The sequence below is a fragment of the Mangrovactinospora gilvigrisea genome (assembly GCF_001879105.1).
Classification (GTDB): Bacteria; Actinomycetota; Actinomycetes; order Streptomycetales; family Streptomycetaceae; genus Mangrovactinospora; species Mangrovactinospora gilvigrisea.
Window position 1 is genome coordinate 1 of record NZ_MLCF01000102.1, and the last position, 46,309, is coordinate 46,309.

The 46,309-nt window shown below is 74.7% G+C and carries 36 protein-coding genes, 1 tRNA gene and 1 pseudogene; 24 read left to right on the top strand and 14 right to left on the bottom strand.

Features of this window, described 5'->3' with window-relative positions; genetic code table 11:
• Nucleotides 1-8: 8 nt before the first annotated feature.
• From BIV57_RS17120 to BIV57_RS26485, 7 genes are all read left to right on the top strand, one after another.
• Nucleotides 9-1,487 (top strand): DUF7059 domain-containing protein, encoded by a 1,479-nt coding sequence (locus BIV57_RS17120; protein WP_071657703.1) that lies wholly within the window; start codon nt 9-11, stop codon nt 1,485-1,487.
• A gap of 322 nt (nt 1,488-1,809) precedes the next feature.
• The gene (topA, locus tag BIV57_RS17125) at nt 1,810-4,704 is read left to right on the top strand and encodes a type I DNA topoisomerase (protein ID WP_071657704.1); all 2,895 of its coding nucleotides are present in this window, start codon (nt 1,810-1,812) and stop codon (nt 4,702-4,704) included.
• A 175-nt stretch (nt 4,705-4,879) separates the two neighbouring features.
• Complete coding sequence (locus BIV57_RS17130; RefSeq protein ID WP_071657705.1) at nt 4,880-5,314, top strand: type II toxin-antitoxin system PemK/MazF family toxin; 435 nt, start codon at nt 4,880-4,882, stop codon at nt 5,312-5,314.
• Between the two features lie 135 nt (nt 5,315-5,449).
• On the top strand, nt 5,450-6,274 hold the full coding sequence (locus BIV57_RS17135; RefSeq protein ID WP_217651739.1) for a sugar phosphate isomerase/epimerase family protein: 825 nt from the start codon (nt 5,450-5,452) through the stop codon (nt 6,272-6,274).
• 98 nt (nt 6,275-6,372) lie between these two features.
• On the top strand, nt 6,373-6,873 hold the full coding sequence (locus tag BIV57_RS17140) for an SSI family serine proteinase inhibitor (protein ID WP_175548782.1): 501 nt from the start codon (nt 6,373-6,375) through the stop codon (nt 6,871-6,873).
• 91 nt (nt 6,874-6,964) lie between these two features.
• Nucleotides 6,965-7,750 carry an ABC transporter ATP-binding protein gene (locus tag BIV57_RS17145; protein ID WP_071657708.1) on the top strand — a complete coding sequence of 262 codons (786 nt, stop codon included), beginning with the start codon at nt 6,965-6,967 and terminating at the stop codon, nt 7,748-7,750.
• Nucleotides 7,750-10,326: an ABC transporter permease gene (locus tag BIV57_RS26485; protein WP_071657709.1), complete on the top strand. Its 2,577-nt coding sequence runs from the start codon at nt 7,750-7,752 to the stop codon at nt 10,324-10,326. Before BIV57_RS17145 ends, BIV57_RS26485 begins: the two co-directional genes overlap by 1 nt.
• Nucleotides 10,327-10,377: 51 nt before the next feature.
• On the opposite strand, the gene BIV57_RS17155 is transcribed toward BIV57_RS26485, so the two are convergent.
• Nucleotides 10,378-11,409, bottom strand: coding sequence for a LacI family DNA-binding transcriptional regulator (locus tag BIV57_RS17155; protein ID WP_071657710.1), 1,032 nt, complete (start codon nt 11,407-11,409; stop codon nt 10,378-10,380).
• Between the two features lie 198 nt (nt 11,410-11,607).
• On the opposite strand from BIV57_RS17155, the gene BIV57_RS17160 reads away from it, so the two are divergent.
• From BIV57_RS17160 to BIV57_RS17200, 9 genes are all read left to right on the top strand, one after another.
• Nucleotides 11,608-13,632 carry a glycoside hydrolase family 127 protein gene (locus tag BIV57_RS17160; protein ID WP_071657711.1) on the top strand — a complete coding sequence of 675 codons (2,025 nt, stop codon included), beginning with the start codon at nt 11,608-11,610 and terminating at the stop codon, nt 13,630-13,632.
• Nucleotides 13,633-13,778: 146 nt separating this feature from the next.
• Complete coding sequence (locus BIV57_RS17165; protein WP_071657712.1) at nt 13,779-15,119, top strand: extracellular solute-binding protein; 1,341 nt, start codon at nt 13,779-13,781, stop codon at nt 15,117-15,119.
• Between the two features lie 17 nt (nt 15,120-15,136).
• Entirely contained in the window at nt 15,137-16,096 is a 960-nt protein-coding gene (locus BIV57_RS17170; protein WP_217651740.1) for a carbohydrate ABC transporter permease, read from the top strand.
• Entirely contained in the window at nt 16,093-16,932 is an 840-nt protein-coding gene (locus tag BIV57_RS17175) for a carbohydrate ABC transporter permease (protein WP_071657713.1), read from the top strand. Before BIV57_RS17170 ends, BIV57_RS17175 begins: the two co-directional genes overlap by 4 nt.
• A gap of 137 nt (nt 16,933-17,069) precedes the next feature.
• Nucleotides 17,070-21,338 (top strand): dTMP kinase, encoded by a 4,269-nt coding sequence (gene tmk, locus BIV57_RS17180; RefSeq protein WP_079170416.1) that lies wholly within the window; start codon nt 17,070-17,072, stop codon nt 21,336-21,338.
• Nucleotides 21,339-21,457: 119 nt separating this feature from the next.
• Complete coding sequence (locus BIV57_RS17185; RefSeq protein ID WP_071657715.1) at nt 21,458-22,663, top strand: DNA polymerase III subunit delta'; 1,206 nt, start codon at nt 21,458-21,460, stop codon at nt 22,661-22,663.
• Between the two features lie 261 nt (nt 22,664-22,924).
• Entirely contained in the window at nt 22,925-23,983 is a 1,059-nt protein-coding gene (locus BIV57_RS17190) for a hypothetical protein (RefSeq protein WP_139275705.1), read from the top strand.
• 210 nt (nt 23,984-24,193) lie between these two features.
• Nucleotides 24,194-25,789, top strand: a complete 1,596-nt coding sequence (locus BIV57_RS17195; protein WP_071657717.1) for an alpha/beta hydrolase — start codon at nt 24,194-24,196, stop codon at nt 25,787-25,789.
• Between the two features lie 97 nt (nt 25,790-25,886).
• Nucleotides 25,887-25,960 (top strand) — tRNA-Thr (locus BIV57_RS17200).
• Between the two features lie 57 nt (nt 25,961-26,017).
• Here BIV57_RS17200 and BIV57_RS17205 read toward each other — a convergent pair.
• Together BIV57_RS17205 and BIV57_RS17210 are read right to left on the bottom strand one after the other, a co-directional pair.
• Nucleotides 26,018-27,205 carry a hypothetical protein gene (locus tag BIV57_RS17205; RefSeq protein ID WP_071657718.1) on the bottom strand — a complete coding sequence of 396 codons (1,188 nt, stop codon included), beginning with the start codon at nt 27,203-27,205 and terminating at the stop codon, nt 26,018-26,020.
• A gap of 251 nt (nt 27,206-27,456) precedes the next feature.
• On the bottom strand, nt 27,457-28,134 hold the full coding sequence (locus BIV57_RS17210) for a DUF4232 domain-containing protein (RefSeq protein ID WP_079170417.1): 678 nt from the start codon (nt 28,132-28,134) through the stop codon (nt 27,457-27,459).
• Between the two features lie 242 nt (nt 28,135-28,376).
• Here BIV57_RS17210 and BIV57_RS17215 point away from each other — a divergent pair, with 242 nt between their 5' ends.
• The gene (locus tag BIV57_RS17215) at nt 28,377-28,847 is read left to right on the top strand and encodes a GNAT family N-acetyltransferase (RefSeq protein WP_071657719.1); all 471 of its coding nucleotides are present in this window, start codon (nt 28,377-28,379) and stop codon (nt 28,845-28,847) included.
• Here the strand turns inward: BIV57_RS17215 and BIV57_RS17220 are convergent.
• On the bottom strand, nt 28,844-29,272 hold the full coding sequence (locus BIV57_RS17220) for a MarR family winged helix-turn-helix transcriptional regulator (RefSeq protein ID WP_071657720.1): 429 nt from the start codon (nt 29,270-29,272) through the stop codon (nt 28,844-28,846). The two genes, BIV57_RS17215 and BIV57_RS17220, sit on opposite strands and share 4 nt — an antisense overlap.
• 63 nt (nt 29,273-29,335) lie before the next feature.
• On the opposite strand from BIV57_RS17220, the gene BIV57_RS17225 reads away from it, so the two are divergent.
• Both BIV57_RS17225 and BIV57_RS17230 read left to right on the top strand, forming a co-directional pair.
• Nucleotides 29,336-30,238 carry an LLM class flavin-dependent oxidoreductase gene (locus tag BIV57_RS17225; protein ID WP_071657721.1) on the top strand — a complete coding sequence of 301 codons (903 nt, stop codon included), beginning with the start codon at nt 29,336-29,338 and terminating at the stop codon, nt 30,236-30,238.
• Nucleotides 30,239-30,248: 10 nt separating this feature from the next.
• Nucleotides 30,249-31,028, top strand: coding sequence for an SDR family oxidoreductase (locus BIV57_RS17230; RefSeq protein WP_071657722.1), 780 nt, complete (start codon nt 30,249-30,251; stop codon nt 31,026-31,028).
• Here the strand turns inward: BIV57_RS17230 and BIV57_RS17235 are convergent.
• The 3 genes from BIV57_RS17235 to BIV57_RS17245 form a co-directional block, all read right to left on the bottom strand.
• Entirely contained in the window at nt 31,025-31,819 is a 795-nt protein-coding gene (locus tag BIV57_RS17235) for a GNAT family N-acetyltransferase (protein WP_071657723.1), read from the bottom strand. The genes BIV57_RS17230 and BIV57_RS17235 overlap by 4 nt on opposite strands.
• Nucleotides 31,820-32,010: 191 nt before the next feature.
• Complete coding sequence (locus BIV57_RS17240) at nt 32,011-32,856, bottom strand: SAM-dependent methyltransferase (RefSeq protein ID WP_336446690.1); 846 nt, start codon at nt 32,854-32,856, stop codon at nt 32,011-32,013.
• A gap of 108 nt (nt 32,857-32,964) precedes the next feature.
• Nucleotides 32,965-33,609, bottom strand: coding sequence for a LysE family translocator (locus BIV57_RS17245; RefSeq protein WP_071657724.1), 645 nt, complete (start codon nt 33,607-33,609; stop codon nt 32,965-32,967).
• 190 nt (nt 33,610-33,799) lie between these two features.
• On the opposite strand from BIV57_RS17245, the gene BIV57_RS17250 reads away from it, so the two are divergent.
• Together BIV57_RS17250 and BIV57_RS17255 are read left to right on the top strand one after the other, a co-directional pair.
• Nucleotides 33,800-35,074 (top strand): MFS transporter, encoded by a 1,275-nt coding sequence (locus BIV57_RS17250; RefSeq protein ID WP_071657725.1) that lies wholly within the window; start codon nt 33,800-33,802, stop codon nt 35,072-35,074.
• Nucleotides 35,075-35,423: 349 nt separating this feature from the next.
• Nucleotides 35,424-36,602 carry a S53 family peptidase gene (locus BIV57_RS17255; protein WP_245797759.1) on the top strand — a complete coding sequence of 393 codons (1,179 nt, stop codon included), beginning with the start codon at nt 35,424-35,426 and terminating at the stop codon, nt 36,600-36,602.
• Between the two features lie 101 nt (nt 36,603-36,703).
• Here the strand turns inward: BIV57_RS17255 and BIV57_RS17260 are convergent, their stop codons facing one another.
• From BIV57_RS17260 to BIV57_RS17280, 5 genes are all read right to left on the bottom strand, one after another.
• A complete protein-coding gene (locus BIV57_RS17260) occupies nt 36,704-37,870 on the bottom strand; it encodes an AAA family ATPase (RefSeq protein ID WP_071657727.1) in 1,167 nt (388 codons plus the stop codon).
• Entirely contained in the window at nt 37,860-38,678 is an 819-nt protein-coding gene (locus BIV57_RS17265) for an RNA ligase family protein (RefSeq protein WP_071657728.1), read from the bottom strand. The genes BIV57_RS17260 and BIV57_RS17265 overlap by 11 nt, the downstream gene beginning before the upstream one ends.
• A 145-nt stretch (nt 38,679-38,823) precedes the next feature.
• On the bottom strand, nt 38,824-39,849 hold the full coding sequence (locus tag BIV57_RS17270; protein WP_071657729.1) for a rod shape-determining protein: 1,026 nt from the start codon (nt 39,847-39,849) through the stop codon (nt 38,824-38,826).
• Nucleotides 39,850-39,994: 145 nt separating this feature from the next.
• Nucleotides 39,995-40,483, bottom strand: coding sequence for a MarR family winged helix-turn-helix transcriptional regulator (locus BIV57_RS17275; protein ID WP_071657730.1), 489 nt, complete (start codon nt 40,481-40,483; stop codon nt 39,995-39,997).
• Between the two features lie 30 nt (nt 40,484-40,513).
• Entirely contained in the window at nt 40,514-41,575 is a 1,062-nt protein-coding gene (locus tag BIV57_RS17280) for a helix-turn-helix domain-containing protein (protein ID WP_071657731.1), read from the bottom strand.
• A 543-nt stretch (nt 41,576-42,118) separates the two neighbouring features.
• Between BIV57_RS17280 and BIV57_RS17285 the strand changes: the two genes are divergently transcribed.
• Nucleotides 42,119-43,666 carry a Na+/H+ antiporter gene (locus tag BIV57_RS17285; RefSeq protein ID WP_071657732.1) on the top strand — a complete coding sequence of 516 codons (1,548 nt, stop codon included), beginning with the start codon at nt 42,119-42,121 and terminating at the stop codon, nt 43,664-43,666.
• 82 nt (nt 43,667-43,748) lie between these two features.
• Nucleotides 43,749-44,651, top strand: coding sequence for a TIGR03619 family F420-dependent LLM class oxidoreductase (locus BIV57_RS17290; protein WP_071657733.1), 903 nt, complete (start codon nt 43,749-43,751; stop codon nt 44,649-44,651).
• Between the two features lie 52 nt (nt 44,652-44,703).
• On the opposite strand, the gene BIV57_RS17295 is transcribed toward BIV57_RS17290, so the two are convergent.
• The gene (locus BIV57_RS17295) at nt 44,704-45,408 is read right to left on the bottom strand and encodes a pentapeptide repeat-containing protein (RefSeq protein ID WP_079170418.1); all 705 of its coding nucleotides are present in this window, start codon (nt 45,406-45,408) and stop codon (nt 44,704-44,706) included.
• Nucleotides 45,409-45,417: 9 nt separating this feature from the next.
• On the bottom strand, nt 45,418-45,783 hold the full coding sequence (locus BIV57_RS26160) for an SDR family NAD(P)-dependent oxidoreductase (protein WP_071657734.1): 366 nt from the start codon (nt 45,781-45,783) through the stop codon (nt 45,418-45,420).
• A gap of 141 nt (nt 45,784-45,924) precedes the next feature.
• Here BIV57_RS26160 and BIV57_RS24655 point away from each other — a divergent pair.
• Nucleotides 45,925-46,309: pseudogene (locus BIV57_RS24655) on the top strand (hypothetical protein); the annotation flags it as partial.

Sequence of the window (46,309 nt, forward strand, 5' to 3'; positions counted from 1 at the left end):
GGAATGGGTTGCGGGACGGGTTGCTGGGGGCCGGGTACACCGCTGACGGGGTGTTGGAGGCGCTCGGGGCCACCGCCTACAGCGCGTTGGCGCGGGGCGAGACCGTGCCCGCGGAGCGGGCCACCCGGGGCGGGGGCGTCCGCGAGGCGCTGATCCGGCTGCTCCTGCTGCAGCAGGAGGTGCCCCAGGAGCGCGTCGAGGGGATCGTGCCGCCCGACGGCGGGTGGGTGCGGCCCGGCGAGACCCCCGGGACCGTCCGGGCGACCGTCGACATTCGGCCATATCCGGAGGAGGGCGCCGACGCCTTCGTCGTCTCCGACCTCGGCTGCGCCGTCGGCGGCGCGGCTGGCGCCGCCGCCGCTGCCGGCGGGGTGGACCGCGCCGACCTGGTGCTCGGCGTCGGCGGCGCCTCCACCACGCTCGCCGGCATCACCGTCCCGGGCGCCTGCGCCACCGCCCTCGACCTGGGCACTGGCTCCGGCGTCCAGGCGATCAACGCCGCCCGCCGCGCCTCGCACGTCACCGCCACCGACCTCAACCCCCGCGCCGCCCGCTTCGCCGCCATGTCGCTGACGCTCTCCGGCGTTCCGGCGGAGCGTCAGGAGGTGCTCGCCGGCAGCCTCTTCGAGCCGGTCGGCGAGCGCCGCTTCGACCTGGTCGTCTCCAATCCGCCGTTCGTGGTCTCGCCCGCCGGCAGGTTCACCTACCGGGACGGCGGGCTGCCCGGTGACGAGCTGTGCCGGCGCATCGTCACTGAGGCGCCCGCCCACCTGGAGCCCGGCGGCTTCTGCCAGCTGCTGGCGAACTGGCAGCACGTCAAGGGCGAGGACTGGCGGGAGCGGCTGGCCTCCTGGATCGCCCCCACCGGCTGCGACGCCTGGGTGGTGCAGCGCGAGGTCCAGGACCCGGCGCAGTACGCCGAGCTCTGGCTGCGCGACGGCGGCGACCACCGGGATGCCCCCGAGGAGTACGCGGCCCGCTACGACGCCTGGCTGGACGCGTTCGAACGCGACGGCGTCGAGGGCATCGGATTCGGCTGGATCACGCTCAGGAACGCCGGCGCCGCCGAGCCCGCCGTCCGGATCGAGGAGTGGCCGCACCCCGTCGAGCAGCCGCTCGGCCCCGAGATCGCCGCCTGGTTCGAGCGGCAGGACTTCCTGCGGTCCGTGGACGACGACGCCCTGCTCGGCACCCGCTTCCGGCTCGCCGGCGAGCCCGGCGAAACCGTCCAGGAGCAGGTCGGCGCGCCCGGCGCCGAGGATCCGGAGCACGTGGTGCTGCGGCAGCGGCGCGGCATGATGCGGGCCACCCGGGTGGACACGGTCGGCGCCGGATTCGCCGGCGCCTGCGACGGCACCCTGGAGGCCGGCCGGATCGTCGACGCCATCGCCGAACTGCTCGAGGAGGACCCCGCCGAGCTGCGGGCCAAGACCCCGGAGAGCATCCGCTTCCTGGTGGAGCAGGGCTTCCTTCTTCCGGTGCGATGAGCGCGGACCCGCTACGGTGAACGGCTGAACTCCGCCCCATTCCGGCTGGACACCCGCGCCGATCCTCCCGCATGGTGGCGGAACGTCGTCCGAGCGAGTACACATCCGTACTCCGGCGGACACGTCGGGTGCCCGCCGTACGGTCGGACCGAATGTCGGGTTACCGTTCGAGTGGTGTTGCGGCGTGAGCGCGCCTTACCCCGAGTTGCCGGGGTACGGTCACCAATCGCCGTCATCGCCGCCCATAAGCGTGACCGTAGCGTGAGGAAGCAGCAGGGCCCGGACGCAGGGATCGGGTCCGACGACCGAGAGAAGAGCGAAGTTGTCCCCGACCAGCGAGACCGCGCCCCGCGGTCGGCGTCTCGTCATCGTGGAGTCGCCGGCCAAGGCGAAGACGATCAAGGGCTATCTCGGCCCCGGGTACACGGTCGAGGCCAGCGTCGGTCACATCCGCGACCTGCCGAGCAGCGCCGCGGAGGTACCCGAGGCCTACAAGGGCAAGCCCTGGGCGCGGCTCGGTGTCAACGTCGACGAGGGCTTCCAGCCCGTTTACGTCGTCAACGCCGACAAGAAGGCCCAGGTCAAGAAGCTCAAGGACCTGCTGAAGGAGTCCGACGAACTCTTCCTCGCCACCGATGAGGACCGCGAGGGAGAGGCCATCGCCTGGCACCTCGAGCAGGTCCTCAAGCCCAAGGTGCCGGTGCGCCGGATGGTCTTCCACGAGATCACCAAGGACGCCATCCAGGCCGCCGTCAACAGCCCCCGCGAGCTGAACAAGAAGCTCGTGGACGCCCAGGAGACCCGCCGCATCCTCGACCGGCTCTACGGCTACGAGGTCTCGCCGGTGCTGTGGAAGAAGGTCATGCCGCGGCTGTCGGCGGGCCGCGTCCAGTCGGTCGCCACCCGCCTGGTGGTGGAGCGCGAGCGGGAGCGGATGGCGTTCCGCTCCGCCGCGTACTGGGACCTGGAGGGCGTCTTCGCCACCGGCCGCGCCGGCGACGCCTCCGACCCGGGCACGTTCGGCGCCCGGCTGACGACGGTGGACGGCAAGCGCGTCGCCCAGGGCCGCGACTTCGGGTCCGACGGCGTTCTGAAGCAGGCCTCGGCGTCCGCCGGGGTGCTGCACCTGGACGAGGCCGCGGCGCGGACGCTGGCGGCCGCCCTGGAGGACACCTCCTTCGCGGTCCGCTCCGTCGAGTCCAAGCCGTACCGGCGCTCGCCGTACGCGCCCTTCCGGACGACGACGCTGCAGCAGGAGGCGTCCCGCAAGCTCGGCTTCGGGGCGAAGGCGACGATGCAGGTCGCCCAGAAGCTGTACGAGAACGGTTTCATCACCTATATGCGTACCGACTCCACCACGCTGTCGGAGACGGCGGTGGCGGCGGCGCGCGCCCAGGTGACGCAGCTGTACGGGTCCGAGTACCTGCCGGACAAGCCGCGCCAGTACGCCGGCAAGGTGAAGAACGCGCAGGAGGCGCACGAGGCGATCCGCCCCTCCGGCGACCGCTTCCGCACCCCGGCCGAGACCGGCCTCAGCGGCGACCAGTACAAGCTCTACGACCTGATCTGGAAGCGCACCGTCGCCTCCCAGATGAAGGACGCCGTCGGGCAGTCGGTGACCGTGCGGGTCGGCGGCGCCGCGAGCGACGGCCGGGACGCCGAGTTCTCCGCGTCCGGCAAGGTGATCACCTTCCACGGCTTCATGAAGGCCTATGTGGAGGGCGCCGACGACCCCAACGCCGAGCTGGACGACCGCGAGCGGCGGCTGCCGCAGGTCGCCGAGGGCGACGCGCTCACCGCGCGGGAGATCTCGGTGGACGGCCACGCCACCAAGCCGCCGGCCCGCTTCACCGAGGCCTCGCTGGTGAAGGAGCTGGAGGAGCGGGAGATCGGCCGCCCCTCGACGTATGCGTCGATCATCGGGACGATCCTCGACCGCGGGTACGTCTTCAAGAAGGGGACGGCGCTGGTTCCGTCCTGGCTGTCGTTCGCCGTGGTGGGGCTGCTGGAGAAGCACTTCGGCCGGCTCGTCGACTACGACTTCACGGCCAAGATGGAGGACGACCTCGACCGCATCGCGGCCGGCCAGGCGCAGGCGGTGCCGTGGCTGTCGCGGTTCTACTTCGGCGAGGGCGGCCCCGAGGGCGCCGCGGCCGGCGGCGCCTCGGCGGCGGACGCGGGCAACGGCGACGGCGACCACCTGGGCGGGCTCAAGGAGCTGGTGACGGACCTCGGGGCGATCGACGCCCGCGAGGTGTCCTCGTTCCCGGTGGGCGACGGGATCATGCTGCGCGTCGGGCGGTTCGGCCCGTACGTGGAGAAGGTCATCCCGGGCGGCGGCCCCGACGGCGCCGACCTGCAGAAGCGGATGGACGTCCCGGAGGACATGCCGCCGGACGAGCTGACGCCGGAGCTGGCGCAGGAGCTGCTGGACAAGCCGTCCGGGGAGCGCGAGCTGGGCATCGACCCGGAGTCGGGCCACCCGATCGTCGCCAAGAACGGCCGCTACGGCCCGTACGTCACCGAGGTGCTGCCCGACGGCACGCCGAAGACGGGCAAGAACGCGGTGAAGCCGCGGACCGGGTCGCTCTTCAAGACGATGTCGCCGGAGACGGTGACGCTGGAGGAGGCGCTGCGGCTGCTGTCGCTGCCGCGGGTGGTCGGCGTCGACCCGGAGAGCGGCACCGAGATCACGGCGCAGAACGGCAAGTACGGGCCGTACCTGAAGAAGGGGACGGACTCGCGTTCGCTGGAGTCCGAGGAGCAGATCTTCGGGATCACCCTGGAGGAGGCGCAGAAGCTCTACGCCCAGCCGAAGCAGCGCGGGCGGCGGGCGGCGGCGCCGCCGCTGAAGGAGCTGGGCGAGGACCCGGTCTCCGGGAAGCCGGTGGTGGTCAAGGACGGGCGGTTCGGTCCGTATGTGACGGACGGCGAGACGAACGCGACGCTGCGGAAGGGCGACGAGGTCGAGTCGATCTCGCAGGAGCGGGCGTTCGAGCTGCTGGCGGAGAAGCGGGCGAAGGGGCCGGCGAAGAAGGCTCCCGCGAAGAAGGCTGCCGCCAAGAAGGCCCCGGCGAAGAAGACGGCTGGTGCCAAGAAGGCGACGGCGTCCTCGGCGAAGAAGACGGCGACGAAGAAGGCCGCGTCGACGACCAAGAAGACTGCTGCCGCCAAGAAGACGACGGCGACGAAGACGGTTGACGCGTCGGTCGAGTAGCGGTCGGCGCCTTGTGCGCCTTGTGCTGTTGCCGCCCCTCCGCCCCTCCGCCCCCACCCGGGGTGGCGGGGCGGAGGGGTTTTCGGGTGGCCGCCGGGTTCGGACCGCCCCGGGGCGGGCGGGGGGCGAGGGGTTCGTTGGTGGGCGGCGGGGGCGCGTTGGTAGCTTGCGGCGCATGGATGAGGACTTCTTGCCGGGGCGGGACGGGCCGGCGGCTACGGTGGAGGCGCATCGGGTGCGGGGCGTGCGGATGGCGTACGCGCCGGATCCGGACGGGGACCCGGATCCCGGCGAGGTCGTCTGGACCTGGGTGCCGTTCGAGGAGAACGACGGCCGGGGCAAGGACCGCCCGGTGCTGGTGGTGGCGCGGGAGCACGGCGCCGAGACGGTGCTCGCCGTCCAGTTGACGAGCAAGCGCCACGACGACCGCGCGGAGTACCAGCCGATCGGGTCCGGGCCGTGGGACCGGGAGGACCGCGAGTCCTGGGTGCTGCTGGACCGGGTGTTCCGGATCCACCCCGCGGGGATGCGCCGCGAGGCGTGCGCGCTGGACCGGGGTCGGTTCAACCTGGTGGCCAACCGGCTGGTGGAGCGGTACGGCTGGGCGTAGCCGACGCTCGGCCGGTGTGATTGTGTGTGGGCGTCGAGAGCTGTCCCGCCTGCCCTGCCCGGCGCCCGTTGGAGGAATCCGGCCGTGAACAACCCTGCCCGCCCCGTCCGTCCCGTTGTGCCCGGGATCTGCTCCGTGACCTTCCGGGAGCTCGACGTGCCGACCGTCGTCGGCCTCACCGCCGACGCCGGGCTGCGCGCCGTGGAGTGGGGCGGGGACGTCCACGTGCCGGTGGGCGATCTGGCGGCCGCCGGGCGGGCGCGGGCGCTCTGCGCCGAGAAGGGCGTGGACGTCGCCTCCTACGGCTCCTACTGGCGGGCCGGCGATGTCGCCGGTTTCGCGGCGGTGGTGCGGACGGCGGCCGAGCTGGGCGCGCCGGGCATCCGGGTGTGGGCGGGCGAGAAGGGCTCCGCGGAGAGCTCCCCGGTTGAGCGGGCGGCCGTCGCGGCGGCGCTGGCCGGCGGGGCGGACCTGGCGGCGGAGCACGGGATCACCGTCAGCCTGGAGTTCCACCGCAACACCCTCACCGACACCCTCGCCTCGGCGCGGGCGCTGCTGGACGAGGCGGCGGCGCTGCGGCCGGGCGCGGAGCTGCCGCTGTGCAGCTACTGGCAGCCGGACTGGTGGACCGCGCCGACCGGGATCGGCCCGGCGGACGCGGTGGCGGAACTGGCGGCGCTGGGCGAGCGGCTGACGACCGTTCACGTCTTCTCCTGGGCGACGGACGGGGCCCGGCTGCCGCTCGCCGAGCGCGAGGAGCTGTGGCGGGCGGTCTTCCGGGCGCTGCACGCCGAGGGCGCGCACGCCGGCGGTGCACCCGCTGACGGCGCGCACGCCGGCGGTGCCGCGCGGGGCCACTACGCGCTGATGGAGTTCGTGGCGGGCGGCGATGCCGAGGTGTTCCGGAAGGACGCGGCGACGCTGCTGGGGTGGCTGGAGGAGTCCGTCAACCAGGCGTAGAGATGATCCCTCCTCTGGGGGATTGTGAGCCACGGTGCGCATCGGGTTATGTGCACAGAGTGGTGAAGATCCGTCAGGGAAGCCAGGGGAGGGGATCCATGAGGCACGCGAGGCACTGGGTGCGCTGCGGGACGGCCGTGGGCGCGGTGCTGCTCGCGGTGACGGGGGCGACGGCGGCCGCTGCCGCCGCGCCGCTGCCGTCGCCCCCGCCGCCGATGGGCGCCGGGTCGTCGGAGCTGCTGCCGGTGCCCGTATCGCCGGGGCCGTTCTCGCCGGGGCCGTCCGGGGACACCGGGCAGCTGCAGCTGAGCGAGCAGGGCGCGTCCGGCGGCGCGGTGCCGGTCTCCGCGGTGGTGCTCAGCTGCCCCGCCGGCGGTGCTGAAACGCATCCGCACGCCGCGCAGGCGTGCGCCGCGCTCGGCCGGGCGGACGGCGATCCCGCGAAGCTGCCCGGCTCGGACCGCATCTGCCCGATGATCTACCAGCCGGTGACGGCGCAGGTGGCGGGCGTCTGGGGCGGCAAACGCGTCGACTTCCGGCACGACTACGCCAACGCGTGCGTGATGAAGGCGAAGCTCGCCCCGGTCTTCGACTACTGAGGCCGCGGCGGGTGACGGGGGGTTAGCCCCACCCCGGTGCCGGTGGCTGCTCGGATCGCGGCGGTGGTGCCCGGCACGGGACGCTGCCGTCATGACGACATCAACGGACGCGCCGGCCGCCGCCGTGCGCCTCTCCGAGGTCGCCCGGACGTACGGGCGGGGGCCGGCCGCGGTGCAGGCGCTGCGCACCGTCTCGGTGGACATCCCGGACGGCTCGTTCACCGCCGTGATGGGCCCGTCCGGGTCGGGCAAGTCCACGCTGCTGCAGTGCGCCGCCGGGCTGGACACGCCCACCAGCGGCTCCGTCCGCCTCGGTGACACCGAGCTCACCGGCATGGACGAGAACGCGCTCACCCGGCTGCGGCGCGGCCGGGTCGGGTTCGTCTTCCAGGCCTACAACCTGGTGCCGTCGCTGACGGTGCGGCAGAACGTCGGCCTGCCGCTGCGGTTGGCCGGCCGCCGGGAGGACCGGGCCCGGATCGACTCGCTGCTGGAGAAGGTCGGCATCGCCGGCAAGGGCTGGCTGCGGCCCGCCCAGCTCTCCGGCGGCGAGGCGCAGCGCGCCGCGGTGGCGCGGGCGCTGATCACCGCCCCGGACGTGGTCTTCGCCGACGAGCCGACGGGCGCGCTGGACACCGTCTCCGCGGCCGGGGTGCTGGAACTGCTGCGCCGCTGCGTGGACGACGCCCACCAGACCGTCGTCATGGTCACCCACGACCCGGTGGCCGCCTCCTACGCCGACGCGGTGCTGCTGCTCGCCGACGGCATGATCGTCGACGAGCTGGTCGCGCCCACCGCCGCCCGGGTCGCCGAGCGGCTCTCCGCGCTGGGCGGCCGCCCCGGCACCGCGGGCCGCGACGGGGGGCGGTCGCGGTGATGCGGCTGGCCTGGGAGACGCTGCGCCACCGGCGGGCCGCCTTCGTCGGCGCGCTGGTGGCGCTCTTCACCGCGTCCGCGCTGGTGGGGGCGTGCGGGCTGCTGCTGCAGACCGGTATCGCCGGCACGGTGGCGGTGGAGCGGTACGCGGGGGCGCCGGTCGTGGTGGCGGCCGATCAGAGCGCGCACCGGGTGACGGTGCGGCAGCACCACGGCCGCACCCGGGTGCGGGACCGCGCCAAGGCCGACGCGGGCCGGGTCTGGCTCGACGCCGGCGCCGTGCGGCGGCTCGCCGGGCTGCCCGGGGTACGCGCGGCGGTGCCCGAGGTGGACTTTCCGGCGGCGGTGGCCACGTCCACCGGCCGCGGCGGATTCGCGGCCGGGCCGGACGGCACCTCCTCGCTCGGCCACGGCTGGGGCTCGGCGGCGCTCGCCCCGTTCCGGCTGACGGCCGGTCATGCGCCGGCCGGCGGCGGCGAGATCGCGGTGGACGCCGGCCTGGCCGGGCGCGCCGGGCTGCACCTCGGCCAGACGGTGCGGGTGCAGAGCGGCGGGGCGCTCGGCTCCTACCGCGTCGCGGGCCTGGTGCGGGCGCCGGGCAAGGACGGGCTGCGGCGGCAGGCCGCCGTCTTCTTCTCCGACGCGGAGGCGGCGCGGCTGGCCGGGCATCCGGGCCAGGTGGCCGCGGTGGGGCTGCTGGCCGATCCCGGTACGGGCGCGTCAAGGCTTGCGGACGAGGCCCGCGCGGCGCTGGCCGGCACCGCGGCGCGCGTCCACACCGGGGACGGCCGCGGTGCGGTGGAGTTCCCGGACGCGAGCACCGCCCGCACCCGGCTCACCAGCATGAGCGGCGCCATCGGGGGCACCGCGCTGTTCGCCGCGATCCTGGTGGTGGTCGGCACCTTCGCCCTGACGGTCCGGCAGCGGGCCCGCGAGCTGGCGCTGCTGCGGGCGGTCGGCACCACGCCGCGTCAGCTGCGGCGGATGGTGGGCCGGGAGGCGCTGCTGGTCGGGCTGGCGGCGGCGATCCCGGGCGCGGCGGTCGCGCTGCCGCTGGCGATGTGGATCCACGACCGGTTCGTGGCGCTCGGCGTCGTCCCCGACACGCTGCGGCTCGCGCTCGGGCCGATCCCGCTGGCGGCCGCGGTGGTGGCGACGGTGGCCGGCGGCTGGCTGGCGGCGCGGATCGCGGTGCGGCGGCCGGCCCGGGTCCGTCCCGGCGAGGCGCTCGCCGAGGCGGCCGCGGACGGGCGGCCGTTCGGCGCGGTGCGGCTGGTCGCCGGGCTGGTGCTGCTCGCGGGCGGGCTGGTGCTGGTGGTCGTGGAGCGGGGCCTGCGGGAGCTGGCCGGCGCGGAGCCGGTGGGCTATGCGACGGTCCTGGTGCTGGCGGCGTCGGTGTATGTGCTGGGCCCGGTGGTGGCCTGGGCTGCGGCGGCCGTGCTGGGCGGCCCGCTGGGCGCGTCGAGGGTCGCCGGGTATCTGGCGGCGAACAACGCGCGGGCGGCGGCGGGGCGGTTCGGCGCGGTGCTGGGGCCGCTCTGCCTGCTGGTGGCGATCGCCTGCACGACGCTCTTCATGGGGTCGACGCTGGATCATGCGGCGTCCGCGCAGGCCGCGTCGGGGACGCGGGCGGACTGGGCGGTGGCGTCGGCCGCCAAGGGCGTGGGGGTGCCGGACGCGGCGGTGGCGCGGCTGCGGTCCGTCCCGGGCGTCACGGCGGTGGTGCCGGTGCGGTCGACGCGGGTGCTCGTCCCGGACGGCGAGCATCTGGAGCACTACTCGGCGGTCGGCCTCGGGACGGCCGGGCTGACGCGGGCCGTCGACCTGGGCGTGCAGCGGGGCAGCGCGGCGGCGCTGCGGGAGTCGGGGACGGTGGCGCTGAGCCGGCCCGCGGCGGACGGGCTGGGGCGGGCGGCGCGCGTCGGGTCGCTGCTGCCGGTGACGCTGGCGGACGGGACGGCGGTGCGGGTGAAGGTCGTCGCGGTGTACGGGCGGTCGCTCGGCTTCGGGGACATGGTGCTGGGCGGGGGGCTGGTGGCGGCGCACGCTGACGACCGGGCGGCGTCGATGGTGCTGGTGGCGGGTGGACGCGAGCCCGCGGTGGCGTCCGCCGCGCGGGGTGGCGGCGCCCCGGCGCCGCGGGTGGCGGCGGCGCCCGAGGCGATGGCGTCGGCGGTGACGGGGAGCGGGAGCGGCGGGGGTGCGGCGAACTGGGTGATCGCCGGGCTGATCGTGGCGTTCACGGCGATCGGCGCGGTCAACGCGCTGGCGATGGCGACGATGGACCGGACCGGGGAGTTCCGGCTGCTGCGGCTGACGGGTCTGACGGTGCGCCAGGTGCGGGGGATGCTGCGCTGGGAGGCGGTGGTGGTCGCGGCCGGGGCCGTGCTGGTGGGGGTGGCGGCGGCGGGTGCGGTGCTGAGCGCGTTCGCGAGCGGCATGACGGGATCTGCGGTGCCGACCGTGCGGTGGCTGTCGCTGGGCGGGGTGGCCGGCGCGGCGCTGGCGCTGGCGATCGGGGCGGTAGCGGTCTCCGGGCGGGCGGCGGTCCGCCGCGGCGCGGTGTCGCCGCGCTGAGTTGCGGCGCCGCACGCGGGGCGGGTGGGGTGCCAGGTGGGCCGGCAGCCGTCAGACGCCCGTGGAGTCGCGGACGATCAGGCGGCAGGGGGTGGTGCGGATGCCGTGCTCGGGGTGGCCGTCTATGGCGGACATCAGGCGGAGCGCGGCGGTGCGGCCGACCTCGGTGAGGTTCATGTCGACGGTGGTGAGCGGGGGCCGGCAGGCCTCCGCCATCACCGCCCAGTTGTCGAAGCCGGCCACCGCCACGTCGTCCGGCACCCGGCGGCCCGCCTCGCGCAGCGCGTCCGCCGCGCCGCGGGCGATCTGGTCGCTGGCGCAGAAGACCGCGTCGCACTCCGGGTCGGTGCGCAGCACCGTCCGCATTCCCTGGCGCCCCCATGCTTCGGTCCAGGCCCCGTGGTGGACGCGTCCGGTGGCGAGCTCCGCGCCCGCTCCGCGCAGCGCGGCCACCGCCTCCTCGGCGCGCACCACCGCCGAGCGGTGGTGCGCCGGACCGGTGAGGTGGGCGATCCGGCGCCGTCCGGTGGCCAGCAGGTGCTCGACGATCGCGCGGGCCCCCGCGGCGTCGTCCGGCACCACGGACGGATCGTCCGGAGAGGTGGACGGCCCGAGGGCGTACACCACCGGCACGGGGGACGGCAGTTGCAGCGGCGGGCGCGGGTCGGTGCGGCGGCCGGTGACGATCAGGCCGTCGATGCTGCGGTCCAGCAGCGTGCGGACGTAGTGCTGCTCGCGGATCGGGTCGCCGCGGGTGTCGCAGAGGAAGACGGAGATCCGCCCGGAGCCCAGCGCGTCCTCGGCGCCCAGCAGCACCGGCAGGCTGAACCGCCCGATCGAGTCGGTGGTGATCAGCCCGACGGTGAAGGTGCGGCCCGAAAGCAGGCCGCGGGCGAGCGCGTTGGGGTGGAAGTCCAGCTTCCGCGCCGCTTCCAGCACCCGCTGCCGGGTCTCCTCGCGGAGCCGTCCGCGGCCGTTGAGGGCCTTGGAGGCGGTGCCCGGCGAGACGCCGGCAAGCGCGGCCACGTCGCTCAGGGTGGCCCGGCCGGTCGCGCCCGGGGCGGTGCCCGACGTCGTCGTCATGCGAAAACCTTTGCCGTCGCGTGGTGTTGAGGTGTGCTGTGCTGCGCCGCCCATGCTGGCACGGTTCGCCTCCGCGGCCAACGTCCGTTAGGCGGCAAGGGTCTTGACGGCCCTGCGGGGCGCCTCTACGTTCGGCAGGCAGGCGAGTGGGAAAAGGATTTCTCACCGTTGCCCGCACCCCGATCGGCAGGAGCCGCCATGCCCTCCGCAGGCCCCGTCCGCCCCACCGACCGCAGCAGCGCCGCACTCCGTCCCGACGCCTCCGCCGTCCTCACCGGTGACGGCCTGCTCGGACAGCGGCGCGCCGTCAACGCGTCCGTCAGCATCCCGCAGGGACCCGAGCGGCTGGAGGAGGCCGGAAACCTGGAGAACCTGCGCGCCGCCGCCCGCAAGGAGAGCGGCGAGGCGTTCCGCGGCGGGTATCCGTTCCAGGACTCGGACGTCCACAAGTGGCTGGAGGCTGCCGCCTGGCAGCTCGGCGACGACTCCACCGCCACCGACCCCGGGCTGCCCGACCGGGTGCAGGAGATCGTCGGGCTGCTGCGCGGCGCCCAGGACGACGCCGGCTACCTCAACAGCTACTTCATGCTGGCCAAGCCCGACCAGCCGCGCTTCACCGAGCTGGTCTGGGGCCACGAGCTGTACACCGCGGGCCACCTCATCCAGGCCGCCGTCGCCCACCACCGGGCCACCGGCCGCGGCGAACTCCTCGACATCGCGGTGAAGTTCGCCGACCTGATCGACGCGAGCTTCGGCCCCGAGGGCTCCGGCAAGCCGATCGACCGCATCGACGGCCACCCCGAGATCGAGACCGCCCTCGCCGAGCTCTACCGGGAGACCGGCGAGCGCCGCTACCTCGACCTCGCCGGGTACTTCGTCGACGCGCACGGCCGCGGCACCCTCGGCAGCGACACCAACCACCACATGCGGCTCGGCTACTTCCAGGACCATGCGCCGGTGCGCGAGGCGAAGGCCGTCACCGGCCACTCCGTCCGGCAGCTGTACCTGCTGGCCGGGGCGACGGACGTGGCCACCGAGACCGGCGACGCCGAACTGCGCGCGGCCGTGGAGCGGCTGTGGGCGGAGATGGCGGCTCGTCAGACCTACCTCACCGGGGGCGTCGGCGCTCACCACTCCGACGAGGCGTTCGGTCACCCCTACGAGCTGCCCAACGAGCGCGCCTACTGCGAGACCTGCGCGGCGATCGCCTCCGTGCAGTGGAGCTGGCGGATGGCGCTGCTCACCGGCGACACCCGGTACAGCGACCTGCTGGAGCGCACCCTGCTCAACGGGGTGCTGTGCGGGGTCTCGCTGGGCGGCGACCGCTACCTCTACGACAACCCGCTGCACGTCCGGGACGGCTTCGCCGACCAGGAGGGCGCGGGCGGCTCGCACGGCGAGGGCGACGACGGGGGCGGGCGGCGGGTCGGCTGGTTCCGCTGCGCGTGCTGCCCGCCGAACGTGATGCGGCTGCTGGCCTCGCTGCCGTCGTACGTCGCCTCGACGGACGCGGACGGGCTGCAGCTGCACCAGTACGCGGAGGGGACGGTCGCCGGCGGCGGGCTCGCCCTGGAGGTGGCGACCCGGTACCCGTGGGAGGGGCGGATCGCGCTGACGGTGCGGGAGGCCTCCGCGGGGGAGCGGACGCTGTCGCTGCGGATCCCGCACTGGGCGCGCGAGTGGACGGCCGACGTGAACGGGCAGGCGGGGGCCGGGATTGATGGCGCGCGAAGCGCTTCCCCGGAAGGGCGGGGGCGGGAGACGGGTGGGCGGGACGGCGGGTGGCTGCGGATCACCCGGGAGTGGGCGGCCGGGGACGAGGTCGTGCTGGACCTGGCGATGGCGCCGCGGCTGACCGAGGCGGACCCCCGGGTGGACGCGGCGCGCGGCTGCGCGGCGATCGAGCGCGGGCCGCTGGTGTACTGCGTGGAGGCCGGGGACCAGCCCGAACTGGGGGACGGGTACGGGCTGGACGACCTCGTCCTGGACGTGGCGGCGGGGCTGGCGGCGGAGTGGCGTCCGAAGCTGCTGGACGGGGTGTGCGTGGTGACGGCGACGGCGCGGGTGCGGGGGCGCTCGGGGAACGCGGGGTGGTGGCCCTACGGGGACGTCGACGCGGCCTCGGGCGAGGTGGGTGAGGCGGTGACGCTCACGGCCGTCCCCTACTACGCGTGGGCGAACCGCGGCGTCGGTGCGATGCGGGTGTGGATCCCGCGCGTGTGAGCGGTTGCTGCTGCCGCCACTCCGCCCCGGCACCCGACAGGGGGCGGTGGGGTGTCGGCGCCGTCGGTAGCCGGCGGCTCCCGGTTGGAGACCGAACTGAATCGAGGTGAACCGTGCAGAGATCCCGCTTACCCTCCCGGAGGGCGGTGCTGCGGGCCGGGGCCGGGGCGCTGCTCGGCGGCGCTGCCGCCGGGTGCGCGTTCGTGCCCGAGAACCGCGCCCACCACCTGGAGTTCCTCTTCTGGGGCTCCATCTACGAGGACCGCGGCGTGCACGCCGTCAGCCGCGCGTTCTCGCGCAGGCCCGGACGGCTGCCCGTCGCCGCGCAGGTCGTCGGCGGCGACTACGCCACGAAGATCAATACGCTGGTGGCGGCCCGTCAGGAGCCGGACATCGCCTATCTGCCCGCGGGCCTGGCGATGCGGCTCGGCGAGGGCGGACTCCTCGTCAACCTGCTCGACTACCGGCACAAGTACCCGCAGATCGACGATCTGCTGCCGCAGGCCCTGCACTACTACACCGAGACCGCGGCCGTCCCGCAGACCGCCGTCGAGGTGATGATGCTCTGGTACTCGACCCGGCTCTTCAGCAAGGCCGGCGTCCCGGAGCCGCCGGTGGACACCGCGTCCGCCTGGAGCTGGGACCGCTATCTGGAGACCTGCGACCGGCTCACCTTCGACGAGAAGGGGCGCCGCCCCTCCGAGAAGGGCTTCGACCCCACCCAGGTCCGGCAGTTCGGCGCCACCGCCCCCACCACCGTCAACACCACCCTCTACGCCCTGCTGCGCAGCAACGGCGCCGACCTCTTCGACGAGAAGGGCACCCGCTGCATCATCGACTCCGACGCCGCCGTCGAGGTGGTCTCGCAGATCGTCGAGATGATGTACGAGCACCGGGTGGCGCCCAGCCCCACCCTGCTCACCTCGATGAACACCGGCACCGCGCTGCTGCTGAAGTCGGGGCGGGTGGCCACCACCATCGACGGCTACTGGAACCTGCTGGACCTGGCGAACGCCCAGTTCCCCTACGGAGCGGGCGTGCTGCCCAAGTTCCAGGAGCCGATGACCGCGCAGACCAGCGGCATCACCGGCATCTTCAAGCGCTCCCAGTACCCCGAGCAGGCCGTCGAGTTCTACCTCCAGATGGCCGATCCGCGCAGCTGCCCCCTCTACAAGCAGGGCCTGTGGATGCCGCTGGAGCGCAGCTTCTACACCGACCCGAAGCTGCTGGCCACCTGGACCGATACGAAGATCCATCCGGCCGGGTTCGACCGGAGCACCGCGCAGCCCGCGCTGCACAACGTCTCGCCCGACCCGACCTTCCGGATCCGCAACAGCTCGGAGGTGTTCGCCCAGCTCACCCCGGCGCTCGACCCGATCTGGCTCGGCAAGCACCGCGGCACCGCCTCGGTGCGCAAGGCGCTGCGCCACGCCGCCGACGTCACCACCCCGTTCCTGGCCGGCGTCTACCCCGACGTGAAGATGTGAAGGAGTGACGGACCCTCATGACCGCACTCGCCACACGCAGTTCCCGCCCTGACGGGCGCCGGCGCCCGCGCGCCCGGCACGCCGTCGGCGGACTGGCCCGGATGGAGCGCCGCTGGGGGATCGGGCTCGCGCTGCCGGTCGTCGTCGGCTTCGTGCTCTTCACCGTCGGGCCGATGATCGCCTCGTTCGTCATCAGCCTCACCGACTGGACCATCGGCGGCAAGGTCCGCTGGGTCGGATTCGGCAACTACCGCGCCATGTTCGGCAGCGACGACCTGTTCTCCAAGTCGCTGGGCGTCACCCTGTACTACACGCTGCTGGCCGTGCCGCTCGGGCTGGCGATCGCCTTCGGGGCGTCGCTGCTGCTGAACCGCGACGTCCGCGGGCGCGGGCTGTTCCGGGTGCTGTTCTACCTGCCCGTGCTGGTGCCCTCGGTCGCCTCGGCGGTGCTGTGGACATGGGTGTACAACCCCGACTTCGGGCTGCTCAACCAGCTGCTGCGGGCCGCGCACCTGCCCACCTCGCAGTGGATCTACAGCGACACCATGGCCATCCCCTCGCTGGCGATCATGTCGGCCTGGGGGTTCGGCAACGCCACCGTCATCTTCCTCGCCGGGCTGCAGGGCGTGCCTCGGCACCTGTACGAGGCGATCGACGTGGACGGCGGCGGGGCGTGGGCGAAGTTCCGCTACATCACGGTGCCGATGATGACGCCGACCATCTTCTACAACCTGGTGATGGGGCTGATCGCGACCTTCCAGGTCTTCAACGAGGCGTATCTGATGACCTCGGGCGGCCCGGACAACGCCACCCTCTTCTACAACTACTACCTGTGGCGGACGGCCTTCTCGGACGGGCGGCTGGGGTATGCGTCCGCGCTGGCCTGGGTGCTGTTCCTGATCGTGGTGGTGGCCACCGCCCTGGTGTTCCGCTCGGCCCGGCGCTGGGTCTACTACGAAACGGGGGACGGACGATGAGGCGGCCGCGGAGCGGAGCGCGGAGGTTCCTGCTGTACGCGGTGCTGTGCGTGTGCGCCGCCGCCACGCTGCTGCCCTTCCTGTGGCTGGTGCGCAGCGCGCTGATGAAGGACGGGCAGATCTTCAAGTCGCCGCCGGAGTGGCTGCCGTCCCCGTTCGCCTGGCACAACTTCGGCGGGGCGCTCACCGCCCAGCCGTTCGGGCGGTACTTCCTCAACACGCTGACGCTGGAGCTGGCGATCGTCCCCGGGGTGCTCTTTGTCGGGTCGATTTCCGCCTTCGCCTTCGCCCGGCTGCGCTGGCGCGGGCGGAACACGGTCTTCGCGGTGCTGCTGTCGGCGCTGATGCTGCCGTACGCGGTGACGCTGGTGCCGACGTTCATCGGCTGGCAGTACGCGGGGCTGGTCGGCACCTATGTGCCGCTGAGCCTGCCGGCGTGGCTGGGGGCCGGGCAGATCGGCAGCATCTTCCTGCTGCGGCAGTTCTTTCTCTCCATCCCGCGCGAGCTGGACGACGCCGCCTACGTGGACGGGGCGCGGCCGTGGACCGTCTACTGGCGGATCGTGCTGCCGCTCTCCCGGCCGGCGCTGCTGGTGGTCGGGATCTTCACCTTCATCGGGGTGTGGAACGACTTCCTCAACCCGCTGATCTACCTCGCGGACGCCAAGCGGTACACGCTCTCGCTGGGGCTGGCGATGTTCCAGGGGTCGTACTCGGCGCAGTGGGGGTATCTGATGGCGGCCTCCACCATCGTCATCCTGCCGATCATCGTGCTGTTCTTCCTGGCCCAGCGGCACATTCTGGAGGGGATCACGCTCACCGGGCTGAAGGGGTGAGACGGGGGCCCGCTCCGCGGAATGGACGGGGCGCGCGGGGCACGGGCGCGCGCCTCGGCCGGACGGCCGAGGGGCGGCCCGCAGGAATGGGTCGAACTGCTGACGGGGTGCAGAGTGATTCCCGTTACGCTGGCTGAATGGCCTCGACTCCACCGAAACCGACATCTCCATCGACGTCCCCGGCGTCCTCGGCGCCGCCCTCGGTCGAGCGCGCGGTGCTGCGGGTGCCGGGCATGCGGAGGCTGTGGGGCATCCACCTGATCGGCGGGATCGCGGATCGGCTGGCGCTGCTGGTGGTCGTCGCGCTCACCGCGGTCGCGGCCGCCGGAGGGGGCTCCTTCGGCGGGGGCGTGCGGGGCGTGGCGTTCGCCGTCGCGGTGGCGCTGGCGGCGCGGCTGGCCGCCACGCTGCTGGGCGGCGCGGTGCTGCTCGGGCCGCTGGCCGCGGCCGTGGGCCGGGCGGACCGCCGCTGGGTGCTGATGGCGGGCGACGCGGTGCGTGCCGCGCTGGCGGCGGTGGCGCCGCTGTGGGTGGGTTGGTTCGGGGCCGGCCGGGCGGTCGGCTGGCTGGTGGCCTCCGCGTTCGTGCTGGGGCTGGCGGAGCGGGTGTGGACGGTGGCGCGGGGCACGGCGGAGGCGCGGCTGCTGCCGGCCGGGCCGGCGGCCGCGTCCACTTCCGGTGGCTCGGGTGCTTCGGGTGCTTCGGGTGGCTCGGGTGCGGACGGGGATGCGGCCGGGGCGCCGTCCGGGCACCGCCCGTCGATGCGTCAGCTGGAGGCGCTGCGGGCGCTCGGGCAGCGCACCGGGTACGCGGCGCTGCCGCTGGGCGCGGCGGCGCTGGTGGTGCTGGGGCTCGTCAACCGGGCGCTGGCCACCGGGGTTTCCTGGTTCGCGGGGCACGGCCTGGCGATACCCGCGTTCGGCGCGGCGGCGGGCTTTGCGGCGGCGATCGCGGTGCTCTGGCCGGCGACGCTGGCGCAGGGGCCGGTGGCGCCGGTCGTGGTGCGCTCCCCGCTGCAGGGTCTGCGTCCGCCGAAGGCCGTGGGCGGCTCGCGGGCGGCGGTTGCCGGTGGTGACGGTGCGGCGGCCGAGGGGTCGTCGGGCGGGTCCGCTGATGGGGCGTCGGGCCCGGCCGCTGCGGTTGCGGCGGCGGGGAAGGCGCCGGCCGCCTCGGCGAAGGCCGACGCGGTGGGCACCGCCGTGGTGGGCGTCGACGTGGTGGGCGTCGACGCGGCGAGCGCCGACGCGGTGGGCAAGGCGGACGGCGGCGCGCCGTCGGCACCGCCCGCGCCGAAGCTCTCGAAGTCGTCGGCGGTGCCGGAGGTGTCGAAGGCGGCGGACGCACCCGGTGAGGGCGCCGAGGCCGGCTCCAGTGCGGATGGCAAGGCCGCTGCCGCGAAGGCCGGCGACCCGAAGCCCGCGTCCGCCAAGCCCGGCGACCCGAAGCCCGCGTCCGCCAAGCCCGGCGCCGCGCGCGCCTGGCGGGGGCGGACGGGGGCGCTGCCGGCGCTCACCTTCGTCTCGGCCGCACTCTGCGGCCTGCTCGCCGCGTTCGCCGGCGTCTCCCTGCTGGAGGCGGGCGACCTCGGGGCCGGTCCGGTCGGCTGGGGCCTGCTGCTGGTCGCCGCCGGCGGCGGTCCGCTGCTCGGGGCGCGGGTGGCGCCGCGGCTGCTGCCGCGGCTGGAGCGCCGCGCCCTGGTTCCGCTCGCCGCCGGCACCGCCGGCCTGGCGCTGCTGATCGCCGCGTTCGTTCCGGACTTCGTCCTCGTCCTCGTCCTGGTGCTGCTCGCCGGGGCGGCCGTCGGCGTCGGGCGCTCCGTCTGCGGCGCGCTCGCCGCGCAGGAGGGCGAGGAGGCGCGGCAGCCGCGCATCGCCGAGCACCTGGCCGCCGCCCAGCGGGTGGCCGTCGGCGTCGGCCTGCTCGTCGGCCCGCTGCTGGCCGCCGCCATCGGCACTGCCGACTTCACCGACGCCCCGCTGCGCGGCGCCGCCGACCCCGGCTTCCAGCACGGCGGCGCCGGGTTCGCGCTGCTCGTCACAGGCGCGGCCGGGCTCGTCGAGGCCGCCGTCGCCCGGGCCCGGGTGGCGTCCGCCGTGCACGGCGTCGGCCGCGCGCTGGTCGCCTCGGTGCGCGGCGGCGCCCCCGCCGCGTCGGCCGCCACGACCGACGAACGCCCCACCGGCAACGGGTACTTCCTGGTGCTGGAGGGCGGCGACGGTGTCGGCAAGAGCACCCAGATCGAGGCGCTCTCCGCGTGGATCCGCTCCAAGGGCCACGAGGTGGTCGTCACCCGCGAGCCCGGCTCGACCGGCTTCGGCAAGCGGCTGCGCGAGATCGTCCTCGCCAAGGAGACGGGCGCGCTCTCGCACCGCGCCGAGGCCCTGCTCTACGCGGCGGACCGCGCCGAGCACGTGGCCTCGGTGGTGCGGCCCGCGCTGGCCCGCGGCGCCGTCGTCATCTCCGACCGCTACATGGACTCCTCCATCGCCTACCAGGGCGCCGGCCGCGACCTGGACGGCGAGGAGGTGGCCGGCCTCTCCCGGTGGGCCACCCGCGGGCTGGTCCCCGATCTGACGGTCGTTCTGGACCTCGACCCCGCCGAGGCGCGGCGCCGCCGCGGCGACGGCCGGGGCGAGGCGGCCGAGGACCGCATCGAGGCCGAGGGCGACGGGTTCCACGGCCGGGTGCGCGAGTCGTTCCTGGCGCTGGCCGCCGCCGACCCCGGCCGCTACCTGGTGGTGGACGCGGCCCAGGCCGCCTACTCCGTCACCACCGCGATCCGGCACCGGCTCGACCGCGAACTGCCGCTCTCCGAGCAGGAGAAGGAGGCGCGCGCCGAGCAGGAGCGCAAGGCCCGCGAGGAGGCCGAGCGGCTGGCGGCCGAGGCGGCCGAGCGGGAGCGCGAGAAGCAGGAGCTGATCGCGCGGCTGCGCGCCGAGGCCGAGGAGCGGGAGGCCGCCAAGGCGGCCGAGGAGCGCCGCCTGGAGGAGGAGCGCAAGGCCGAGGAGGCGCGCCGGGCCGCGGAGCAGAAGCGGCGGGCTGCCGAGGAGGAGGCCCGCCGTCGCGAGGCGGAGGAGGAGCAGCGCCGCAAGGACGAGGAGGAGCGCCGCCGGCGGGACGCCGCGGAGCGGGCGCGGGCCGCCGAGGAGGCGCGGCGCCGGGAGATCGAGCAGCGCAGGGCCGAGGAGGCGCTGCGGCGCGCCGAGGCGGAGCGCGCACGGCAGGAGGAGGAGCGGCGGGTCGCCGAGGAGAACCGGCGGCTGGTCGAGGAGGCGCTGCGGCGCCGTCAGGAGGAGGAGGCGGCGGCTGCGGCCGCCGCGGCCGAGGAGGAGGAGCGTCGCCGGGCGGCCGAGGCGGAGGAGCGCCAGGCCGCGGAGGCGCGCAGGCGTGCAGAGGAGCAGGAGCGGTTGCGGGTCGCGGAGTTGAAGCGGCGCGCCGCCGAGACCGAGGCCCTGAAGCGGGCCGAGGAGGCGGCGCGGGCGGCGAACGAGGCTGCCAACGCGCAGAAGAAGCAGGCGGAGAAGGCCGAGAAGGCGGAGAAGGACGACGGCCCGGCGGATGCGGTCGCGGAGGCGGCGTCCGAGGCACCGGCGTCCGAGGCGGCGGCTCCGGCCGCGCCCAGGGCGCGGGCGCCGCGCAAGACCGCGGCTCCGGCGAAGGGGCGGGCCAAGCCCGCCGCCAAGTCGGCGTCGTCGTCCACGGCGAAGTCCGCGGCGTCCAAGGCCAAGGCCAAGGAGAAGGACGCGGCGGCGGAGCAGGCGCAGCGCGAGCGGCAGGCGGCGCTCCGGGAGCGGGCCAAGCAGCAGCGCGAGGAGCGCACGCGCCGCGAGGAGGAGCAGCGCCGCCGCGAGCAGAGCCAGGAGGAGCGGCAGCGCGAGCTGCGCAGGCGCCTGGAGGAGCGGCACGGCGCGCCGGAGGCGCCGAGCGCTTCGGACGAGGCGACGCAGCCCAACCCGGTGGTGAAGTCCTCGGCCGATCCGGATTCGGAGACCACGGCCGAGACGACCGCGGTGCACCGCATCCCCGGTGAGGAGCAGCCCCAGGCCGCGCCGGAGTCCGGGCCGGAGTCGGCGTCCGAGTCCGTTCCCGAGAGCGATGCGGAGAAGACGGCGAAGTTGCCCGTCATCTCCGACGACGCGACGCGGACGCAGGTGATGCCGACGGTCGCGCCGTCCGTCGACGAGGAGACGGCGGTGACACCCCTTCCGCTGGACATCACCCTCGACGCCCCGGAGAACCGCGTGCCGGAGGGCATCTTCCGTCCGGAGGCTCCGCCGGAGAGTTCGGTGGAGCGCACCGCCGAGCTGCCGTCCCTCGCGGACGAGCTGCTCGGCGACAACGCGGAGCAGGCGCCGCCCGCCGACGAGGAGCCGCAGGCCAAGCGGAGGCGCAAGCGCGGCAAGTAGCCCGCGTCCGCGCCGGCCGTCCGCCGGTCCTTCGCCGTCACGGCTGCCGCCCCCGCCGCCGTCCCCGCGCCGCCCGCGGGGATGCCGGCGGTGTCGGATGCGTCCATTAACGTGGGGGCATGGCCGTGTGGGATGACCTGGTGGGGCAGCAGCCCGTCGTCGAGGAGCTGTCGGCCGCCGCCACGTCCGCGGCGGCGGTGGTGGCGGGCTCCGCCGACGCCTCGGCCGCCTCGCGGATGACGCATGCCTGGCTGGTGACGGGCCCGCCCGGGGCCGGCCGGTCCACCGCGGCGCGGGCGTTCTCCGCCGCGCTGCAGTGCACCAGCCCGGACGTCGCGATGGGCGCCGCCCCCGGCTGCGGCTTCTGCGACGGCTGCCACACCACGCTGGTCGGCACGCACGCCGACGTCGAGGTGGTCCGCGCCGAGCTGCTCACCATCGGCGTCAAGGACACCCGCGAGCTGGTCCGCCGCGCCAACCTGGCTCCCGCGGGCGGCCGTTGGCAGGTGATCCTGCTGGAGGACGCCGACCGGCTCACCGAGGGCGCCGCCAACGTCCTGCTCAAGGCCGTGGAGGAGCCCGCGCCGCGCACCGTCTGGCTGCTCTGCGCGCCGTCCCAGGAGGACGTCCTGCCCACCATCCGCTCGCGCTGCCGCCAGCTGCGGCTGCGCACCCCGTCCGACGGCGCCGTCGCCGACATGCTGATGCGCCGCGACGGCATCGACCCCGAGATGGCCCGCTACGCCGCGCAGGCCGCCCGCGGCCATCTCGGTCTGGCGCGCCGGCTGGCGACCGACGAGTCCGCGCGGGCCCGCCGCGCCGAGGTGCTGCGGGTGCCGCTGTCGGTCGGCGACATCGGCGGGTGCCTGCGCTCGGCGCAGCTGCTGGTGGAGGCGGCCACCGAGGACGCCAAGCAGCTCGCCGAGGAGACCGACGCCAAGGAGCAGGAGGAGATGCGGGCCGCGCTCGGCGCGGCCGCCGGCGCCGGGGGGCGGCTGCCGCGCGGCACCGCCGGGATCATGAAGGATCTGCAGGACCGTCAGAAGCGGCGGGCCACCCGCACCCAGCGCGACACGCTGGACCGGGCGCTGGGCGACATCGCCGGCTTCTACCGGGACGTGCTGGCCGTCCAGTTGGGCGCGCCGGTCCCGGCCACCAGCGACGACGGGCTGCGCGAGGCGGTCGCGTCGGCGGCCGGGGCGGGCGCCCCGGAGGCGACGCTGCGGCGGATCGAGGCGGTGCTCGCCTGCCGGACGGCGCTGGAGCGGAACGTGGCGCCGCTGCTGGCGGTCGAGGCGATGGCGCTGGCGCTCTGGAAGGGCTGACGGGGTCCGACGGGCTGACGCTCCGTCTGACGCTCTGACGGCGCGTTCGATCGGTGCGGTGGGGGACCGGCGGGGGACGCCGTTCGGGTGATCGTGCCGCGCACCGCCCGGTGATCACGGACGGCGGGACCGCGGGCACGGCACGCTAGGGATGCACCAATTGCCGGAGTTGTCCTTCTGGTGGCGTCCCGGTGCGCGTCCCGGTGCGTGTCCCCGTGCATGCTCCGGTGTCCCGGTTCCCGAGATGGTGGTGGTGTCCCCGTGCCCCGTCCCGCAGTGATTGCCCTCGCCCTGGCCCTGGTCGCCGGCGCCGCCGCGCTGCTGCTGCTCCGCGCGGCGCTGCTGCGCCGGGAGGACCGGCGAAGCCGGGAGGCGTACGAGCTGCCGCTGGTGCCGCGGGCGGTCGCGGTCCCGCTGGCCGGGGCGGGGGTTGCGTTCGCGGTGGTGCTCGGGTCGGTGGTGCTGGCCTCGGTGTCGGCGCACTGGTGGGGGACGTCCGGCACGGCGCCGTCGGCGGACGCGGCGGATGCGGCGGACCGGGCGGGCCGTCCGGCGCGTCCGGCGGTGGCAACGCACCCGCCCGCGGCGGACGGCGCGTTCCGCCCCGTCGAGGACGGCGACGCGGCGGGCGGGCGGTTCCTGGCGGCGACGGTCGGCGGGCGTCGGGTCCGGGTGTGGCTCCCGGCCCAGTACCCGGCCGGCTCCGGGCACGCCCTTCCGGCGGTCCTCGTGCCGAGCGGGGCGTCCGCGCTCGCGGCGCCCTCGGGGACGGCCCGCTATCCCGATGCCGGCACCGCCCGCTACCAGGGCCTGGTGGACGGCTTCGCGCAGCGCGCCTCCGCCGGGGGCGGCGATCCCTTCGTCGTCGTCACCGTCGACGCGGGCGGTCGCTGCCCGGACGCGGCGGCGCTGCGCGCCGTCCGGGTCGCGGTGGCGGACGCGTTCCGGGTGCGCGGCGACGACCGCGCCTGGTCGGTGCTGGGCGCGGCGGGCGACGCGGCGTGCGCGGAGAACGCGGCGCTGCGCGGCGGGTTCGGAGCGGCGGCGATCGTCTCCGGCGTCTACCCGCCGGGCGGCGCCGGCCCGCGCCTCGACCCGGCGCACGCCGCCGTCCCGGCGCACGCCGCCGTTCCGGTGCTCCTGGTGAACGCCTTCCGCGACACCGCCGGGCGCGCGGCCGCCCGCACCGCCGCCACCGCCCTCACCGCCCGCGGCGCCGCCGTCCGCCCCGTCGACGCCGTCCGCGACTTCGACGCGTCCGCCGAACGCCGCCGCCTCTTCGGGGTCGCCAACGGCTTCCTGACGGAGCATCTCCGCTAGCGACGCAGCGCACGGCGCGGCGCACGGCGGCGCGCGCCGTGTCGGGTCCCCCTGTGCGCTCGACAGGCCCGCGCCTGCGGGCCGTTCGGGTTGAATCCGAAAGGACGGGGGACGGGCAGCCCGGTCGGCGTCACCATCGGTGCGCGCACCGATACGCTGGCGATCACCGTGATCCGCAGTGCGCGGAGCACCCGGAAGGAGCCGCGGTCCATGGTCGGTAGCCCTGCGCGCGTCGGCGCGTCCTCTCGCCGCCTCGCGGCGGTCCTCGGCCTGGCCGGCCTGCTGGTCGCCGGGTGCAGCGGAGGTTCGAGCGGCGGCAGCGCCGCCACCTCCGGCGGCGGATCCGCGCACAGCGCCTCCGGGGACGCGCACGGCGCCGGGACGCCGCTGCCCGCGGCCACCCCCGCCGCCCTGGCCCGCTACTACAACCAGCACCCCGCCTGGAAGTCCTGCGCCGGCGGCTTCCAATGCGCCCGCATCAAGGTCCCGATGGACTACGGCGACCCGTCCAAGGGCGACATCGGTCTGGCGATCTCCCGCCACGCCGCCACCGGCCACACCAAGCTGCTCGGCTCGCTGCTGGTGAACCCGGGCGGCCCGGGCGGCTCCGGCCTGGAGTACGCCCGCTACGCCGAGCTCGGCTACCCCAAGGCCGTCACCTCCCGCTACGCCGTCGTCGGCTTCGACCCGCGGGGCGTCGGCACCAGCGACCCCGTCCACTGCCTCACCGACAAGCAGATGGACACCTACACCGAGACCGACCCCACCCCCCGCACCGCCGCCGAGGTGAACCGCCTCGAGCAGGAAATGAAGGTCTTCGCGGACGGCTGCAAGCAGCGCTCCGGCAAGGAGCTGCCGTATGTGAGCACCGTCGACGCGGCCCGCGACATGGACGTCATCCGCGCGGTCGTCGGCGACCGCAAGCTCAGCTACCTGGGCAAGTCCTACGGGACGTTCCTCGGCGCCACCTACGCCGAGCTCTTCCCGGAGCGCACGGGCCGCCTGGTGCTGGACGGCGCGCTGGACCCGTCGATCTCGCCGGAGGAGTCCAACCGGCTGCAGGCCGGCGGCTTCCAGGTGGCGTTCGACGCCTTCGCCAAGTGGTGCGTCACCAAGGGCAACTGCCCGCTCGGCGGCAGCGCCAAGGGCGCCGGTCCGCGGCTCACCGCGCTCTTCGACCGCACCGAGCGCCACCCGCTGCCCACCCACGGCCTCGGCGGCCGCCGCGTCGACTCGGCGCTGGCCACCACCGGCGTGCTCTCCGCGATGTACGCGCAGCAGGAGTGGCCGCTGCTGAAGTCGGCGCTCGACCAGGCCGCCCACGGCGACGGCACCGGGCTGCTGACGCTCTCCGACGAGTACTACGAGCGCGACGACAAGGGCCGCTACAGCAACCTGATGTACGCCAACTCCGCGGTGAACTGCCTGGACGCGCCGTCCGCGGCGATGAACGCGGACCAGGTCCGCAAGCAGCTGCCGTCGTACGAGAAGACCTCGCCGCAGTTCGGCGAGAACTTGGCGTGGGCCGGTCTGAACTGCGCGTACTGGCCGGTCAAGCCGACGGGCCGCCCGCACCGCATCACCGCGGCCGGCTCGGCGCCGATCGTGGTCGTCGGCACCACCCGCGACCCGGCGACGCCCTACGGCTGGGCGAAGGCGCTGGCGAAGCAGCTCGCCAACGGCCACCTCCTCAGCTACAACGGCGACGGCCACACCGCCTACGCCCGCGGCAGCGCCTGCGTCGACCGCAACGTCAACGCGTTCCTGCTCTCCGGCACCGTCCCGAAGGCCGGAACCATGTGCTGAGGGGCTGATCAGGGTGGTCGGGGGCACCCGAAAAACTGTGTAGACTGGGCGCCGGTTCGGATGCGACCGTGGTCACCACGGCCCCACCCGCAAGCCCGCCGCCTTAGCTCAGTCGGCCAGAGCGACGCACTCGTAATGCGTAGGTCGTCGGTTCGATTCCGACAGGCGGCTCCGAGAAAGACCCAGGTCATCCGATGGACGACCTGGGTCTTTTGCTGTTCCAGCGGGTCAGTCCTCGTCGTCGGGCTCGGGCGCCGGTTGCGGGGTGGTGGCCGTGGGCCCTGTCGCAGTGGCGGTGGCGCGGAGTTCGGTGATGCAGTCGGCGACGGCGCGCTGGAGGGTCTCCAGCTGTTCGAGGAGCTCCTCCTCGTAGAGGTCGGCCGCGTCGTCGAGGGTGAGCTCCTCGAAGGCCTTGGCCGCCTTGCGGACGCGGTTCTGGAAGCGCACCCGGCGCTCGTGGGCGCGGAGTTGCGGGTCGTTCTCGACGGACTCGGCGATCAGCGAGCGCACCGACTTCTGTGCGTCGGCCGCGTAGGCGGCCTCGTCCTCGTCGTCGAGGCCCTCGATGAGGGTCAGGTGCTGCTGCGCCTCGGCGACGACGCTCGGCGGGGCGGGGACGCGCTCGCCCGAGGGGGTCGTCATCTCGCCGCTGTCGATGACGTCCTTGACGTAGTCGACGGCGGCGGTGGCGCGGGACTGGGCGGCGACGGTCTTGGTGAGCTCGCCGGTGCGGGCGATGTCCTTGGCCATGCTCTGGCCCAGCTCGGGGTCGCTCTCCATGCGGTCCAGCAGCGCGTGGCGGGCGGCCTCGGCGGTGCTCGGGTCGGCGAGGATCGCGGCGCGCAGCGCGGTGGGGTTCTCGGCGACCTCCAGCGCCTTGGTCGGCCGGATGCCCTCCGCCTCGGCGGCGGCGGTGATCGCCTGGCCGCGCGGCGAGTCGCCGCTGGAGCGGGAGGTGTAGTAGCCCAGCCAGACGTCCGCGTCCGGGAGTTCGATGTCCACGCCGGGCGCGAGCGCCTCGAAGACGGGGACGACGCCGTCGTCCGCGGCGCGGTCCCAGGCGCGCCAGAAGCGCATGACGCGCTCGGCGGAGCAGCCGGCGAGACGGGCGAACTCCTTGGCGGAGACCTTGGCGGAGGTGTCGTCGGGCGACGGGGCCCCGCCGGGTCGGACGCTGCGGGCGACCAGCAGCGCGAACGTCCAGCCGCCGGTGCGGGCGAACCGTCCGAAGGCGGCGGCGTCGCGGTGGACGGGGCTCCCCACCTCGACGCCGGCGTCGTCCGCCGGGTCCGTCTGCGCTGCCGGTTGAACCTCCGCGGGCGGCTCCTCGGAGGGCGGTTCGGTCCACACCTCGGCGTCCTCCGCGATGGCGGCGGACTGCTCGGGAACGGCTGCGGCATCGGGGATCGTGGTCACGGATGCTCCATCAGGACGGCGACGTCAGCGGACGCGTTTCGTGTGCTTATGCGGCCGGTGTGAGCATATCTGACACCACGTGGGCATCCCGCTGTCACACGAGGAGCAGCACGATCGTGAGCAGGACGATGCTGCCGAGGGGCGAGCAGCGGAAGAGCCAGGACGGCATCGACCGCCTCGAGCCGGGGTTCGGCAGGATCATCCTCCGAGCACCCGGCCCCGACAAGGCTCGTGGGACCGGGCGTCCTCGGTCAGGCCGCGGCGCCGGACTGGACGGTGGTGGTGTCGAAGGTGTCGCCGCAGACCTGGAAGGAGCCGTTGGGGGCGGCGACGGTGGCCGGGGCGGTGTTGTTGGGCGGGTAGACCTTGAGGAGCTGGCCGGAGGTCCAGCAGCCCGCGTCGCTCATGCCCTGGTTGATGGTGTGCAGCACGACGTGCGCGGAGGCGCCGGGCGCGAGGCGGACGGCGCCGGTCTGGCCGCCCGAGCGGGTGGCCGGCTTGCCGACGGTGCTGCCGTCGCGGCGCATCACGGAGACGCCCGGGAAGCCGTTCATGGTGCAGCTGGAGGTGCCCTGGTTGGTGAGGACCAGCGTGTAGTGGATCTGGCCGGCGCCGGCGTCGCCCTGCTCCAGGTGGAGGCGCAGGTTGTCGGTGGCGCAGCGGTCGGAGGTGGCGGCGGTGCCGCTGCCGTGGCCGGCGCCGCCGGCGCCGGTGCCGGTGCCGGAGCCGTCCGACTTGGCGCCGGTGGCGGTGGTGGAGCCGCCCGAGCCGCTGGAGGAGGAGCCGGACGCGGAGGAGCCGTCGCCGTTGCCGGTGACCTTGACGGATCCGGTGCCCTGGCATGCCGTCAGCGAGAGCGCCGCGGCGGCGACGAGGGCGGCGGCGCCGAAACGGGTGGTGCGGCGAAGGGCGGTGGCGTTGAGCGACATCGTGCGCTCCTCCCGGTAGGGCGTTCCTTGCTGGACACCCTCAGACTGCCCCCGCCCTTTAATGGGCGGCTAACGTGCCGCTAATCCGCGCGTCGTCCCAGTTCAGGGCGGATCCGCGGCGCGAGTGCGCAGTCCGGGGCGGCGAGGAAGGCCACGTTTTGCGGGCGGGACAGGGGTCGGTCGGGCGGCCGCGGTGCGGAGGCCATGGCGGCGATTGCGGGCCCGGCGGTTAGCATCCGGGCATGGTGGAGTGGAGGCTGCGGCCGGCGGTGGGCGGGGATGCCCGGGTGGTGGCGGAGTTGCGGGCCGTGGTGATGCGGCCGGACCTGGAGCGGCTGGGGCGGTTCGACGAGCGCCGGGTGCGGCAGCGGTTCCTCGACGCGTTCGTGCCGGAGCACGCCTGGGTGATCGAGGTGGACGGCGCGTTCGCCGGGTGCGTGGCGATGCGGCCGGCCGAGGACGAGCGGTGGCTGGAGCACTTCTTCCTCGATCCGGCGCTGCAGGGCAGGGGCGTCGGGTCTGCCGTGCTGGAGGAGCTGCTGGCGCGGGCGGACCGGGACGGGGTCGTGGTCCGGCTCAATGTGCTCAGCGGGAGCCGCGCGCAGCGGCTCTACGCACGCCTCGGGTTCGTGGTGGAGTCGGCGGATCCGGTGGACGTCTACATGGTGCGGCGGCCCGCGGTCGACGCTTGGGCGCGCACAGGCTCCGCTTAGGCGGCGAGCGCGCGGAGGGCGCGCAGCAGCGCCTCCGCGTCGGCGGCGGGCAGCTCCGCGAGGAATGCGCGCTCCGCCGCACGGCGGGCGTCCTCGGCGCGGCGCAGCAGCGCGCGGCCGTCCGCGGTGAGGTGGACGGTGTTGCGGCGGCGGTCCCGCGGGTCGCGGCGGCGCTCGGCGCGGCCCTTGGCCTCCACCGCGTCGACCAGCGCGACCATCGTGGTGCGGTCGACGCCCAGCCGCTGGGCGGCCTCCGCCTGGGAGAGCGGGACGTCGGCGCCCAGCACGGCGAGGACGGCGAGCTCGCGGCCGTCCAGCCCGAGCGGGGCGAGCGCGCGGGCGGAGGCCTCGGTCCAGCGCTGCTGGACGTGCTTGAGGAGGTAGCCGAGGCGGTCGGCGAGCGGATCGGCGAGGGGGTCGGGCATGGGGGGAGGGTAGTCGATTCGGATGATAGTCAGGAGCACTGATGATTGGGTAGGCTGACGGCCATGGGTCAACTGGACGCTTCCACCGTCACGTTCGGCATCAAGACCACCCCCATGCGGGCCGGCTACGCGGACATCCTCCGCGTCTGGCAGGAGGCCGACGCGCTGCCCGAGATCGCGGACGCCTGGCTCTGGGACCATCTGATGGCCGTCTCCGGCCCCCCGGACTCCCCGGTCCTGGAGGGCTGGACGCTGCTCTCCGCGCTCGCCGCCCGCACCCGACGGCTGGGCCTCGGGCTGCTGGTGACGAGCAATCGGCTCCGCGCCCCCGCGCTGCTCGGCAAGATGGCGAGCACCGTGGACGCGGTCTCCGGCGGACGCCTGGTGATGGGCCTCGGCGTCGGGGGCACGCGGCAGCCGGGCGATCCGGCCGCCAACCCCGCCGTCGCGGAGTACGCCGGCTACGGCATCGACCTCGTGCCGCCCGCCGAGGGGCTGGAGCGGCTCCGCGAGACGATCGCCGTGCTGCGGGGGATGTGGGACGAGGAGGTCTTCGACTACCGGGGGAAGTTCACCGTCCTGACGGGCAATCGGAACGCGCCCAAGCCGGTGCGGCCCGGCGGACCGCCGCTGCTGCTCGCCGGGTGGGGGCCGCGGATGCTGCGGCTCGTCGCCGAGCATGCCGACATCTGGAACGTCCCCGGCCCGCCGCACAACTCCGTCGCCTGGGCGGCCGACCGCGCCCGCGCGCTGGACGCGGCGTGCGCGGCGGTCGGACGCGATCCGCGGGAGATCGTCCGCTCGGTGCAGTACATCGTCGACTACGGCGACCCCGCGAAGGACCGCGCCGCGCTCGCCGAGTTGATCGCCGAAGGGTTCGGGCACCTGGTGCTGAGCCTGCGCGCGCCCTACCCCGAGGGCGTGGCGGAGTGGCTGGTCAGGGAGATTGTCCGGCCCCTGTCCTAGCGTCGAGGCCATGGATCTTGAACTGGGCGGACGACGGGCCCTGGTGACGGGGAGCAGCGGCGGGATCGGGCGGGCCATCGCGGCGCGGTTGGCGGCGGAGGGGTGCGCGGTGCTGCTGCACGGCCGCGACCGCGGCCGCACCGAGGCGGCGGCCGCGGAGCTCGGCGGCGAGGCGGTCGTCGGCGACCTGCTGGACGGGGCCCAGGCGGCGCGGGTCGCCGAGCGGGCGCGCGCCTGGGGCGCGGACGTGCTGGTGAACAACGCCGGACCGTTCAGCGAGAACGACGTCGAGGCGGGCGGCCTGGAGGAGTGGACGACCGCGCTGGACGGCAACGTCCACTCGGCGGTCCGCATGATTCGCGCGCTGGTGCCGGGCATGCGGGAGCGCGGCTGGGGCCGGGTGATCGGCATCGGCAGCCGGGCGGCGACGACGCCGCTCCCGCACATGGCCGCGTACTCGGCGGCCAAGGCGGCGGTGCTCAACCTGACGACGGGCCTCGCCCGCCACCTCGCCGGGACGGGCGTCACCGCGAACACCGTCAGCCCCGGCGTGATCGTCACCGGCAGCCTGCGGCAGATGTTCGCGGACGGTGCGGCGGCGCGGGGCCGGCCGTCGGCGTGGCCGGAGTTGGAGCCGCTGGTCACCGAGGAGTACGCGCCGAACCCGGCGGGACGGCTCGGCACGCCCGAGGACATCGCGGCGGCGGTGGCGTTCCTCGCGAGCCCGCTGGCGGGTTACGTCAACGGGACGGAGCTGCGGGTGGACGGCGGGATCGTGCCGGTCGCCTAGGGCTGGGGCCGGGGCCGGGGGGCTGTCGCGACGCGGTAGTGGTAGCGGTGGGAGAGGGTGAACCCGGCGCGGGCGTAGACGCGTTGGGCGGGCGCGTTCTCCTCGGTGACCTGGAGGTAGAGCCGGCCGGCGTCGCGTTCCTGTGCCCAGGCCGCGCCCGCGCGGAGGATGGCGGTGGCGATGCCGCGGCGGCGGTGCGCCGGGTCGGTGGCCATGCAGAAGACGCCGGTGCGGCCGTCGCCGGCGACGAGGAGGCCGATGCCGGCGACGGCGCCGTCGAGGGTGACGGAGGCGCAGGCGAGGGGGTCGGTGATGCGGGCGAGGAGTGCCTCGGTGGCGGCGCGGGCGGGGGTGGCGGTGGCGTGGCCGCCGAGCCGGGCGAAGGCGTCGAGCCAGGCGGGGGTGGGGTGGTCGGCGAGGGTGACGTCGAGGTCCTGGCCGGGGGCGGTGCGGGTGAGGACGTCGGCGGTGGTGGCGGTGAGGACCTGGGTGGGGCCTTCGCGGCGGTAGCCGCGGTCGTCGAGGGCGGCGTCGAGGGCGGTGTGGTGGTGGGCGGGGGCGATCTGGATGGTGGTGGGGAGGTCGCGGGCGGCGTAGAACGCCTCGGCCGCGGTGAGGGCGGCGAGGGCGTCCGTGTTGAAGGGGCCGGCGGGGAGGGCGGAGTTGGCGCGGCGGTTGCGGACGTCGGGGGTGGCGCGGAGGAGCCAGCCGGTGGGGTGGCGCTCGGCGGTGGCGGCGGGCCAGGCGCGGGGGGCGGTCTGCTCGATGTGGGTGGGGTCGTCTGTGCGCACGGTCGCCTCCGGCGATGCATGGAGTTGCGTGTTTATGCATAAGCTTGCATCGATGCGAGGCGTGCGGCAATGGCTGCGGTGCGCGCGGGGGTGCCGCCCCGAAGCCCCGGCACCCCACCCGGGGTCGGTGTCGGGGGGCGCGCCGTGGGTGGCCGGCGGGGCGCGAGCCGGTGGGTGGGGGGCGGGGTGGGTCAGGGTTTGCGGGCGACGCCGGCGTACATGCTGACCTGGGTTTCGGTGAGGCGGGACGCGGCCTCGTCGGGGAGCCAGCGGCAGGTCAACTGGATTCCGGGGGCCACGAGTTCGGTGCCGGCGGCCTTGAAGAGCGCCTCCGCCTCGGCGCGGGTGCGGGTGATGCTGTGGATGCCCGCGTCGCCGTAGCCGGCCGTCACCCGGGCCGCGCCGTCCGGGTCGGTGTCGGCGGTGCGGATGGTGAGTGCCAGGAAGCTGCCGGACGGCAGCGCGTCCATGTAGCGGCGGAGCAGCGGGACGGCCTCCTCGTCCGGCACGAACTGCAGCACCGCGATGATGGTGAGTGCTATCGGCCGGTCGAGGTCGAGGGTGCCGGTGAGCGCCGGGTCGGCGAGCGCCGCCTCCGGCTCGCGCAGGTCGCCGTCGATGTAGGCGGTGCGGCCCTGCGGCGCGGAGCGCAGCAGCGCGCGGGCGTGGGCCAGCACGATCGGGTCGTTGTCCATGTAGACGACGCGCGTTGCCGGGTCGACCGCCTGGGCGACCTCGTGGACGTTGGGCGAGGTGGGGATGCCGGTGCCGATGTCCAGGAACTGGCTGATGCCGTGCTCGGCGGCCAGGTGCCGGATGATCCGCTGCATGCAGGCCCGGTTGGCGCGCATCGAGGTGCGCAGGAACGGCGCGGCGGCCAGGGTGCGCTCGGCCGCCTCGCGGTCGGCGGCGAAGTTGTCCTTGCCGCCGATCACGTAGTCGTAGATCCGGGCGGTGTGCGCGCGGTCGGTGTGCAGGTCGACGGCGGTGATCGCGTCGTCCGGGTCCGGGCTCATCCAGCTGGCGTTGGGGTGCACGTGGGAGGTCCTCCGCTCCGGCCGTCCTCGATCTCCGAGCATGCTAGGTCGTGAGTGGCGGTCCGCGCGGGTGTTCGGACGAGGCCGGCGGTAAACGGTGACGGCCCCTCAGGCGGGCGTCGGGCGCGCGGAGTCGGTGGCGAGGCGGACCGCCAGCCCGCCGAGGACCGTCCCCATCACCCAGCGCTGCACCTTCAGCCAGCCGGGACGCCGTCCCAGGAAGGCCGCGATCGCCCCGGCGGCCAGCACGAACATCCCGTTGACGCAGCTGCCGACGACCACCTGCACCAGGCCCAGCAGCAGGTTCTGCTCCAGCAGGTGCCCGCGGGACGGCGCGGTGAACTGCGGCAGCAGCGAGAGGTACATGATGGCGATCTTCGGGTTGAGCAGACAGGTCGTCAGGCCCATCGCGAACAGCCGCAGATCGGAGTGGCGGGGCAGCTCGCGCGGCGCGAACGGCGAGGTGCCGCCGGGGCGCAGCGCCTGCCAGGCCATCCACCCCAGGTAGCAGGCGCCGGCGAGCTTCACCGTCAGATACGCCCCGGGGACGAGGGTGAAGACCGCGGAGAGCCCGAGCGCGGTGGCCGTCAGATAGGCGAGGAAGCCCAGCACGACGCCGGCCAGCGAGGTGAGGCCGGCCCGCCGCCCCTGGGTGAGCGAGCGGGAGACCAGGTAGAGCATATTCGGGCCGGGCGTCAGCACCATGCCGAGGGACACCGCCGCGACGCCGGCGAGCGCGTGGATGGGAGGCATGCCCCCAGCCTGGGCCGCGTCCGCGCCGGGGACCAGCGAGTTCTGCTACCGGGTATCGGTCAGCGGTCCTCAACGGTCGCCGGATCCGGGACGCACGCCCGGCTTTCCAGGAACTGGGTGCACGGGCCTGTTGGTTGAGTTGACGTGAGCGGATCATGGGGGCCGTTGTCTATCCTCGGAAGGGGCCGCGATGCCGACGACTGCTCCCCGTGCAAGAACCCCGCTCACCCCCGAGCAGCGCGCCTCGTTCACGGCCGCGCTGCTGGGCTGGACGATGGACGCGTTCGACTACTTCATCGTCGTGCTGGTCTACGCCGACATCTCCAAGGACTTCGGCGTCTCCCTCACCGACATGACGTTCCTGACCACCGTCACCCTGGCGATGCGCCCGGTGGGGGCGTTCCTCTTCGGGATGTGGGCCGACCGCGCCGGCCGGCGCATCCCGCTGCTGGTGGACGTCGCCTTCTACTCCGTCGTCGGCTTCCTCTGCGCCTTCGCCCCCAACTACTCGGTGCTGCTGGTGCTGCGGCTGCTCTACGGCATCGGCATGGGCGGCGAGTGGGGCCTCGGCGCCGCGCTGGCCATGGAGAAGGTGCCGACCGAGCGCCGCGGCTTCTTCTCCGGCGTGCTGCAGCAGGGCTACGCCCTCGGCTACCTGCTGGCCGCCGCCGTCTATCTGCTGATCACCAATCTCACCGACTGGGGCTGGCGCGGGCTCTTCGCGTTCAGCCTGCTGCCCGCGCTCGTCACGCTGCTGATCCGGATGCGGGTGAAGGAGTCGGAGGTCTGGGAGCGGACCCAGGCCCGGCTGCGCGACCGCAACCGCAGCCCGCTGGCCGTGCTGAAGCGGAAGGACGTGCTGCGCCGGCTCGTCTACCTGGTGATCCTGATGACCGCGTTCAACTGGATGAGCCACGGCACCCAGGACATCTACCCCACCTTCCTCAAGGAGGGGCTGAAGTTCTCGCCGAACACCGCGCTGGTGATCGCGATCATCTACAACTGCGGCGCGATCTGCGGCGGTTCGCTCTTCGGGCCGCTCTCGCAGCGCTTCGGCCGGCGCATCGTGATCGTGGTGGCCTGCGTCATCGGGCTGCCGCTGATCCCGATCTTCGCGCTCTCCACCTCGCTGGGCATGGTGTGCCTGGGGTCGTTCCTGATGCAGCTGGTGGTGCAGGGGGCGTGGGGCGTCATCCCGGCGCACCTGACGGAGCTCAGCCCGCCGGAGATCCGCGGGCTCTTCCCGGGCGTCACCTACCAGCTGGGCAATCTGATCGCGGCGTTCAACCTGCCGATCCAGCAGTCGCTCGCCAAGTCCCATTCGTACGCCTTCGCGTTGACCGTCACGATGATCCCGGTCTTTGTCGCGGTGGGCGTGCTGACCTGGTTCGGCAAGGAGGCGCGGCACGTCGACTTCGCCGCGGAGGCGGCCGCGGCGGGCAGCGAGCGGCAGACCGTTCCTTAAGAGATCCCGATGGTCGCCCGGAGTTGACCGAAGGGCCCGCCAAGTCGATGTTTGGAAACTCGACTTGACGGGCCCTTGACACTTCTTGGTGCAGATTTTGCCGTCCGTTATACAACCCGCTCGCCAGGTGGTCTTGTTGGGGACGCGTCAGCACAAATAATCTCATCATCCAATCGCGATCTCGCACAGGGTTCCCAGAGGTCGCGTGTGCTCGACCCTCGAACGATCCGACATCAGGAGGCGTACGTTGCGCACACGACATGGAGCGCCCCGCACACGACGTGGAGCATCCTTCGTCGCGATAGGCGGCGCGGCGGCTCTCGCCGTCGCCGGCTTCGCCGTCAACGCCATGCCTGCCGGCGCGAGCACGGCCCACCCGGCCGCACAGCCCGCCGCGCAGACCACCACCGTCAAGGGCGACGGAGCCGTCCGGAACTGCGCCACCCCCCTGGTCAAGGGGGAGATGGCGTGCAACGCCTGGCACGTGGTCAACCCCTCGCAGCCGCACGGCGCCAAGAAGGGCGCCAAGCCCGCCGCGACGCCGTCCGGCTTCGGGCCGTCCGACCTCCGCAGCGCCTACAACCTGCCGGCCAACGGCGGCGCGGGCCAGACGATCGCCATCGTCGACGCCTACGACGACCCCAACGCCGAGGCCGACATGGCCACCTACCGCAAGCAGTACGGACTGCCGGCGTGCACCACGGCCAGCGGCTGCTTCAAGAAGGTCTCCCAGACCGGGACCACCAAGTACCCGAAGGCGGACTCCGGCTGGGCCGGCGAGATCTCCCTCGACCTCGACATGGTCTCGGCGGTCGCCCCCAACGCCAAGGTCATCCTGGTGGAGGCCACCACCGCCAGCATGGGCAACCTGGGCACCTCGGTGAACGAGGCGGTCAAGCTGGGCGCGAAGTACGTCTCCAACTCCTACGGCGGCGGGGAGTCCTCCTCGGACACCTCCTACGACACCAAGTACTTCAAGCACTCGGGCGTCGCCATCACCGCCAGCTCCGGCGACAGCGGCTACGGCGTGGAGTACCCGGCGGCATCGCAGTACGTCACCGCGGTCGGCGGCACCTCGCTGAAGAAGGACAGCAGCACCCGCGGCTGGACCGAGTCGACCTGGTCCACCAGCTCCACCGAGGGCGCGGGCTCCGGCTGCTCCTCCTACGACCCGAAGCCCAGCTGGCAGAAGGACACCGGCTGCAGCAAGCGGACGGTCGCGGACGTGTCGGCGGTCGCCGACCCGTACACCGGCGTGGCGGTCTACCAGACCTACGGCGGCAGCGGCTGGGCGGTCTACGGCGGGACGAGCGCGTCCTCGCCGATCATCGCCAGCGTCTACGCGGACGGCGGCGCGGCGGGCACGAACCCGTCCTCCGACCCGTACGCGCACACCTCGTCGCTGAACGACGTGACGAGCGGGTCCAACGGGACGTGCTCGCCGGCGTACCTGTGCACGGCCGGCAAGGGCTACGACGGCCCGACCGGTCTCGGCACGCCGAACGGTGTGACGGCCTTCAAGGGGTAGCGGTTCGCGGTGGCGTCATGGTTCGCCGTGGCCGCCGCTTCCGCCCCTTCGCCCCGGCACCCCACCGGCCCGCTGACGCGGGCACGGGGGCCGGGGCGCACTCACGCCGTGGCGACGTGGGTGACCGTGTGGGCCTCGGTGAGGTCCGGCGGCTCCCACTTGGCGGCGAGGCGGTCCAGGACCGCCACCGGGACCGCGCCCCGATCGCGCGCCGCGTTCCGCGCGACCAGCGCCGCGCGGGGCGCCTCCAGCGCCACCATCTCCACCCGCGCGCCGTAGTCCGCCGCCAGGCCCGTGCACTGCCCGCGGATGCGCCGCGTGGTGTTGGTGGCGTTCCAGACGAAGTCCGTCCCGGCGCGCAGCAGCTCGCGGGCGCGGGCGAACGCCGCGGCCGCCACCGGGCGCTGATCGTCCGTCGGGGCGACGCCCAGCTCGGCGCGGAGCGCGTCCAGGCTCACCACCGGCACGCCCGGGCGGTTGCGGGCCACCCAGGTGTCCTTGCCCGATCCGGGCAGCCCCGACATCACGGTCACCGTCAGCCGGGTGTCGTCGTGCGCCGCCCAGGACGGGTCCCGCTCCGGATGGCGGAACCAGGCGAACCGGGCGTGGTCGCCGGCGAAGGCGCGCGGGCCGTCCAGGCAGCCCTCGGTGGCGCACCACTCCTCGAAGAGCGCGATGTTCTCCAGCACCGCGTCGAGGTCGCCGCAGATCCGGCCGGTGATGTCGGCGCGGGCCAGCGTCGCCAGGTCGCGGTTGCCGGCCAGCAGGCTGCACCGGTAGGCGATGGCGCGCAGATCGGCGGTCGGCCGCTCCAGCGCCCAGAACGGCACCTGGTGGTGGCGGACCAGCGCCGCCACATGCTCCCGCCATGCCGAGGGCGCGCCCAGCCGCCACAGCACCCGGCGGGCCGTCAGCTCGCCGCGGGCGGAGTGGCCGTGCGCGGTGAGGCGTCCGGTGACCGGGTCGGCGCGGGTGGTCTCCGGCTTCGCGGCGTCGTGCAGCAGCACGGTGGCGAAGAGCCGGACCCGCTCCTCGACCGGGCGGGCCCGCCACTCGGGCAGCGCGGCGAGCGCCTCGGCGGCCATCCGGGTGTGCACGGCGACGTCGCCCTCGGCGTGGTGCTCGGCGTCCTGGGGGACGCCCTCCAGGGTGCGCAGCCAGGGCAGCGCCCGGACGGCGGCGTCCCAGTCGAGCGTCCAGCCGGGGGCGGCCGGGCAGAGCCGGGCGAAGACGTCGGTCCCGGCGCCGGACGGTTCGTCAGAGCGCATGCATGACCCCCGGATCCGCCAGCCGGTTCACCACGATCGGACGGTCCAGCCAGTGCGTGCCGGCGTCCAGGATCGAGGTGAGGAACCCGGCCCGCACCCACTTGTAGCGGGCGACGGTCTCCTCGCCCTCCTCCACCTTGAGGTAGAGGCCCTCCATCTCCTCGGCCGCGTCGGTCTGCGCGGCGGCCGCCGCCGGGTCGACGCCGGCCTCGGCGGCCGCCGCGGCGAGCGACTCGCGCCAGGCCGCGGTGCGCACCGTGGACGGGCCGACCAGGTCGGTCAGCTCCTTGAGGGAGCCGATCCGGCCCTGGTGCAGCACCGGGACGGGCACCACCGGGGCGCCGTCCAGCAGCGCGGCCCGGGCCGGCGTGGACAGGAACCCGCCGGTGGCGCGGTCGTGCACGTCGAAGGCGCAGAACCAGTGCGGGAGCGCGTCGTAGTAGCAGGTGTGCTTGGCGTACATCCACTCGCCGTAGAGCACGTAGCGGTCGCCGAGGCGCTCGCGGAGCGGGTGCTGGACGGTGGCCGCCCACTGCTTGAACGGACCGAAGTGCCGCTCGCGCGGGCCGCCGGTCAGGTAGTGGCCGCGGCTCTGCAGCAGCAGGCGGCCGTCCGCGTCGAAGCTGACGGCGGCGTTGGCGCCGTCCAGCTTCTCCTCGACGACGACGTGGCGGCCGGCGAGGGCGCGGGCGAAGGGGACCTGGTCCAGGTCCTCGTCCCCCGGTTGCAGGCGGGAGCCTTGCAGGTGCTGGGTGCGCGGATACTTCAACAGGGCCGGTTGCGCGGCCCTCCCCCGTTGCGATGACATGCTCTCGGTTGTACGCGTCCGGCGGTCGCGGCGGCAACGCAATTGCGGTGCGCGGTGCGCTGTCGCCGCCCCCGCCCGCCGCCCCCGCCCCGGCACCCCACCCGGACCGCTTCGCGGTCCGCGGTGGGGCCGGCTCCCGCTGCCGTCAGGCCGCGATGCCCAGCGCGCGGACCCTGCCGTCGACGAGGGCGCCGAGGCCGCGGATGGCGCAGAGCCCCGGGTCCTCGGCGACGGCCACCGGCATCCCGGTGGCGGACCGCAGCATGGCGTCCAGCCCGGAGAGGCGGGCGGTGTTGCCGGTGAGCACCAGGCCCCGCTCGGCGAGGTCGGCGACCAGGTCGGGCGGGCAGTCGCGGAGCACCTCGCCGAGCGCGTCCAGCACCGGCAGCATCGGCGTGCCGATGGCCTGCTTGATGCCGGCCGTGTCGACCTCGACGGTGAGCGCCAGCCCGCTGCGGGCGTCGCGGCCCATCACCCGGGTGGTGGCCTGCTCGGTGCCGGTGCTCGCCGTGGTCAGCGCCATGTGCAGCGGCTGGACGGCCTGGCTCGGCAGCATCAGGGCGTGACGCTGCCTCAGGTGCGAGACGATCGCGTGGTCGATGGCGTCCCCGCCGATCGGCACGGTCGCCGCGGAGACGATGCTGCCCAGCGAGAGGACGGCGATCTGGGTGGTGGTGGCGTCGCAGACGGCGACCATGGTGGCGTTCGGCCCCTGCGCCGGCAGCCCGCAGCCGAGCGCCGCGGCGATCACCGTGTTCACCGGGGTGACCCGGTGCGCGCCGATCCCCGAGAGGGTCTCGGCCGCGGCGCGGGCGGCGATCGGGCTGCTGTCGTGCGGCAGGCTGACCGCGGCGCGCAGCAGCGGCTGGCGGCGGCGCACCTGGCGGAGCCGTCCGCCCAGCAGCTGACGGAGCATCCGCTGGGCCATCTCCACGTCCACCACGGTGGCGCCGGAGATCGGCCGGCAGGTGCGGATGTGGGGAGGGGTGCGGCCGGTCATCTGCTCGGCCCGGGTGCCGACGGCCACCAGCGCCCCGGTGCGGACGTCGATGGCGGTGACGCTGGGCTCGTCCAGGACCAGGCCCTGGCCGCGGAGCCAGACGCGGGTGCGGGAGGGGCTGAGTTCAACGGCGATGGTGCAGCGGCGGAGCTCTTCGAGGGTGGCGGACACGTGTTCCCTCCGGTTGTGGCGGTACCTGCAGCACCGGCGCCTTTTCGGCACGGTGCGCCACGTGACACGCTGCGGGACCGTGCGGGCCCGCGCATCCGGAGAGGGGCCGTCAGGGGGACGGCGTGCGGCGGGAGGTGACGTGCAGTCAGCCCGCGGAGGGGGTGCGGCCGGCGTCCGCCGGGTCGGGCTCCTGGTCGCCCGGGGCCGGGCCCGAGGCGTTGTAGCGGCGCAGGTAGCCGGCGAGCCGGTCGAGGTCCTCGTCGTCCCAGTCGGTGAAGCGGCGGACGAAGATCTCCTTGCGGCGCCGGTAGGCGTCGGCGAGCATCCGGGCGCCGTCCTCGGTGGGCAGCAGGATCTGGCCGCGGTGGTCGCCCGGGTCGATGCGCCGCTCGACGAGGCCGAGCCGCTCCAGGTTGCCGACCTGCCGGCTCACCGTCGACTTGTCCAGCAGGAAGTGCGCCGCCAGGTCGGAGCCGCGGGCGCCGCCGCGCTCGCTGATCATGTCGAGGATGCTGTAGGCGACCAGCGAGAGCCCGGGGTGCATCTGGGCGGCGACCGTGCGGGCCCGGCGGGCGAAGGCGGTCAGCTCGCGCTGGATGTCCTCGATCGCGTCGTCACGGTTCTGTTCCGTCATACGGACATTGTTGCATGGCGCAACGTCATTTCAGCGGATCCCGGCGGACAGCAGCTCGCGTCCCAGCCGGGTCAGCGTGTGCAGCACCGCCGGGCCCTGCCGCACGCTCGCCACCAGACCGGCGTCCCGCAGTACCGACGCGTGCTTGCTCGCCGTCCCCGGGGAGGCGGCGAGGCGCTGCGCCAGCTCGGAGGTGGAGCACGGCGTCTCGGCGAGCGCCGCCAGGGCCGTCGCCCGCGTCGGACCCATCAGCGCGGCGAGGCCGCCGAGTTCGGCGGGCCGGGCCGCCGGCGTCGGGGCGTCCTCGCCCTGGGCCGGATAGACCAGCACCGGCGGCAGTTCGGGGTCGATCAGGCTCACCGGGTGCACGGTGCAGAAGAAGGAGGGGATGAGCAGCAGGCCGCGGCCCTCCAGGAAGAGGTCGCGGTCGACCGGGTACGCGGTCTCCAGCACCGGCGCCCGCCAGCGGATCGGGTGCGGCAGCCGGGCCAGCAGCCGCTGCACCCCGCCGTGCGCCAGATCGCGGCCGCGCAGGGCGCGGTCGCGGCGCACCGCGGCGTCCATGGCGCGGGCGTGCGGGGAGATCAGCTCGTGCTGGTAGACCGTCAGCGCGGTCTCCAGCGCGCTGCGGGCCTCCCGGTCGCCGTCCGCGAGGTGCAGCGCGAAGCGGTCGGCGCGGCGCGCCCCGGTGAAGACCTCCGCCAGGTCGGCGCGGAGCCGGGCGGCGGGCAGCGCGCGGACGGACTCCAGGCCGGCGCCGAACCGGCCGCCGTCCGCGGGGGTGAGGAAGTCCGGGAAGCTGCCGCGCGGCGGCACCAGCCCGGCCAGCAGCCGCACCGCGCCGCGCAGTTCGGGGTGCGGCGGGCGGCGGACGGCGCCGTGCCGGGCGCGGTGCGGGGCGTGCGGGCGGTGCGCGGCGAGGCGGCGCCGGCTGCGCTCCGCCCAGGCGCGGTGGTGCGGGGGCAGGGCGCCGGGGACGCGGGCGGACTGCAGCTGCGCGAGGCTCAGCACGAGCTCCCACAGGGCGTCGGGGTCCGCCGCGAGGCGGACGCGGGCCAGGTCGTCGGCGGTGAAGTGGATGCGCAGCGGCATGGAGTGGTCCCCCCGGTGGTGCGGCGCGGGCGATCGGGGTGCGGACATCGGTGGCGGACATAAGTGGGGAACGGGGCGATTCTCACCGGACGTTCAGGGGTGCCTCAGGCGAACGCCAGACAGCACGGCGACGGTGTCGGCATGGCAATCCCCTCTCTTGCTCCGGCAGACGCGGCGGCGGCCTCGGCGGTCGCTCCCGCAGCCCCTCTGGTCCCCATGTCCACGACGACGCGCGAGGACGGCCGAATGGTTGCACACGGCGTCACCCTTGCCACGCTCGGTGATGAGCGCGCCACGCGAACCGCACCAAAACGGAGGATCCGCGACCGCTCCGCAGGTCCGCGGATCACGGTGGTGCACACCGGCTCCACCGACCCCACGCGCTGGACGCTGCCGCATCCCGCCTCCTGAGGCGGGTCGCTCTCCCGGCGTACGTATAGAGTGCGTCAAAGGTGTGCCGGGAAGTCTGGTCGGCGGTGGTCCACGGGTGGCGCGACCGTGTCGATCGCCCCAACCCGACCGCGCCCCAAGGGGGATCCGGCGATGCACGCCGTGGCGATCGTCCTCTTCCTCGTCGTCCTGGCCACCGCGGTGGCCACCGGCGCGCGGCGGGTCGGGCTCCCCGCGCCCTCGCTGCTGGTGATAGCCGGGATGGTCGTCGGCTTCCTGCCGTTCGTCCCGCGGATCACCGTCACGCCCGACCTCATCGGCGTCATCGTGCTGCCGCCGCTGCTCTACGCGTCCGCGGAGGAGATGCCGCTGCGCGACCTGAGGAAGGTGTGGCGGCCGGTCACCGTGCTCGCCGTCGGGCTGGTGCTCGCCTCGGCCGCGGTGGTCGGCGCGGTCGCCTCCTGGGTGGCGCCGCTGCCGGCGTCGATGGCGTTCGTGCTGGGCGCGATCCTCGCCAGCACCGACCCGGTGGCCGTCACCGCGCTCGGCCGGCGGCTGGCGCTGCCGCCCCGGATCGGCACCATGATCCAGGCGGAGAGCCTCTTCAACGACGCGACCAGCCTGGTGCTCTACAAGGTCGCGGTGTCGGTGGCGATCGCCGGCGGCGCGGTCTCCTGGGAGGCGGCGGGCGGCGAGTTCGTGATGCTCGCGGGCGGGGGAGCGGTGGTCGGCGCGGTCGTCGCGCTGGTCGTCGGGCAGCTGCGCAAGCACACCGAGGACGCGGTGCTGGAGACGGTGCTCGCGCTGGTCACCCCGTACGCGGCGTATGTGGTGGCGGAGTCGGTGCACGGCTCCGGGGTGACGGCGGTGGTGGTCGCCGGGGTGCTGCTGGGCGGGCGCAACCACCGGCTGACCACCGCGGGTTCGCGGCTGCAGCTGCACGCGGTCTACGGGACGGTGGTGTTCCTGCTGGAGAGCGTGGTCTTCGCGCTGATCGGGCTGGAACTGCCGTATCTGCTGCGGGCGATGGAGGGCGAGGACCGCTGGTGGCCGCTGCAGGTGCTGGCGGTGGTCGCGGCGATGCTGCTGTGCCGGACGCTGTGGGTGGGCGCGCTGTCGGTGGCGATGCAGCGGCGGCGCGGGCGGACGCGGCCGTCCTGGCGGGTGCCGGCGGTGCTCTCCTGGGCGGGGACGCGGGGGGTGATGCCGCTGGCGGCGGCGCTGTCGCTGCCGCTGGCCCTGCCGATGCGGTCGATGGTGATGGTGATCGTGGCGGCGACGCTGGTGGTGACGCTGGTCGCCCAGGGGCTGACGCTGGCGCCGCTGGTGCGGCGCTCGGGGATCGCGCTGGAGCCGGCGGACACCCAGCGCGAGGAGGCGCGGGCGCGGGAGCGGGTGGCGCGGGCGGCGCTGGAGAGGCTGGAGGAGCTGGGCGGGCTGGAGGCGCTGCCGGAGGTGGCGGTGGACCGGATGCGGCGGTCGCTGGCGGGGCGGCTGGAGGCGGCGCGGGAGCGGCTGGAGGAGGGGGCGGACGGCGGGGACGCGCCGGGGGTGGCGTATGCGGAGCTGCGGCGGGAGCTGATCGGGGTGGAGACGGCGGAGCTGCGGCGGCTCTTCGAGGCGCACGAGATCGGGGACGGGACGCGGCGCCGCATTCAGCGTTCGCTGGACCTGGAGGCGGAGCGGTTGGGCGGCGGGTAGCCGCGGCGCCCCACCCGGGGCCGTTCGGTGTGAGCTCCGACGGTGGGTATCGGTGGGTGCCTGGGTCAACTAGCGTGCGGGGATGGAGATTGGAGTCGCACTTCCTCAGTACGGGGCCGCCGTGCCCGGGCTCAGCGCCGGCGCGCTCGCGGCGTTCGCCCGGGGCGCGGAGGACGCCGGGCTGGACGCGGTGTGGGCGTCGGACCGCATACTGACGCCGACGCACCCCAGCCACCTCTACCCCGGCAGCGGGACCCCCGAGAAGCCGTACCCCGAAGCGTTCAAGGTCTTCCTCGATCCGCTCGAGGTCCTCACCGTCGCCGCCACCGCCACCACCCGGGTGCGGCTCGGCACCAGCACCCTCAACGCCCCCTTCTACCCGCCCGTCCTGCTGGCGCGCTCGCTCACCACCCTGGACCGCCTCTCCGGCGGCCGGCTCGACGCCGGCTTCGGCATCGGCTGGCTCGGCGACGAGTACACCGCCGTCGGCCAGGACTTCGCCCGCCGCGGCGCGCTCCTCGACGAGGCGCTGGACGTCCTGCACAGCATGTGGACGGCACATCCCGTCGCCCACGAGGGCCCCCGCTGGACCGTCCCCGAGGCGTACGTCGGGCTGCGCCCCGTCCAACTCCCGCATCCGCCCGTCTACCTGGGCGGCTTCGGGCCCGCCGCGATGCGGCGGATCGGCCGGCGCGCCGACGGCTGGGTCGGCATCGTCTGCCCCGACGAGATGCTCACCGCGCTGTGGGCCGCCGCCCGCGCCGCCGCGGACGACGCCGGCCGCGACCCCGGCGCGCTCCGGATGCACCTGCGCTACAACCCCGGGCCGGGCGAGACCGCCGACTCGGTCGCCGCCCTGCTGGACGGCGTCCGCAAGCGGCACGACCCGCACGGCGTCTTCGTCGACGCCCAGCAGTGCGTCGAGACGCCGGAGGCCGCGCTGGAGATGGCGATCCGCGTCAAGGAGCTGCTCGACGCCGGGTGAGCGTCACCGCCCGCTGCTCACCGCCCACCGCTCGCCGTTCACCGTTCACCGTTCACCGCTCGTCGCGGACCTCGATGCCGAGGCCCGCGGCGAGCGCCGGCGCCACGTCCATCAGCTGCGGGGTGCTGATCACGCCGCCCACCAGCGACTCGTGCCCGTCGGTGAAGCCGAGCGACGCCGCGTCCCGGAAGTCGACGTCGACCAGGGTGGCCCGGCCGCCGGTGACCCGCTCCAGCGTGCTCCCCGGGAACGACACCTCGCGCAGCTTCGCCCCGCCCCAGTCGACGTCGCGCAGCACGCAGTCCTCGAAGACCACCTCGCGCAGCACCGCCTGACGCAGGTTCACCGAGTCGAGCTTGCAGCCGCGGAAGTGCACCCGGCTCAGCACCGATCCGTGCGCCGGCACCCCGGCGAGCACGCAGCGCAGCGCGGTGATGTCCTCCAGGGCGGCCTCCACCAGGTCGGTGCCGACCATCCGGACGCCGTCCAGCCAGGCCTCGGCGAACCGCGCGTGCCGGCCGCGGCCCGCGCCGAACTGGACGCAGGAGAACGCGCACTCCAGGAACCGCGCCCCGGCGAACTCCTGGTCGCCCAGGTCGGCGCCGTCGAAGCGGACGGTGTCGTAGTCGCCGTCGGGGCGCAGCGGACGGCCGTCCCACTCCGCGAGGTACTCGGCGTAGGGGAGGTCCTCCAGCGCCTCGACCACCCGCCGGGGGCCGGGCTTCTTCCGCTTGGCTGCGCGCCGCTGCTCCGTCATGGCGGCAGGCTAGGCCCTGCCTCCGACACCCGCCCCCGCGGCCCGCGCCGCCTTCGCCTGGTCGTCGCGCAGCCAGGAGGTGTTGTCGGTGGCGACGAACCCCGGGGCGACCGTGTCGACGGTGATGCCGCGCGGGCCGAGCTGCTTGGCGAGGTGGCGGGTGAAGACGTCGAGGCCGCCCTTGGTCGCCGAGGAGGCGACGATCTCCGGCAGCGCCGTCCGCACCACCCCGCTGGAGATGTTGACGATCCGCCCGCCGTCCAGCAGCCGGCCGTCCAGCAGGGCGTGCCGCACCAGGAAGAACGGCGCCTTGAGGCTGACGTTGAGCAGCGCGTCGAACTCCGCCGCGGCCTCGGCGCGGGTGCCGCAGTGCACGGCGACGGCCGCCCCGTCACGTGCCAGGCGCTCGGCTCCTGCGGCCGGCGCCGGCGCGGGCCGTGGGTGCCCGCTCGCCGGGACCAATTCCCCATGTCGTTGTTCGGCCCGGTTCCCCGCTCTTGCCCTCGACGCCGTGACGTGGGCAACCACCTGGGATCCGGTCCTCCTTCGGAGGGCGCCGGAGACGCCGACGCGCGGCTACGAGGCCACCTCGGTGGGGGAGCCGACCCGGGAGACGGGCATCCGCCGCCCAGCCGCCACGCCGCCTTCGGCGGCAAGCGGGCGCTCCTCGAGGAGGTGCTGCGCGCCTACGGCGAGCGCGCCGAGGGCGCCTTCGCGCGGATCCTGCGGCAGGCCGCCGACCTCTGCACCGACCCCGCTCACCCGGCCGGCTGCCTGGTGGTCTCCGCCGCCACCAACCTCGGCCCGGAGGACGCCGAGGTGGGCGCCGCGCAGCGGGACCGGCGCACGCCGACCTGGCCGTCGTCGAGGAGCGGCTGCGCGCCGCGCTGCGGGACGGCGA

Coding starts and splice junctions, on each gene's coding strand:
- BIV57_RS17250 (WP_071657725.1), top strand. CDS start 33,800: ATGCCGACGACTGCTCCCCGTGCAAGAACCCCGCTCACCCCCGAGCAG.
- BIV57_RS17140 (WP_175548782.1), top strand. CDS start 6,373: ATGAGGCACGCGAGGCACTGGGTGCGCTGCGGGACGGCCGTGGGCGCG.
- BIV57_RS17245 (WP_071657724.1), bottom strand. CDS start 33,609: ATGCCTCCCATCCACGCGCTCGCCGGCGTCGCGGCGGTGTCCCTCGGC.
- BIV57_RS17275 (WP_071657730.1), bottom strand. CDS start 40,483: ATGACGGAACAGAACCGTGACGACGCGATCGAGGACATCCAGCGCGAG.
- BIV57_RS17155 (WP_071657710.1), bottom strand. CDS start 11,409: ATGACGACGACGTCGGGCACCGCCCCGGGCGCGACCGGCCGGGCCACC.
- BIV57_RS17225 (WP_071657721.1), top strand. CDS start 29,336: ATGGGTCAACTGGACGCTTCCACCGTCACGTTCGGCATCAAGACCACC.
- tmk (WP_079170416.1), top strand. CDS start 17,070: ATGGCCTCGACTCCACCGAAACCGACATCTCCATCGACGTCCCCGGCG.
- BIV57_RS17145 (WP_071657708.1), top strand. CDS start 6,965: ATGACGACATCAACGGACGCGCCGGCCGCCGCCGTGCGCCTCTCCGAG.
- BIV57_RS17220 (WP_071657720.1), bottom strand. CDS start 29,272: ATGCCCGACCCCCTCGCCGATCCGCTCGCCGACCGCCTCGGCTACCTC.
- BIV57_RS17265 (WP_071657728.1), bottom strand. CDS start 38,678: ATGTCATCGCAACGGGGGAGGGCCGCGCAACCGGCCCTGTTGAAGTAT.
- BIV57_RS17230 (WP_071657722.1), top strand. CDS start 30,249: ATGGATCTTGAACTGGGCGGACGACGGGCCCTGGTGACGGGGAGCAGC.
- BIV57_RS17280 (WP_071657731.1), bottom strand. CDS start 41,575: ATGCCGCTGCGCATCCACTTCACCGCCGACGACCTGGCCCGCGTCCGC.
- BIV57_RS17215 (WP_071657719.1), top strand. CDS start 28,377: ATGGTGGAGTGGAGGCTGCGGCCGGCGGTGGGCGGGGATGCCCGGGTG.
- BIV57_RS17290 (WP_071657733.1), top strand. CDS start 43,749: ATGGAGATTGGAGTCGCACTTCCTCAGTACGGGGCCGCCGTGCCCGGG.
- BIV57_RS17195 (WP_071657717.1), top strand. CDS start 24,194: ATGGTCGGTAGCCCTGCGCGCGTCGGCGCGTCCTCTCGCCGCCTCGCG.
- BIV57_RS17170 (WP_217651740.1), top strand. CDS start 15,137: ATGACCGCACTCGCCACACGCAGTTCCCGCCCTGACGGGCGCCGGCGC.
- BIV57_RS17210 (WP_079170417.1), bottom strand. CDS start 28,134: ATGTCGCTCAACGCCACCGCCCTTCGCCGCACCACCCGTTTCGGCGCC.
- BIV57_RS17130 (WP_071657705.1), top strand. CDS start 4,880: ATGGATGAGGACTTCTTGCCGGGGCGGGACGGGCCGGCGGCTACGGTG.
- BIV57_RS17255 (WP_245797759.1), top strand. CDS start 35,424: ATGCCTGCCGGCGCGAGCACGGCCCACCCGGCCGCACAGCCCGCCGCG.
- BIV57_RS17175 (WP_071657713.1), top strand. CDS start 16,093: ATGAGGCGGCCGCGGAGCGGAGCGCGGAGGTTCCTGCTGTACGCGGTG.
- BIV57_RS17295 (WP_079170418.1), bottom strand. CDS start 45,408: ATGACGGAGCAGCGGCGCGCAGCCAAGCGGAAGAAGCCCGGCCCCCGG.
- BIV57_RS17285 (WP_071657732.1), top strand. CDS start 42,119: ATGCACGCCGTGGCGATCGTCCTCTTCCTCGTCGTCCTGGCCACCGCG.
- BIV57_RS17260 (WP_071657727.1), bottom strand. CDS start 37,870: ATGCGCTCTGACGAACCGTCCGGCGCCGGGACCGACGTCTTCGCCCGG.
- BIV57_RS17185 (WP_071657715.1), top strand. CDS start 21,458: ATGGCCGTGTGGGATGACCTGGTGGGGCAGCAGCCCGTCGTCGAGGAG.
- BIV57_RS26485 (WP_071657709.1), top strand. CDS start 7,750: ATGCGGCTGGCCTGGGAGACGCTGCGCCACCGGCGGGCCGCCTTCGTC.
- BIV57_RS17160 (WP_071657711.1), top strand. CDS start 11,608: ATGCCCTCCGCAGGCCCCGTCCGCCCCACCGACCGCAGCAGCGCCGCA.